General features: G+C 36.3%; 47 protein-coding genes and 4 tRNA genes (2 of these 51 cut by a window edge). 27 read left to right on the top strand and 24 right to left on the bottom strand.

Annotation, left to right across the window (positions count from 1 at the left end; genetic code table 11):
* Together A9G22_RS02905 and A9G22_RS02910 are read right to left on the bottom strand one after the other, a co-directional pair.
* A protein-coding gene (locus A9G22_RS02905) for a beta-barrel assembly-enhancing protease (protein WP_075508328.1) crosses the window boundary here: on the bottom strand, positions 1–383 show its 5' portion. Its footprint begins 1069 nt before the window's first position; 383 of the gene's 1452 nt are visible here — the first part of the coding sequence; the start codon lies at positions 381–383; its stop codon lies beyond the left edge, outside the window.
* 274 nt (positions 384–657) lie between these two features.
* On the bottom strand, positions 658–1872 hold the full coding sequence (locus A9G22_RS02910) for a pyridoxal phosphate-dependent aminotransferase (RefSeq protein ID WP_075508329.1): 1215 nt from the start codon (positions 1870–1872) through the stop codon (positions 658–660).
* A 148-nt stretch (positions 1873–2020) separates the two neighbouring features.
* On the opposite strand from A9G22_RS02910, the gene A9G22_RS02915 reads away from it, so the two are divergent.
* The 7 genes from A9G22_RS02915 (at position 2021) to A9G22_RS02945 (ending at position 8999) form a co-directional block, all read left to right on the top strand.
* Positions 2021–2290: an ACT domain-containing protein gene (locus tag A9G22_RS02915; RefSeq protein ID WP_065587189.1), complete on the top strand. Its 270-nt coding sequence runs from the start codon at positions 2021–2023 to the stop codon at positions 2288–2290.
* 35 nt (positions 2291–2325) lie between these two features.
* Positions 2326–3681, top strand: coding sequence for a PFL family protein (locus tag A9G22_RS02920; RefSeq protein ID WP_075508330.1), 1356 nt, complete (start codon positions 2326–2328; stop codon positions 3679–3681).
* Positions 3682–3991: 310 nt separating this feature from the next.
* Positions 3992–4468 (top strand): PTS sugar transporter subunit IIA, encoded by a 477-nt coding sequence (locus A9G22_RS02925; RefSeq protein WP_065587191.1) that lies wholly within the window; start codon positions 3992–3994, stop codon positions 4466–4468.
* A gap of 9 nt (positions 4469–4477) precedes the next feature.
* The gene (locus tag A9G22_RS02930) at positions 4478–4756 is read left to right on the top strand and encodes a PTS sugar transporter subunit IIB (RefSeq protein ID WP_065587192.1); all 279 of its coding nucleotides are present in this window, start codon (positions 4478–4480) and stop codon (positions 4754–4756) included.
* Between the two features lie 10 nt (positions 4757–4766).
* Complete coding sequence (locus tag A9G22_RS02935; RefSeq protein WP_075508331.1) at positions 4767–6152, top strand: PTS galactitol transporter subunit IIC; 1386 nt, start codon at positions 4767–4769, stop codon at positions 6150–6152.
* A gap of 93 nt (positions 6153–6245) precedes the next feature.
* The gene (locus A9G22_RS02940) at positions 6246–8309 is read left to right on the top strand and encodes a BglG family transcription antiterminator (protein ID WP_075508332.1); all 2064 of its coding nucleotides are present in this window, start codon (positions 6246–6248) and stop codon (positions 8307–8309) included.
* Between the two features lie 27 nt (positions 8310–8336).
* Complete coding sequence (locus A9G22_RS02945; protein WP_065587195.1) at positions 8337–8999, top strand: class II aldolase/adducin family protein; 663 nt, start codon at positions 8337–8339, stop codon at positions 8997–8999.
* A 172-nt stretch (positions 9000–9171) separates the two neighbouring features.
* Here A9G22_RS02945 and dhaL read toward each other — a convergent pair whose 3' ends face one another.
* Together dhaL and A9G22_RS02955 are read right to left on the bottom strand one after the other, a co-directional pair.
* Positions 9172–9801: a dihydroxyacetone kinase subunit DhaL gene (gene dhaL / locus A9G22_RS02950; protein WP_075508333.1), complete on the bottom strand. Its 630-nt coding sequence runs from the start codon at positions 9799–9801 to the stop codon at positions 9172–9174.
* 1 nt (position 9802) lies between these two features.
* A complete protein-coding gene (locus tag A9G22_RS02955; RefSeq protein WP_065587197.1) occupies positions 9803–10807 on the bottom strand; it encodes a dihydroxyacetone kinase subunit DhaK in 1005 nt (334 codons plus the stop codon).
* Positions 10808–11092: 285 nt separating this feature from the next.
* On the opposite strand from A9G22_RS02955, the gene tcdA reads away from it, so the two are divergent.
* The 9 genes from tcdA to nusG all read left to right on the top strand — a co-directional run bounded on the left by tcdA (position 11093) and on the right by nusG (position 17897).
* The gene (tcdA, locus tag A9G22_RS02960; protein WP_065587198.1) at positions 11093–11887 is read left to right on the top strand and encodes a tRNA cyclic N6-threonylcarbamoyladenosine(37) synthase TcdA; all 795 of its coding nucleotides are present in this window, start codon (positions 11093–11095) and stop codon (positions 11885–11887) included.
* A 305-nt stretch (positions 11888–12192) separates the two neighbouring features.
* Positions 12193–14877, top strand: coding sequence for a bifunctional acetaldehyde-CoA/alcohol dehydrogenase (gene adhE, locus A9G22_RS02965; RefSeq protein ID WP_065587199.1), 2685 nt, complete (start codon positions 12193–12195; stop codon positions 14875–14877).
* 162 nt (positions 14878–15039) lie between these two features.
* Positions 15040–15115, top strand: a tRNA-Thr gene (locus A9G22_RS02970).
* A 33-nt stretch (positions 15116–15148) separates the two neighbouring features.
* Positions 15149–15233: transfer RNA gene (locus tag A9G22_RS02975), tRNA-Tyr, on the top strand.
* A gap of 55 nt (positions 15234–15288) precedes the next feature.
* Positions 15289–15363, top strand: a tRNA-Gly gene (locus tag A9G22_RS02980).
* 3 nt (positions 15364–15366) lie between these two features.
* Positions 15367–15442: transfer RNA gene (locus A9G22_RS02985), tRNA-Thr, on the top strand.
* Between the two features lie 182 nt (positions 15443–15624).
* Positions 15625–16809: an elongation factor Tu gene (tuf, locus tag A9G22_RS02990; RefSeq protein WP_065586329.1), complete on the top strand. Its 1185-nt coding sequence runs from the start codon at positions 15625–15627 to the stop codon at positions 16807–16809.
* Positions 16810–17017: 208 nt separating this feature from the next.
* Positions 17018–17350, top strand: a complete 333-nt coding sequence (gene secE, locus A9G22_RS02995; protein ID WP_176700216.1) for a preprotein translocase subunit SecE — start codon at positions 17018–17020, stop codon at positions 17348–17350.
* Between the two features lies 1 nt (position 17351).
* The gene (gene nusG, locus A9G22_RS03000; protein ID WP_065587496.1) at positions 17352–17897 is read left to right on the top strand and encodes a transcription termination/antitermination protein NusG; all 546 of its coding nucleotides are present in this window, start codon (positions 17352–17354) and stop codon (positions 17895–17897) included.
* A gap of 218 nt (positions 17898–18115) precedes the next feature.
* Here the strand turns inward: nusG and A9G22_RS03005 are convergent, their stop codons facing one another.
* Positions 18116–18667, bottom strand: coding sequence for an HPP family protein (locus tag A9G22_RS03005; RefSeq protein ID WP_065587497.1), 552 nt, complete (start codon positions 18665–18667; stop codon positions 18116–18118).
* Positions 18668–18847: 180 nt separating this feature from the next.
* On the opposite strand from A9G22_RS03005, the gene A9G22_RS03010 reads away from it, so the two are divergent.
* Complete coding sequence (locus A9G22_RS03010; protein ID WP_075508334.1) at positions 18848–19420, top strand: TetR/AcrR family transcriptional regulator; 573 nt, start codon at positions 18848–18850, stop codon at positions 19418–19420.
* Between the two features lie 67 nt (positions 19421–19487).
* Here the strand turns inward: A9G22_RS03010 and A9G22_RS03015 are convergent, their stop codons facing one another.
* Together A9G22_RS03015 and A9G22_RS03020 are read right to left on the bottom strand one after the other, a co-directional pair.
* Complete coding sequence (locus A9G22_RS03015; RefSeq protein ID WP_075508335.1) at positions 19488–21410, bottom strand: ABC transporter ATP-binding protein; 1923 nt, start codon at positions 21408–21410, stop codon at positions 19488–19490.
* Positions 21411–21556: 146 nt separating this feature from the next.
* Complete coding sequence (locus tag A9G22_RS03020) at positions 21557–23560, bottom strand: OPT family oligopeptide transporter (protein ID WP_075508336.1); 2004 nt, start codon at positions 23558–23560, stop codon at positions 21557–21559.
* Between the two features lie 225 nt (positions 23561–23785).
* On the opposite strand from A9G22_RS03020, the gene mazG reads away from it, so the two are divergent.
* The 3 genes from mazG (at position 23786) to A9G22_RS03035 (ending at position 27516) form a co-directional block, all read left to right on the top strand.
* The gene (mazG, locus tag A9G22_RS03025) at positions 23786–24589 is read left to right on the top strand and encodes a nucleoside triphosphate pyrophosphohydrolase (RefSeq protein WP_218058725.1); all 804 of its coding nucleotides are present in this window, start codon (positions 23786–23788) and stop codon (positions 24587–24589) included.
* The gene (locus tag A9G22_RS03030) at positions 24582–25022 is read left to right on the top strand and encodes a hypothetical protein (RefSeq protein WP_065587501.1); all 441 of its coding nucleotides are present in this window, start codon (positions 24582–24584) and stop codon (positions 25020–25022) included. The genes mazG and A9G22_RS03030 overlap by 8 nt, the downstream gene beginning before the upstream one ends.
* Positions 25023–26049: 1027 nt before the next feature.
* Complete coding sequence (locus A9G22_RS03035; protein ID WP_141669953.1) at positions 26050–27516, top strand: hypothetical protein; 1467 nt, start codon at positions 26050–26052, stop codon at positions 27514–27516.
* 541 nt (positions 27517–28057) lie between these two features.
* Here the strand turns inward: A9G22_RS03035 and A9G22_RS03040 are convergent.
* Together A9G22_RS03040 and gltB are read right to left on the bottom strand one after the other, a co-directional pair.
* Entirely contained in the window at positions 28058–29470 is a 1413-nt protein-coding gene (locus A9G22_RS03040; RefSeq protein ID WP_065587503.1) for an FAD-dependent oxidoreductase, read from the bottom strand.
* Positions 29471–29486: 16 nt separating this feature from the next.
* Positions 29487–33941, bottom strand: coding sequence for a glutamate synthase large subunit (gltB, locus tag A9G22_RS03045; protein ID WP_065587504.1), 4455 nt, complete (start codon positions 33939–33941; stop codon positions 29487–29489).
* 376 nt (positions 33942–34317) lie between these two features.
* On the opposite strand from gltB, the gene A9G22_RS03050 reads away from it, so the two are divergent.
* Positions 34318–35499, top strand: coding sequence for an NAD(P)/FAD-dependent oxidoreductase (locus tag A9G22_RS03050; protein ID WP_065587505.1), 1182 nt, complete (start codon positions 34318–34320; stop codon positions 35497–35499).
* Between the two features lie 22 nt (positions 35500–35521).
* On the opposite strand, the gene A9G22_RS03055 is transcribed toward A9G22_RS03050, so the two are convergent.
* The gene (locus tag A9G22_RS03055) at positions 35522–36961 is read right to left on the bottom strand and encodes a sigma 54-interacting transcriptional regulator (protein WP_141669954.1); all 1440 of its coding nucleotides are present in this window, start codon (positions 36959–36961) and stop codon (positions 35522–35524) included.
* Between the two features lie 258 nt (positions 36962–37219).
* Here A9G22_RS03055 and lysA point away from each other — a divergent pair, with 258 nt between their 5' ends.
* The 4 genes from lysA to A9G22_RS03075 are packed head-to-tail and all read left to right on the top strand — an operon-like array spanning position 37220 to position 42670.
* The gene (gene lysA, locus A9G22_RS03060) at positions 37220–38617 is read left to right on the top strand and encodes a diaminopimelate decarboxylase (RefSeq protein ID WP_065587507.1); all 1398 of its coding nucleotides are present in this window, start codon (positions 37220–37222) and stop codon (positions 38615–38617) included.
* Positions 38618–38670: 53 nt separating this feature from the next.
* Entirely contained in the window at positions 38671–40077 is a 1407-nt protein-coding gene (locus A9G22_RS03065; protein ID WP_065587508.1) for an APC family permease, read from the top strand.
* Between the two features lie 25 nt (positions 40078–40102).
* Positions 40103–41209 (top strand): alanine/ornithine racemase family PLP-dependent enzyme, encoded by a 1107-nt coding sequence (locus A9G22_RS03070; protein ID WP_075508337.1) that lies wholly within the window; start codon positions 40103–40105, stop codon positions 41207–41209.
* 54 nt (positions 41210–41263) lie between these two features.
* Positions 41264–42670: an amino acid permease gene (locus tag A9G22_RS03075; protein ID WP_065587510.1), complete on the top strand. Its 1407-nt coding sequence runs from the start codon at positions 41264–41266 to the stop codon at positions 42668–42670.
* A 131-nt stretch (positions 42671–42801) separates the two neighbouring features.
* Here A9G22_RS03075 and A9G22_RS03080 read toward each other — a convergent pair whose 3' ends face one another.
* From A9G22_RS03080 to aas, 11 genes are all read right to left on the bottom strand, one after another.
* Positions 42802–43404 carry a MarC family protein gene (locus tag A9G22_RS03080; RefSeq protein ID WP_065587511.1) on the bottom strand — a complete coding sequence of 201 codons (603 nt, stop codon included), beginning with the start codon at positions 43402–43404 and terminating at the stop codon, positions 42802–42804.
* Between the two features lie 145 nt (positions 43405–43549).
* Positions 43550–43900 carry a 50S ribosomal protein L19 gene (rplS, locus tag A9G22_RS03085; RefSeq protein ID WP_034913735.1) on the bottom strand — a complete coding sequence of 117 codons (351 nt, stop codon included), beginning with the start codon at positions 43898–43900 and terminating at the stop codon, positions 43550–43552.
* 31 nt (positions 43901–43931) lie between these two features.
* Positions 43932–44684: a tRNA (guanosine(37)-N1)-methyltransferase TrmD gene (gene trmD, locus A9G22_RS03090; protein ID WP_065587512.1), complete on the bottom strand. Its 753-nt coding sequence runs from the start codon at positions 44682–44684 to the stop codon at positions 43932–43934.
* Positions 44685–44700: 16 nt separating this feature from the next.
* Positions 44701–45231 carry a ribosome maturation factor RimM gene (gene rimM, locus A9G22_RS03095; RefSeq protein ID WP_065587513.1) on the bottom strand — a complete coding sequence of 177 codons (531 nt, stop codon included), beginning with the start codon at positions 45229–45231 and terminating at the stop codon, positions 44701–44703.
* 23 nt (positions 45232–45254) lie between these two features.
* Positions 45255–45503, bottom strand: coding sequence for a 30S ribosomal protein S16 (gene rpsP / locus A9G22_RS03100; protein ID WP_065587514.1), 249 nt, complete (start codon positions 45501–45503; stop codon positions 45255–45257).
* 270 nt (positions 45504–45773) lie between these two features.
* Entirely contained in the window at positions 45774–46148 is a 375-nt protein-coding gene (locus A9G22_RS03105) for a DUF956 family protein (protein ID WP_065587515.1), read from the bottom strand.
* A gap of 159 nt (positions 46149–46307) precedes the next feature.
* On the bottom strand, positions 46308–47219 hold the full coding sequence (locus A9G22_RS03110; protein WP_065587516.1) for a PTS system mannose/fructose/sorbose family transporter subunit IID: 912 nt from the start codon (positions 47217–47219) through the stop codon (positions 46308–46310).
* 16 nt (positions 47220–47235) lie between these two features.
* The gene (locus A9G22_RS03115; protein ID WP_065587517.1) at positions 47236–48036 is read right to left on the bottom strand and encodes a PTS mannose/fructose/sorbose transporter subunit IIC; all 801 of its coding nucleotides are present in this window, start codon (positions 48034–48036) and stop codon (positions 47236–47238) included.
* Between the two features lie 17 nt (positions 48037–48053).
* Positions 48054–49028 (bottom strand): mannose/fructose/sorbose PTS transporter subunit IIA, encoded by a 975-nt coding sequence (locus A9G22_RS03120; RefSeq protein ID WP_065587518.1) that lies wholly within the window; start codon positions 49026–49028, stop codon positions 48054–48056.
* A 141-nt stretch (positions 49029–49169) separates the two neighbouring features.
* Positions 49170–50087: an N-acetylmuramic acid 6-phosphate etherase gene (gene murQ / locus A9G22_RS03125; protein WP_065587606.1), complete on the bottom strand. Its 918-nt coding sequence runs from the start codon at positions 50085–50087 to the stop codon at positions 49170–49172.
* A gap of 499 nt (positions 50088–50586) precedes the next feature.
* Positions 50587–52728, bottom strand: coding sequence for a bifunctional acyl-ACP--phospholipid O-acyltransferase/long-chain-fatty-acid--ACP ligase (gene aas / locus A9G22_RS03130; RefSeq protein WP_065587519.1), 2142 nt, complete (start codon positions 52726–52728; stop codon positions 50587–50589).
* A 192-nt stretch (positions 52729–52920) separates the two neighbouring features.
* On the opposite strand from aas, the gene A9G22_RS03135 reads away from it, so the two are divergent.
* Positions 52921–53895: an ornithine cyclodeaminase family protein gene (locus A9G22_RS03135; RefSeq protein WP_075508338.1), complete on the top strand. Its 975-nt coding sequence runs from the start codon at positions 52921–52923 to the stop codon at positions 53893–53895.
* A 68-nt stretch (positions 53896–53963) separates the two neighbouring features.
* Here A9G22_RS03135 and gpsA read toward each other — a convergent pair whose 3' ends face one another.
* Genes gpsA through A9G22_RS03150 form a run of 3 tightly spaced genes read right to left on the bottom strand, consistent with a single transcriptional unit; the run spans position 53964 to position 55969 of the window.
* The gene (gpsA, locus tag A9G22_RS03140) at positions 53964–54980 is read right to left on the bottom strand and encodes an NAD(P)H-dependent glycerol-3-phosphate dehydrogenase (RefSeq protein ID WP_141669955.1); all 1017 of its coding nucleotides are present in this window, start codon (positions 54978–54980) and stop codon (positions 53964–53966) included.
* A gap of 40 nt (positions 54981–55020) precedes the next feature.
* Positions 55021–55503, bottom strand: coding sequence for a protein-export chaperone SecB (gene secB, locus A9G22_RS03145; RefSeq protein WP_065587522.1), 483 nt, complete (start codon positions 55501–55503; stop codon positions 55021–55023).
* A gap of 25 nt (positions 55504–55528) precedes the next feature.
* Positions 55529–55969, bottom strand: a complete 441-nt coding sequence (locus tag A9G22_RS03150) for a rhodanese-like domain-containing protein (RefSeq protein WP_065587523.1) — start codon at positions 55967–55969, stop codon at positions 55529–55531.
* 584 nt (positions 55970–56553) lie between these two features.
* Between A9G22_RS03150 and glnA the strand changes: the two genes are divergently transcribed.
* On the top strand, positions 56554–57671 hold the 5' portion of the coding sequence (gene glnA / locus A9G22_RS03155; protein ID WP_065587524.1) for a glutamate--ammonia ligase. It continues 292 nt past the right edge of the window; the window shows 1118 of its 1410 coding nt (coding positions 1–1118); it begins with the start codon at positions 56554–56556; the stop codon falls past the right edge of the window.

Raw genomic sequence — 57671 nt, forward strand, 5'->3', positions numbered from 1 at the left:
GAGGCTAATTGGCTTTCATTGTCAGTATCTAAAATGAGTCGAGAATGAATGACTACATTACCACCAAAAAAAGCAAATGCGTTTAATACATCGCTTTTCATAATATAAAAATGGAAAGGTGTTTTTACTGATTCTGATTTAGCGACTAATTTATCACCTAATTCATTAATATATTGGTTTAAAACAGGGTCGTTTATTATGGGAGCGCTGGCTCGCAACAGTCGCATATAATAATCGCCCATCTCCATTTCTTGGCCGATACTTAACGTTGTGGCTGCGGCGGTGCCAATATCGGGAAGATTGATATTATCAGCATAAACGATAGATGTGCTTTGTAATAATAGTGAGGCGGATAGTGTAAATGCGATGGCTTTTTTTAACATTATTTTAACCAATTGAGATAAGATTTATGGTGATTTATTTTAGCTGAAAGAAAGAACAATATCACTTTGAATTTATACTTAACGTGTTTAGTTTGTTTGAGGCAATAAGAGTAAAAAGCCACTATTTTATTCTTGAAATAATAAAATACAACAACGCTATTCATAATTCTGTTTTATATGGCATTATTGTATTTGATAGCAGATATTTATTGATGGATTTATTGAGTAATCCATCAACAAATCAACTCGGGAATTAACAAAAGGTATTCCCTTTTTATTGTTTATAAGAAGATAAGAATTTAGCAAACCGCCCAATAGCGTCTTCAAGATCACCTAAATGAGGTAAAGCAACAATTCTAACATGATCGGGCTTATGCCAATTAAAACCGGTTCCTTGTACAAGTAGCACTTTTTCTTGTAACAAAAAATCTAATACCAATTTTTGATCGTTATGGATATTAAATTTTTTCTGATCTAATTTGGGAAATAGATACAAAGCACCCTGAGGTTTAGTACATGAAACACCGGGGATATCATTAAGTAAACGCCATGCCAACATACACTGATCGTATAGTCGTCCTCCCGGTACAATAAATTCGTTGATGCTTTGATAACCACCTAATGCACCTTGAATAGCATGTTGTAATGGTACATTGGCACATAAACGCATTGAAGCCAGCATATTTAAGCCTTCGATATAGCCTTTTACATGGTGTTTAGGACCACAAAGTGCCATCCAACCTTGCCTAAACCCTGCAACTCGGTAAGTTTTTGATAGGCCACTCATGGTAATAACAAATAAATCGGGTGCTAATGTAGCAATAGAATAATGCACTGAATTATCGTATAAAATTTTGTCATAAATCTCATCAGCAAAAATGATCAGGTTATTTTGACGAGCGATTTCGGCGATCTCAAGTAATACTTCCTTGCTATAAACCGCGCCAGTTGGGTTGTTTGGGTTAATGATTACTATCCCTTTTGTTTTTGGTGTTATTTTTCTTCTAATATCTTCGATATCTGGTGACCAATTTGCTTCTTCATCGCAAAGATAGTGCACTGCATTACCTCCAGACAAGCTAACAGCTGCTGTCCATAATGGATAGTCAGGCATAGGTACAAGTATTTCATCATTGCTATTAAGTAATGCTTGCATGGATTGCACTATTAATTCTGATACACCGTTGCCAATGTAAATATCTTCAACATCTAAATTACTAACTCCTCGAGCTTGATAATATTGCATGATTGCTTTACGGGCAGAATAAAGACCTTTGGAATCACAATATCCTTGTGAAGAAGGTAAATTTCTAATTACATCAACTAATAATTCGTCAGGGGCGGCAAAACCAAAAGGTGCGGGATTTCCAATGTTAAGTTTAAGAATAGTTTGACCTTCTTCTTCAAGTCGCTTTGCATGCTCAAGAATGGGACCACGGATGTCGTAACAAACATGATCCAATTTATTGGATTTTTGGAAATTTACCATAATGTCACTCTTTGTAGTTTTTTATAATGATATTTTTATTTTTACTGAAAAAAAACAATCTACTCCTATTTCGATAATTTTTGAAGATGCTATCATGTTTAGCTCAATAAATATTATTTAACTGTCTAAATTTTGTGCGGAGAGTGTTATGAAAACCATTTTAACAGTAATAGGTAAAGATCAAACAGGTATCATTGCTGGTATTAGCCAAAAATTATATGAATTAGATATTAATATTTTAGATGTCAGCCAAACTATTATGGATGAGTATTTTACGATGGTTATGTTACTTGACTTGTCTAACATCAATGTGAAATTTGATGAGGTAAAAACAGCATTGACACAAACGGGTGAAAAGCTAAAAGTTAAAGTAAATATTCAAAGAGAAGAAATTTTTGATGCTATGCATCGTTTGTAATATCAATTTTATATTTTTATAAAAGGATGGTACTAATGGAAACAAAACAGATTCTCGAAACCATTAAAATGATTGAGGAAGAAAAGCTTGATATCCGCACAATAACTATGGGTATTTCTCTCCTTGATTGTATAGATAGTGATGGTGAGAAAGCACGTCAGAAGATCTATAACAAAATTACACGACTGGCCAAAGATCTTGTTAAAGTAGGTGATGATATTACCTCAGAATTTGGTATTCCAATTATCAATAAACGTATTTCTGTTACACCGATATCGTTAATTGCTGGCGCAAGTAACGATAATAATTATGTCGCATTTGCCAAAACATTGGACAAAGCTGCCAAAGCGGTCGGTGTTAACTTTATTGGTGGATTTTCGGCTCTGGTACAAAAAGGCTACCATAAAGGTGATGCGATTTTGATTAAATCAATTCCACAAGCACTTGCACAAACTGAACGAGTTTGCTCATCGGTGAATGTTGGTTCTACACAAACCGGTATCAACATGGATGCAGTAAAGCAGATGGGACAAATTATTAAAGAATCTGCAGAATTAACAGCAGCTAATAGCAGTATGGCGTGTGCAAAATTAGTGGTATTTGCTAATGCAGTTGAAGATAATCCATTTATGGCCGGTGCCTTTCATGGTGTAGGTGAGGCTGATTGTGTCATTAACATTGGGGTTAGTGGACCTGGCGTGGTTAAACGAGCACTTGAAAAAGTGAAAGGTCATCCATTTGATATTGTTGCGGAAACCATTAAAAAGACTGCTTTTAAAATTACTCGTATGGGACAGTTGGTGGGGAAAGAGGCTTCCGAACGTTTAGGGATTAAATTTGGTATTGTTGATTTATCGTTAGCACCAACGCCAGCAATGGGGGATTCAGTGGCACATATTTTAGAAGAAATGGGATTAGAATCCGTTGGTACTCATGGTACTACAGCGGCACTAGCAATGCTTAATGATGCAGTTAAAAAAGGCGGCGTGATGGCGTGTGGTCATGTTGGTGGTTTAAGCGGAGCATTTATCCCTGTTTCTGAAGATGCAGGTATGATTGATGCTGTCAATAACGGCGCGCTTAATCTTGAAAAACTTGAAGCGATGACCTGTGTGTGTTCAGTTGGACTCGATATGATTGCAATTCCTGGCGATACACCTGCGGAAACTATTTCAGCAATTATTGCTGATGAGGCTGCAATAGGGGTGATTAATCATAAAACAACAGCGGTACGAATTATTCCTGCGATGGGTTTAAAAGTCGGCGATAATATCGAATTTGGTGGCTTACTAGGTCATGCCCCAGTCATGCCGGTAAGCAAATTTGGCTCATGTAATTTCATCAACCGTGGGGGGCGCATTCCCGCGCCAATTCATTCATTTAAAAATTGATGTATCAATTTCTAATGATCTAGTTATTTCCTTATTCCGTTTGCACTAAAGCAGGCGGAATATCAGCTCATTTATTATGTTCAGAATCACACATTTTTAAATCCTGCCCAATAAATAGATCTTATTTTTATAGCATAGTTATTCCTATGATGAGCAATGTCATGGATATTATTTGGTATCAAATCCATTCGTCACTTTTATCTTAATTTCCTAAAATTAATCATATCAAATTAATGCTGATTTAATTCTAACAATTGCAAATTCGCAATATTTTTATAAATTTGCACATCACATCATGATGGAGGATAAAATGGGAAATGAATCTAACGACCAAATATTATTTGAAGATTTGATTCTTTTAGATAAAAACTTTCAAAATACTAATCAATTTTTCGATTTTACGTTTCCTATTTTAAAAAATGGTGGTTATGTGAACCATTCCTTTTTAGACGCAATCAAACAAAGAGAGTCTTCATTTCCTACCGCGTTACCAACGAAACCTTATGTGGTTGCTATGCCCCATACTGATGTCGAACATGTTATTAGACCATTTATCTTCTTCACTCGAGCAAAAGGAACCATTCCATGGTGTGAAATGGCAAATAATGACAATGTATTAAAGGCTACCTTTGTGTTTTTACTCGGGTTTAACCAAAAGAATGGGCATATTGATTTATTGCAAAAATTGATGTCTTGCTTTGTGAATTCGCATTTTTTAGAAGCGCTTTATCATGCAAAAACTGAATATGAAATTTTTACACTATTGAGGTCGAATATCAATTTATAAGGAGGCATTATGAAAAAAGTTATTGTTGCATGTGGCAGTGGAGTGGCTACATCACAAACTGTCGCCAGTAAGGTTACACGTTTATTAAAAGAACGTAATTTTAATGATATAAAAGTAGAAGTTGTGGATCTTAAATCTGTCGATACTCACATTAAAAATAGTGCTGCTTATATAGCGATAACTAAAATTGAAAAACAGTACTCTATTCCCGTTATCAATGGTATTGCATTTTTAACAGGGATAAATATGGAAGCGGAATTACAAAAAATTATTGATGCCTGTAGATAGGAGTGTGAATATGGACTTTCTCGGAACAACTATAAATTATATTTTAAATTTAGGTGCGCCAGTTTTTGTACCATTCATTATGCTCATTGCGGGTTTAATTGTGCGCATGAAATTTAGAGATGGCGCTTCGGCCGCCATTACACTAGGTGTTGCATTTGTTGGTATGAGTATGTTGATTGGTTTTATGGTTGGCGCTATTGGTTCAGCTGCGCAAACTATGATGGAACGGACAGGGATTGAACTGAGTATTATTGATGGCGGTTGGACGACTATGGCGAACGTATCTTGGGCTTGGCCATATGCTTTTCTTATGTTTCCTTTGCAAGTGGGTGTCAATATTTTAATGTTGGTATTGAAAAAGACTCATACTTTTAACGCAGACTTATGGAATGTGTGGGGGAAAATTTTTACCGCATTTATTGTTGTTGCCATCGCTACCCCAATTTTAGGCTCTGTTGTGGCTTTGGTTCTTGCCTTTATTATTGCAACTTTGCAGATAATATTAGAGCTTAATTCGGGGGATATTAACCAACATCGAATTGAAAAACTAACGGGTATTCCGGGGATAACTTGTACTCATAGAATGTTATTTTTCAGTGCAATTTATTATCCTTTTGATCTACTGCTTCGCAAAATACCTATTTTAAATAAACCAATGGACGCAGCGACATTACGTTCTAAAATTGGTGTATTTGCTGAAAATCATGTGATTGGTTTTTTATTAGGTGTGATTTTCGGGATGATTGCTGGTTATGAAGTTGCAGCTATCTTAATGCTGGGTATGCAGGCCGCTACTGCGCTTATGTTATTTCCAATGATCTCTAAGTTATTTATGCAAGCATTATCGCCCATTTCTGAAGCAATTAGTGAATATATGAATAAACGCTTTGCTGGACGTAAATTATTTGTTGGCTTGGATTGGCCATTTATGGGTGGTTCAAGCGAAATTTGGTTTACAGTAATCATTGCTATTCCTTTTACTTTAATTTGGGCAGTTATTTTACCTGGCAACAAAATTCTCCCGTTTGCAGGCATTATCAATGTCGCCCTTATTGTCCCAGCTTATATCTTAACTAAAGGTAACACATTAAGAATGGTGATTTTAGCGATTATTGGTGTGCCATTCTTCTTGTTTGTTGGAACTCAATTTGCACCAATTATTACCGATTTAGGATTAACAACTAAAGCTATTGATATTCCAGCTAATCAATTAATTTCAAATAGTTCTATTGATGCTCCTGTTTTTACTTATGCATTTTCATTTATTTGGCAATGCTTAAAAGGCTATTTTGTTCCATTATTTTTTGCTGTTTATTGGTGTGTGGGGTATTGCTTTTATGCCCGTGAACTGCGCAAAGAGATTATGCAGAATATAGCGGAAAAAAGAAATGAATAAATAAAAGATAAAGTATTCGTTGAATATGTTTTGCAGTGAATCTGATGGTAAGGTTAGTCACCATCAGACAACGAACAATAAGGTAATTATCATATGGTTGTTGATATTCGAATTCATGCTGTTTTAAAAGCATTAATTCATAATCCCAATATTAGTGGTGTTGAGCTTCAATCTGAATTTGGATTAACCCGTAAACAGCTTAGTTACACCATTAAGAAAATTAATGATTTTCTTGAGTCATCTAATCTTGAATTAATTAAAAGATTTAAGACTGGTAAATTTAGTATACCAAAATTAGTGATCGAAACATTTAGGGATGAGCCAGTATCTCATGCTATTGGACGTTATATTTATTCTGAAGATGAGCGTATTCATTTGCTTCTATTTTTTTTGTTAATTAGAACAGAAAGGCTGTCATTAATACATCTTTCAGCGTCCCTCACTGTCAGCCAAAACACTGTTATTAATGATATTAAAAAAGTACAAGCAATGATTATTCAATATCATTTACAAATCAACTATGACCGTGAGAATGGTTATCGTATTATTGGTGATGAAATCGATAAACGTTATTTGTTATTAAAATTAATTCGCCGAATTATCAGTATGCCAATTGCTGATAAGATTTTTAGAGAAAATGAGATTATTAGCCAAGGTCGTTTAGAACAAGTAGGGCAGGTTTTTAGTGAAATAGAAAAAAAATTAAAAATTGTGTTTACTGATGAGCAGTTGCAAGAGTTGACTTACTTTATTTGTTTTATGTTGCAACGGATAGAAACCGATAAAAAAATTAAGCTTTTACCTGAAAATTATGCCGAAGCTGCAAATAGCCGTGATTTTCAATTATTGAAAAAGCTCATTGAAAAATTCGGTATAACTGATCTTAATGAGCAAATTTTTTTAATGGTATTAGTACAAAGTTCTAATATACAAACACTATCCGATAAATATTTTCATTTAGATGCGGTGTTGTTAGAAAGTGTTGTTGAAGTTATTGATAATTTTGAACAAATTAGTTGTGTCACTTTTAAAGATAAGAGCGAACTGATTGAACGTATTTATCAGCATTGGAAACCTGCTTATTATCGTATTCGATATCATATTTCCAATATTAACAGTGTATATGACATCGTATTGCAAGAATTTAGTCATTTACATGAAATGGTACGAAAAGCGATTTCTCCTTTTGAAAAAATATTGCATTGTAATATGCCAGATGAAGAAGTTGCTTTTATTACTGTACTATTAGGCGGTTGGTTAACTCGAGAAGGTTTGATTAATCGAATTAAAACAAAGAAGATCGCAATTTTTGTTTGTGAAAATAGTGCAACAGTTTCAACTTATCTTTATCTGACTTTACAAGTATTGCTTCCCGAATTACATTTTTCTGATGTCATGTCTAAACGTGAGTTTGAAAAATATCATCATTATTACGATATTGTTTTTTCTACCTCACATTTATCTACCGATAAATTGTTATTTGTTGTTAACCCTTCATTGAATAATTTTCATAAAAATGCTTTTCGTCATCAAGTGATTGGTACTTTACAGGGTATTGATCCTAGCATTATTCAAATTGATGAACTGATGTTACTTATTGAAAAATATAGCAGTATCAAAGATCAAAAAGCACTCCAAAAGGAGTTAACAGCATATCTTTATCATGATGAAATGAATGATAACCCCGTACTAATAACACAACAGGAAATTCCCTCATTAGCTGACTTAATGCAAAAAGAACATATCAATATTACAGAAAATGTTGATATAACATGGCAAGATGCGTTGATATTAGCCGCACAACCACTGTTAAATAATCAATCCATAGAAAGTAATTATCTTGAAAAAATGGTTAACAAAATTCAATTTGAACAACCTTATATTATGTTGGTTAATGGATTAATTATTGCTCACGCAGGTATTGATGATGGCGTGAATAAAGTTGCTATGTCCTTACTTAAATTATCTGAAAGAATCTCTATTTGTGGTTATATGCAAGCGGATTTAATTGTTGTTTTAGCAACAAATAATTCACAAAAACACCTTAAAGCACTTGCCCAATTAAATGAGTTATTAGAATTCCACGAAGGCGCAACTCGCATACGAAATGCCAAAAATAATAATGAAATTTGGGAATTGTTTGCCAATTATCAATGAATATCTTGTCAAAATAGGAGCTATAAAATGTTAGAGATACAAAAACAATATGTGGTCGACATGGCTAAAAAATCGAGTGAGTGGGGACTTTGTAAACATAAAGCTGGTAATTCTAGCGTTCGCGATAAAGAGTCGGGATATGTTCTTGTCACGCCAACAACAATTGATAAAAAGTTGTTAACAATTCGGGATATTGTTGTGATGGATCTTGATGCTAATGTAATTGAAGCTGATTCCGGGTTGAGGCCAACCAGTGAGTGTTTAATGCATCTTGCGATTTATAAAGCTCGTCCAGATGTTTTTGCTATTTCGCATACGCATTCTATTTTTGCAACTTCATTTGCCGTATTAGCAAAACCTATCCCTGCCGTTGTTTATGAGTGTGCAATTCTGAATTTAAAAGATGGTGTGATTCCTGTTGCGCCCTATGGGCGTCCGGGTACTCAAGACCTTTCAAACAGTGTTATAGAGCCCATAAAACGAGCTGATGCGATTTTAATGGAAAAGCATGGTGCTATTGCCGTAGACAAAGATCCTTATGATGCTGTATTAAAGGCCGCTTATATTGAAGAAATGGCTGAAATATACTATCACGCTTTATTGATTAATGAAGGTAAAGATCCAGGTGGATTTCCACCAGAGGAGTTACAACGTTGGGCATATCCTTCACAAATTAAGTTTAAAAAATAATTTTTAGTCTATTTATTTTAGTCAATTAATAGAAAAGACTCAGCAAAAAATTTTATTTTAAAAAATTAGATGTTGTTTGAATACTTAGATATTTTATCAATGATACTTAGAATATTATTTTATCGATATTGCGATGATGATGTCCGCCGTTGATGTCGGCGGATTTATTGTTTTATTGGGTTTGGATATATTCATTCATATACTTCAAAATATACGCCATTGAGGCCGCTCCAGGGTCCATGTGACCAATTGCGCGTTCACCTAAATTTTTAGTTCGTCCAAATACAGCGATCATCTGTTTCGTTTTTTCTGCGCCTTCCATAGCAGATTGTGCTATTTTAGGGAGCGCATCGATTAACGTCGAAGATGTTAATTGACTTGCGGTTGTTGCACTAGCGGCTAAGGCATCAACCATAGTCTTATCCCCTGGTTTGGCTTTTCCGCGTTCATAGACTGCTTGCCAACCTTCATTAAGGAGTTTTGATAATGCATCGGAATCAAACTCTGTTACGCCTGCAATACTTTTTCCGCCCGCTCTAAATAAAGTACCAAAGATAGCACCAGAGGCCCCGCCCATGCTTATCATTAATTTTGTACCAATTTGCGTAAAAAAATCACCTATATTCGTTGGTTGAAATTTTTCGTCTTGTAGTAGCACCATGATAGCTGTAAATCCACGTTTTATACCGATGCCGTGATCACCATCGCCCACTAATTGATCTAAAGCGGTTAATGTTGGTTCACTTTCGATCATTTTTTCAGCAGTAAATAACATCATTTTACGAACTTGTAATAAATTCATTCTATTTCCTCCATCCTAGTGTTTGGCAAGGTAAATCATAAAGATGTTGTAATTCTTCATCTAATTTCATTAAGCTAATTGAAAAACCAGACATTTCAAGGGATGTACAAAAATGGCCAACAACGACATCGTGGCTGATTATGCCGCGTGTATTCAGCTCAATACCGACTTTACGTGTTACAATGAACAGTTCGGCGTTACTCAGTGCGCCTAAATTATTAATTAATACACACACGCGGTCGCCTTTTTTAAACGGTAAATCATTACACAGGCTGTCTATCATCTCTTTAACAACTTCATCAGATGATGTTATAGCTTGTCGACGCAACCCTGCTTCACCATGAATACCAATACCAATTTCAATTTCGTTATCATCTAATTCAAAATTGAAATGATTTGATTGAGGTAATGCGCATCCATCTAGGGCGACACCGATGGTACGAACATTGTTGTTTGCTTTCGATACAACTTGGTAGAGATTTTCAAGGTCGTATTTTTCAAATTGTGCGGCAGCGCCAGCAATTTTGTATAAAAACATAATACCAGCAACGCCACGGCGATCAGAAATCTTAGATAATGGTGCCGAAGCAATATCATCAGTTGCTCGAATCGTTTTGATGACAATATTTTCTTCTCCTAATATTTCGGCTGCAATATCAAAATTCATTCCATCTCCAGAATAGTTGCCAAACAAAAATAGTACACCTTTTCCTTTTTCTATGGTTTTGGTGACTTCTATAATTTGATCTGGAGATGGCGAGGTGAAAACTTCGCCAAGTGCACAGCCATCAATACCGCCTTTGCCGATAAATCCTGCAAAGGTTGGTTCGTGTCCACTGCCACCACCTGAGACAATAACAACTTGATCGCTAGCAATATGGTTACCATAAACGGCACAATGTTCTGAAATTGCAGTTAATCTTCCCTGATAGGCATAGATCAACCCCTGCATGACTTCTTGTCGCACATTATTGGGATCATTAAGTAGTTTTTTGGGTTTGCGCATTCTTTATTTCCTCTTTAATTATTGTTAACAATGTTTATTGTAGGGAAAATTAATAACTCAAACGAATACAATTAATGACAAATAATATCCTACTTATTGCGCATCATCGGGATGATTTAGTTGATTTTTATGAGAGCTAGAAATTTAGTTTTTTATTCTTGAAAGGTATAATATCACTAATACTTATTGATAAGTTGTTTATATAAAGAATATTACCGTTATAATTTATAAAAATGTTTCAGGAGAAAATAAGTGTTTAAGTATAAACACTATTATTAATTATCTATGAATAAAGAATCTTACTTCCAACGTTTTAGTGGTATTGCAAGGCTTTATGGTGAATCGGCTTTGCAATGTTTTTCGCAAGCGCATATTTGTGTAATTGGTATTGGCGGTGTGGGATCTTGGGTTGCTGAATCGCTAGCGCGTAGCGGTATTGGTCAAATTACCTTAATTGATATGGACGATATTTGTGTGACAAATACCAACCGTCAAATTCATGCTTTAAAATCTAATATAGGTAAAGCTAAAACCTCAGTGATGGCAGAACGTATTTTACAAATTAATCCTGAATGTACTGTGAATGAAGTGGATGATTTTATTAATGCTAATAATGTCAGCCAATATTTAGGTTCTAAGCAAGATCCCCGTTATGATTATATTATTGATGCAATAGACAGTGTAAGAGATAAAGCTGCCGTATTAGCCTATTGTAAGCGTCAGAAATTGAAAATCATAACGATTGGTGGTGCAGGGGGGCAGAAAGATCCCACGCAAATAAAGATTGCTGATTTAGCCAAGACAATTCAGGATCCATTAGCAGCCAAATTACGCGAAAGACTGAAAAATGATTATAATCTTCATAAAGACAGTAAAGGTAAATTTGCTATTCCTTGTGTCTATTCTACCGAACAACTGATTTACCCTGCTAAGAATGGCCAGACTTGTTTTACCAAAAGTGAAGCTGATAGTAACAAAAAAATGGACTGTGAATCAGGGTTTGGTGCAATTACAATGGTTACCGCCACCTTTGGATTTGTTGCTGTTAGCTATGTATTGAATAAATTATGTAATGCATAATTTTTATTTTTTCATTTAGGCAAATCTCTTATTTTCTGTTTTGATAAATAATATTAAAAACAGCTATTTTTTATTGGAAATAGTTGTTTATTTGTTTGTATTTTAATTGTTCAATCTATTTACTTTCTAAAAACACTTATTACTTTTGACAGCCCACTTTTTTGTTGAATATCTTATTGTATAAATTAAAAATTTGATTTAGGATAATGCATAATTTCGTTTTGTTAATATGCTTAAGCATTAAATAGTTTCAAGGAAGACGCCAAACGGATCCCGATTTATTTTTTTATTTCAAGGAGAAATCTATGGCAGTAACTAACATGAATGAGTTAAATGAGTTAATGGCGCGTGTCAAGAAGGCACAAGAAACTTATTCAACTTATACTCAAGAGCAAGTCGACAAAATCTTTGTGGCAGCCGCGACAGCCGCAGCTGCAGCACGTATCCCACTCGCACAGCAAGCTGTTGCGGAGTCTGGAATGGGGATAGTTGAAGATAAAGTCATAAAGAACCTTTTTGCCGCTGAATACATTTTAAACAAATATCGTCATGATAAGACTTGTGGTATAGTGGCTGAAAATGAACCATTTGGTACTATTACAATAGCGGAACCACTTGGTATTATTTGTGGAATTGTTCCAACTACCAATCCAACTTCAACGGCGATTTTTAAATCATTAATTAGTTTAAAAACCCGCAATGCAATTGTCTTTTCTCCTCATCCTCGTGCTAAAAAATCAACTATTGAAGCTGCTCGAATTGTGTTAGATGCTGCCGTTAAAGCGGGTGCACCAAAAGATATTATTGGCTGGATTGATGAACCATCTATTGAGTTATCTAATGCGCTAATGCACCATGATGATGTGGCTGCTATTTTAGCAACCGGTGGACCAGGTATGGTGAAAGCCGCTTATAGCTCTGGTAAACCAGCATTAGGTGTCGGAGCAGGTAATACACCTGTTATTATTGACGAAACAGCAGATTTAAAACGAGCAGTAGCTTCAGTACTTATGTCCAAAACATTTGATAATGGTATGATTTGTGCCTCAGAACAAGCAATTGTCGTGGTTGATTCTGTTTATGACGAAGTGCGTCGTTTATTAACCCAATATGGTGCATATGTTTTAAATGCTAAAGAAACACAAGCAGTGCAAGGCATCATTTTAAACGATAAAGGTGCATTAAATGCCAATATTGTTGGTCAACCAGCAACAAAAATTGCTGAAATGGCTGGTCTTAAAGTGCCTGCTGGTTCAAAAGTCCTTGTTGGTGAAGTGAGTAAAGTCGATTTATCTGAGCCATTTGCTCATGAAAAACTTTCACCAACGCTTGCTATGTTTAAAGCGAAAGATTTTTATGAGGCTGTTGATAAAGCAGAAAGGTTGGTTGAAATGGGGGGGCTGGGACATACTTCTGTTCTTTATACTGATCAAGATAGCAACCGTGAACGTATTGCTTACTTTGGTAGTAAAATGAAAACTTGCCGTATTTTAATTAATCAACCAGCGGCCCATGGTGGTATTGGTGATTTGTATAATTTTGATTTAGCGCCATCTTTAACTTTAGGATGTGGCTCTTGGGGTGGAAACTCAGTTTCTGAAAATGTTGGACCGAAACACTTAATTAATAAGAAAACAATCGCTAAGAGAGCAGAAAATATGTTATGGCATAAACTACCAAGTTCTATCTATTTTAAACGTGGCTCATTACCTGTTGCTTTAAGTGAAGTGGTTGAGCAAGGCGCAAAACGCGTATTTTTAGTAACGGATAAATTCCTATTTAACAACGGTTATTCACAACAAATCACTGATCAATTAGAAGCACAAGGTGTGATTTGCGAAACTTTCTTTGATGTTGAAGCAGATCCAACATTAAGTGTTGTCCGTAAAGGTACCGACTCAATGCAAGCATTCCAACCGGATACCATTATCGCTTTAGGCGGTGGTTCACCAATGGATGCAGCTAAAATCATGTGGGTTTTATATGAGCATCCTGAAACCAAATTCGAAGAATTAGCATTGCGCTTTATGGATATCCGTAAACGTGCTTGCCATTTCCCAAATATGGGTCAAAAAGCAAAATTAATTTGTGTAACAACGACATCAGGTACGGGTTCTGAAGTGACGCCATTTGCTGTGGTTACTGATGATGCAACGGGGCAAAAATATCCATTAGCCGATTATGCAATTACGCCACACATGGCTATTGTTGATGCTAATTTAGTGATGAATATGCCTCGCTCGCTCTGTGCTGCTGGTGGTTATGATGCCGTGACCCATGCATTAGAGGCCTATGTATCAGTTATGGCTAGTGAGTTTTCTGATGGACAAGCATTACAAGCTCTAAGCATACTTAAAACTTATCTACCTACAAGTTATCGGGAAGGTGCTAAAAATCCTGTTGCCCGAGAAAAAGTGCATAGTGCAGCAACATTAGCCGGTGTTGCTTTTGCTCAGGCATTCCTTGGCGTTTGTCACTCCATGGCGCATAAAATTGGTGCAGCTTTTCATATTCCACATGGTGTGGCAAATGCGATGTTAATTAGTAATGTGGTGCGTTTTAATGCAACTGACAAACCAACTAAGCAAGGCACATTTAGCCAATATGGTTATCCTAAAGCAATTATCCGTTATGCAGAAGTTGCTGATCATTTAGGTTTAACCGCAGCTACTGATAAAGATGAGATGAAAGTCGAGAAATTAATTGCTTGGTTAGATCAACTTAGAAAAGATCTTGATATCCCATTTTCAATTAAGGAATTTGGAGTCGATGAAAACACTTTCTTAGCACAGGTTGATCAATTGGCAGTTGATGCTTTTGATGACCAATGTACAGGGGCAAATCCTCGTTATCCTTTAATTGCAGAGTTAAAACAAATTCTGCTTGATACTTATTATGGTCGTGCATATCAGGATAAAGGAGATATTAGTGAGGACGTTGCTGTACATACCGCAGCAAAAGGTGTGGAGACATCTAAAAAAACTAACTAAAAAGAAATAATATAAATTTATATTTTGATTAAAAAAAGACCTGAAATAGTTTGAATTTCAGGTCTTTTTTATGTTTTTGATTTTTTTTTAATCAAACAAAATAAAATTTGTTTTTTTTGCTTGCAAGGTTAAATGTTCTAGTTCATAATGCGCAGCACTTAGGCCGGCTTAGCTCAGTAGGTAGAGCAACTGACTTGTAATCAGTAGGTCGCCAGTTCGATTCCGGCAGCCGGCACCATTTTCCTAAGTAGACAAATTTATAAAGATTCGGGGTGGGGTTCCCGAGCGGCCAAAGGGAGCAGACTGTAAATCTGCCGTGTCACACTTCGAAGGTTCGAATCCTTCCCCCACCACCATCATCTAATATTAGCAATAGCTAATTGAAGCATTTAGGTAGCCGAGTTTGAACATGCGGGCATCGTATAATGGCTATTACCTCAGCCTTCCAAGCTGATGATGCGGGTTCGATTCCCGCTGCCCGCTCCAATTGCTGATATAGCTCAGTTGGTAGAGCGCACCCTTGGTAAGGGTGAGGTCGGCAGTTCAAATCTGCCTATCAGCACCATTCTTGTATTTTCCTAAACTTCTAAGAATATCGAATTTGCCTGCTTTAATGCTTGTCACTAGATAGCTTTATCTGTTATTATTCAGAGCTAATTTTAAGTTAGTATTGTATTGATATTAAATATAATACTTGGTTAATGTGGTGAATTACCACCGATTTGTATTACATTTGAGGGACAATCGATGTCTAAAGAAAAATTTGAACGTACAAAACCCCACGTTAACGTTGGTACAATCGGCCACGTTGACCATGGTAAAACAACTTTGACTGCAGCAATTACTTCAGTACTTGCTAAAAAATACGGCGGTCAAGCACGTGCATTCGATCAAATCGATAACGCACCAGAAGAAAAAGCACGTGGTATCACCATCAACACTTCACACGTTGAATACGATACACCAACTCGCCACTACGCACACGTAGACTGCCCGGGCCATGCTGACTATGTTAAAAACATGATCACTGGTGCGGCACAAATGGACGGTGCTATCTTAGTCGTAGCAGCAACTGATGGACCTATGCCACAAACTCGTGAGCACATTCTTTTAGGTCGTCAAGTAGGTGTTCCTTACATCATCGTATTCTTAAACAAATGCGATATGGTTGATGACGAAGAGTTATTAGAATTAGTTGAAATGGAAGTACGTGAGCTTCTATCTCAATATGATTTCCCAGGTGATGACACACCAGTTATTCGTGGTTCTGCACTTAAAGCGTTAGAAGGCGAAGCAGCATGGGAAGACAAAATTGTTGAATTAGCTGAAGCATTAGATAGCTATATTCCAGAACCAGAGCGTGATATCGACAAACCATTCTTATTACCAATTGAAGACGTATTCTCAATTTCAGGTCGTGGTACAGTAGTAACTGGTCGTGTTGAGCGCGGTGTAATTAAAGTCGGTGAAGAAGTTGAAATTGTTGGTATCAAACCAACTGCTAAAACAACTTGTACTGGTGTTGAAATGTTCCGTAAATTACTTGACGAAGGTCGTGCGGGTGAAAACGTTGGTGTATTACTACGTGGTACAAAACGTGAAGAAATCGAACGTGGTCAAGTACTTGCAAAACCAGGTTCAATCACTCCACATACTGATTTTGAATCAGAAGTGTATATCTTAAGCAAAGATGAAGGTGGTCGTCATACACCATTCTTCAAAGGTTACCGTCCACAGTTCTACTTCCGTACAACAGACGTAACAGGTACTATCGAATTACCAGAAGGTGTAGAAATGGTCATGCCTGGTGATAACATCAAAATGACAGTATCATTAATTCACCCAATCGCGATGGCTGAAGGTTTACGTTTTGCGATTCGTGAAGGTGGTCGTACTGTTGGTGCTGGTGTTGTTGCTAAAGTTATTAAGTAATTTAATTAAGCCTTATCGGGCCATAGAAAGGGTGTCATTAGATGCCCTTTCTTATCTAGTCTGTTTAGCAAAATGTTTTTATTAAAAGAGCATTTTGGAAAATAGATATTACTATAAATAAGATAATCATAGGTTTTATATGCTAGTAAGTAACGAGAGTCAAGATACAAATACTATTCTGGACAAATTTAAGTGGTGTTTAGTTCTAGTGTTGATTGTGTTTGTTGTTTGGGGAAATTTTTATTTTGCTGGACCTAATGATATATATCAACCTAATACAATCGTTCGGATTATTGCTGTTATTGTGACTTCGCTGTTAACTTTGCTCATAGCGATCACAACAAACAAAGGTAAATCATTTTTGTTCTTTTTACAAGAATCTAGAAAAGAGTTAAGAAAAGTTGTATGGCCAACTCGTAAAAAAACGGCACAAACAACTTTACTGATTGCAGCTATCACAGTTATTGTTGGTTTAGCACTTTGGGGAATGGATTCTTTATTCCGTTCAATAATCTTTTATTTAACATCAATAGGGCGTTAATATGAGCGAAACACAACAAAAACGATGGTATGTTATTCAAGCTTATTCTGGTTACGAAGCGCGTGTTGCACAATCATTACGTGAATATATCAAATTGCATAATATGGAAGATGCATTCGGTGAAGTATTAGTGCCAACCGAAGAAGTTGTTGAAATGAAAAGTGGTCAACGTCGTAAAAGTGAACGTAAATTTTTCCCTGGTTATGTATTAGTTGAAATGATGATGAATGATGCAACTTGGCATTTAGTGAAAAGTGTACCAAGAACAATGGGCTTTATTGGTGGTACTTCGGATAGACCAGCACCTATTAGCCAACGTGAAGTTGATGCAATCATGAATCGTCTACAGCAAGTTGGTGATAAACCACGTCCTAAAACATTATTTGAACCGGGTGAGCTTGTTCGTGTTAATGAAGGTCCATTTGCTGACTTTAACGGTGTTGTGGAAGAAGTTGACTACGAAAAAAATCGCTTAAAAGTATCGGTTTCTATTTTTGGACGCTCAACTCCTGTAGAGCTAGATTTTAGTCAAGTTGAAAAGAGCTAATCTTTTGATATAGTTTTTTTCACTGAATTAGCAGTATCTTTTAGAAAGCCACAAGAGTCTATCTTGTGGCTTTCTTTTTATAAAATAAATATAATGCCTTTCGAGAATTTGAGAATAATAGATCTATTTCTAATATATTTTATTAAAGTGAGTCGCCAAGGTAGATAAAACCACTATAGGATCATAATTTAATTTATTATTAATATAATACAGGCAATCTATTCTTTTTTAGATTTTTTTATTCTTTTACCCATATCAAAGTGATATCCCAACCAATAGTTAGGCCAACGTGCTTCGATTCCTATATTATTAACTATTAAAGCAACCATGACTAATAAAACCGAACCTATAAGTACTGGTGTTATCAAGAATGAATAGTCAGTAATTCCGGACATCATGATTAGAATAGGGTTTGCACCAGCTGGAGCGTGAACTACACGTAGTAACTGCATCAATGCGATAGATGTCCCAACTGCTAATGCTATCGGTATAATTCCATTACTAAATAAATTAATGAACAACACACCTATAAAAGACGAAATAAAATGCCCTCCGATTACACTTCTTGGTTGTGCTAATGGAGATTTAGGTACAGCAAATAACAAGACGCATGTTGCGCCAAATGGAGCCATAATTGCTAATGTACCTCCCCACTGAGTGATTACGAGCAAAGTCAAAATCCCTAAAGCACCCCCAATAAATCCTCTCAATATAGCTACTGCGTGAGGTTTAGGCGGCATCACCTCTCTTCCTTTTAATTTTTCTAGCATAAATCTCTCCTGTTTGGTTAATGTGGGATTTTAATAAAACTAGCAATCGCATTAAGTAAACGATATTGTTTACTTAATGTATATTTATTAACTATAAAGGTCAAATATTATTTATAATTAACTATATTAGAGTTGTTGTGATAGAATCAAAAATATTCTAGCAATTACAAATAATAAAAAATGAAATTGAAGCCTGAAATTGTTGATACGATACTTGTTGCGGCTGAATCGCTGTTTAATGAATATGGTTATCATCCTGTTAGTTTAGAGCTTGTTGCAGAAAATGCAGGTGTATCAAAAAGAACATTATATAAATATTTTGGTGACAAAAATGGGCTTGTAAGTAAAGTGTTACTTAAGCGGAATGATTTTTTTAAAAAATCACTTACAGATGTTATCGCTGTTTTTTCTGAGAAAAAAGACAAAATCAATGCAATTATTTCATGGCATATAAAATGGTTTAAGAATGATAATTACCGTGGTTGCATGTTTGTACGAGCTAAGTCTGAATATAACAATAAAAGTGAAGAAATATGCGCTATTGTTAGTGAACATAAAAAATGGATTCAAGATAGGATTTTTGAATGTCTAGGAGGCACAAAATCATGTGAACAAGCATCTTGCCTAATTATGTTAATACTTGAAGGTATGATATCTTGCACATCCGTTTTTGGTATTGAGGGATATGATTTTGAACAGGCAAAAATGTATATCTATGATATCGTCGATAACATTGGCGAGGATAACCTATGAATTTAAATAGCTGGCTTATAGACAATGGATAGCCATTACCTAAAGCCTCTTAATCGAAATGATCAATTTAATCTAAGTTAAACGACTCCAGCTGTTGTTGCAATTCTAACCATTGTAGTTCTGTTTCTTCTAATTGATTTTTAAGTTGGCTTTGCTCTAGTAACAAAGTTGTAAGTTCGTTTTTTTTGCTCGCGTCATAGATTGCAGGATCTGACAATTGTTCTTCAATTTGTTTTAATTGATTGGTTAATTTATCAAGCATCTGTTCTTCTTTTTGTAACTGTTTTTTTATTGGCTGCATTTGTGCGCGTAATTCAGCTTGCTTGCGTTTTTGCTCTTTACGATCTTGAGCTGATATGTTACTTGTATTTTCTTTTTTTTGTGAATTTATGTCGTCATTTGATTGGTTATCATTTTTTTGTGCTTCGGCTAACCATTTTTGATAATCATCAAGATCTCCCTCAAATGGCATGACTTGTTGATTATGAACCAGATAAAATTCATCAGTTGTAGATCGCAATAAGTGACGATCATGCGAAACTACGACTAATGCACCGTCAAAATCAATTAGCGCTTCAGTCAACGCTTGTCGCATATCTAAATCTAAATGGTTAGTTGGTTCGTCTAATAAAAGAAGATTCGGTTTTTGCCAGACAATTAAGGCTAAAACAAGTCGCGCCTTTTCACCACCCGAGAAAGTTTTAACTGGCTCGGTGACTTTATCGCCTTGAAAATCAAATCCACCTAAATAATTACGCAGTTCTTGCTCTGTATTTTTCGGTTCGGCAAGTTGCGTTAAATGCCAAAGTGGTGATTCATCAGGGCGTAGATATTCTAATTGATGTTGAGCAAAATAGCCTAATTTAACACCTTTAGCGAGATTAATATGTCCTTTCTTAGGTGCAAGTTCTCCGGCGAGTAATTTAATCAGTGTTGATTTCCCCGCACCATTGCGCCCTAATAAGCCAATGCGCGAACCGGGAACTAAATTAAGCTTAATTTTTTCTAGTATAATTTTATCATCGTAACCCGCGACGACTTTGTCCATCATTAACAAAGGGCTTGGTAAGAATTCTGATGGCTTAAAATTAAAATGAAATGGATTATCAACATGCGCAGGTGCAATTAGCTCCATTCTTTCTAACATTTTTATACGGCTTTGTGCCTGTTTAGCTTTTGTTGCTTTGGCTCTAAAGCGATCGATATAATTTTGCAAGTGTGCAACTTTGAGTTGTTGGCTTTCATAAAGCGACTGTTGTTGAGCAAGTTTAGTTGAACGTTGGATCTCAAAGGAGGAATAATTGCCCGTATATTCAAATAAACTCTTTTGCTCAATATGAATAATTTTATTGACTAATGGATCCAAAAAATCACGATCGTGAGAGATTAAAATCAAAGTTCCCGGATAGTTACTTAACCATTTTTCAAGCCAAATCACGGCATCTAAATCAAGGTGATTGGTTGGTTCATCAAGCAGTAATAAATCAGAACGACACATTAATGCCTGAGCCAAATTTAATCGCATCCGCCAACCACCAGAATAGGACTTAACCGGTAACATTAATTGTTCATTAGAAAATCCTAGTCCATGTAGTAGCGTTGCGGCTCGAGCGCGAATTGTCCAAGCATCAATGGTATCAAGCTTTTCATGAATAATCGCAATTTGCTGACCATTATTTTGCTGATTGGCAATATCTAATTGTTTTTCTAATTGACGATATTCACGATCACCATCAATGGCATATTCAATCGCAGGGATATCTAATGCGGGTGTTTCTTGATTGACCCAAGCGAGTTGCCATTGCGATGGTATATTTAACGTGCCAGCATCAGCTTGAATTTCACCTTTAATCAGTGAAAAGAGCGTCGATTTTCCGCAACCATTTTTACCTACTAACCCCACTTTTTGTTGAGGATTAATGGTTGCTGATGCATTATCTAAAAGCAAGTTAACGCCTCGGCGCACTTGGATTGAATCAAAAACTATCATGATATTTTTGGCTATTATTCAACGTAAAATAGGTTAATAAAAAATTGTTTTAATCATCCAAAATTAGGAACGTTATAAAACAATCAATTTAAATAAAAAAGCCCTTTGTTAAAACGGAAAGGGCTTAAATTTAATTATTCACAGGACTATTTTTTTATTGCCGATAATGCACGACGAATAAAAAATATACATATACCAACAAAAACAAAGAGGCCTAAAAGTTCAGGTAACACTCCTAAATCGACCGGTATTGCAAGTGGAGCATCATTTCCGCCATTGGTAATGCTAATCACAATCACAATAGCTAATAAAACACCTACTAAGCTTTCACCAACAATCAATCCAGATGCAATTAATGCCGCTTTCCGATCAACTTTTTTGAATTGCTCTTCTGGATCTAAATTTTGTGCTTTGGCTTTTTTGTAAGCATTACGTTTAATTATCCATGATAATAAAGTGCCGATAAAAATCGGTGTAGTGATGCTTGGTGGTAAATAAATTCCTAAACCAACAGCGAGTGCGGGTATGCGAAATTTAGATTTATTTTTGGCTAGAATTAAATCAATAATGATAATAATAGCACCTAAAATAAGCCCTATTAAAATCATCGTCCAGTCAAGTTGATGTGCAAAGATGCCTTTAGCTATTGTTGTCATGAGCGTTGCTTGTGGCGCAGCTAAAACTTGAGTTGCATCCATATCTGGACGCGGCAAAGCACCGGTAAAGCCGTAAGCGTTATATAAAATTTCTAAAATAGGCGCAATAACAATCGCACCAACAACACAGCCAAGTAATAATGCCACTTGTTGTTTCCATGGCGTTGCATTAACCAAATAGCCTGTTTTTAGGTCTTGCAAATTATCATTTGAAATACAAGCTATTGCCAAAACAACGCTAGTTGTAAAAAGTGCAAGAGCTGTTGCAAAATTGGAACTTTCGACAGAAACTAGCATCCCATTGATTTCGCCTAAACCTAATAAGATTAATGAAATGACAACTACAGCAACAATTGCAATACCTGATATTGGGCTCGCTGATGAGCCAACAAGCCCTGCCATATAACCACAAGCAGCAGCCACTAAAAAGCCCATAATAAAAGCAAATAGTACAGCGCAAAAAACTAATGCCCAAGCTACATCTGCTGATAATCCACTATCAGCAATAAATGAATAAAAAGTGGCGAGTAAAATAACTACCATACCGCCCATGATTAATAAAATGGCTTTTGGTGATAAATCTCGTTCGGTTAGTGCGATATCATTTACTGACACATCTGAACGCATACTTTTAAATGAGATTTTTAATCCTTCAGTCATCGGTTTTATTAACATAAGTAATGTCCAAACCGCAGCAATAGCGATTACCCCCGCACCAATAAAGCGGATATCTTTTGCCCAAAATGCCATAGCAATTTCAGATAAAGGTTGACTGGTATCATAATCAGTAATTGCACTTAAAATTGGGATGCCAAATCCCCAGCCAATAATGGTACCAATTAAAATAGCAATACCAGACATAATCCCTATTAAATAACCAGCACTCAGTAAAGCTAAAGAGAATCCCATAGGCAGTTGAAAAATGGATTTGCCAGCGGTAAACCAATAAGCTGTACTTTCAGATAACGCACGAAAACCATTAGTAAATAGGCTAACAATAGAAGCAATAATACCACCAAATAAAATATCTTTTAAACCATCATTAGCTTCATTATTATTTGTTTTAGAGCCTGCCTTTAAAATTTCAGCGGCGGCTACACCCTCAGGGTAAGGTAAATTACTTTTAACTACCATGACATGACGCAATGGAATTGAAAATAAAACCCCAAGCATCCCACCAGCGGCGCATATTGCAAAGGTTAGCCAAAAGGGAAAGTCTTGCCAGTAACCAATCATTAACAAACCAGGAAGCACAAAAATAATTGAAGATAATGTACCAGCTGCTGATGCTTGAGTTTGCACCATGTTATTTTCTAAAATAGTTGACCCCGAAAACAATTTTAATATTGCCATTGAAATCACTGCAGCTGGAATTGCTGATGAAAATGTTAATCCAACTTTTAAACCAAGATAAACATTCGATGCAGTAAAAATGACAGTAATAAAAGCACCAAGGATGGTACCTCTTAAAGTAAGTTCACGTAAATTATTCATATTTTTACTAAAGTTAATTTAATAGGAGGGTATTATATACTTAATTCGCTTTTATCGGCTAGAAGTTCCTTAAATAGCCTTGTATTTGCCACTTTTCATCGTTGTTTTGGTGAAATAATTACCAATAACACCAAAATATATTGAAATTAATGTTTAAAAAACAATCGTTTTACAACGAAATCATTTACAATGATGCTAACTAATGACTTATTTATGGGGGGTATTTTGAACAAATTGCAGCGATTACAGACTATTACCAAACAACTACGCGATCCAATTAATGGTTGCGAATGGGATCGAGTTCAAACTTTTTCGTCTTTAAAATCATATACACTAGAAGAAACGTATGAAGTGCTTGATGCAATTGATAAACAAGATATGGAGGAGCTAAAAAAAGAACTTGGCGATTTATTGTTTCATATTGTCTTTTATGCTGATTTAGCCCAAGAACAAGGAAGCTTTGATTTAGATGAAGTTTGTTTAGCGGTTGCTGATAAGTTAGTTTGTCGTCATCCGCATATTTTTACCGAAAATAAGTCTGAAAAACCTAGCTGGGAACAACTTAAACAAAAAGAACGCGATCAAAAAGCACAATACTCATTGCTTGATGATATTCCCCAAGCAATACCGGCTTTAATGCAAGCTGAAAAAATTCAAAAACGTTGTACCTCAGTTGGTTTTGATTGGCATGATATAAAATCCGTGCTTGATAAAGTTAAAGAGGAGCTTGGTGAGGTTGAGCAAGAGTTAGTGCGAACCAAACAAGATCCACAAAAAATTGAAGAAGAGTTAGGCGATTTATTGTTTGCTACCGTCAATTTAGCTAGGCATTTAAAGGTTGAATCTGAACTCTGTTTACAGCAAGCTAATAAAAAATTTATTCGGCGATTTCAGCAAGTAGAAGCGATACTTAAACAAAAAAATCTGTCTTTGACTGATGCAACACTTGAACAAATGGAAGACGCATGGCAAAGTGTTAAACAATTAGAACAGATTAAACTCAATAGCGAAGTGGATAAAAATGACTGAACCAAAAAATGAACTGTATCAAGAGATCGAAGCATGGGCACAAAATGCGATATTAAATAGTCCAACATGGAGCATTAACCAGCTCGATTACTCAGAAAAAAGCATTACTGTTGTTGAAATGATCATGAGTGAACTGGCTGAAAAGAACTTCAGCATATCAGAAGAACAACTCAACATGATCTCACAAGAATACGGATGTTATTTATTACTTACCGCCCATAAATTATACGGTGGAGAATTTTATTGGAATGAAGAGTTTGAACAACCGATGTTAATTTGCTGTGAACCTAATTCTATGATAGTGCTCATGACATGGAACAAAGTAAAAGGGCGTTTAGTGGGCGATAAAGCCGATCATATTGCGTATTTCTTAGATGAATTTGGCAAAGCCACCTTTCAACCTGAAGAAGGTACACATGTGGTTTATTTATAGCTACTACAAATTAAACTATTTCTAAATTTGTCGTGTGATAGCCTCGAATCTTTGGGGCTATGCTATTACTACTTTACACATCAAAACCGATATTATTCTTGTCTAACTAATAATAATTATTTATTCATAACTAGTTGTTAAAGCAACAAACATGCACAGGCACAAAATCTTGTAATTGAAAATAATAGCTATCGATTGACTTTGTTTTTAATATAAATTATCTCTTATAAAGAGTATTAAATGTAATCAAGCTATTATTTTTATGCTTAAACGTATAGTTACCTGAAGATTTTTTACAAAGTTTTTAGTCGTTGACTAAAGCTAAATTGCTCTAACACACTATATAATCACATGATTTTACTAAAAACGCCAAAATAAAAAACCAATAAAATCAATTACCTACCTGATCATTTTTTATAGAGAAACACACCAAATTTTACAACATTTAAAGGTAAAGGTTATTATTGCCATTTGTCCAGTATCGAAATGTGTCGACAATTGAATAAGATAGTACTCTAAACAGAAATGTATGCTTTGTCAGGAACAAATCATAGTCGATGTATTAAGACCGAATGAAGGTGAAAAGCTACTAAGGCCAAATTGTGTAGCCGTTTTTGGAGTTTTTAGGCAATTTAGCACAAAATCCCTTAAATTGAACACAATAATCATAGCTATTTTTTATCAGGAAAACTTAAAACGATCAAATCCCATGCGCCCAACTAATTTTATCCACCACCATCAAAAATTAGACTTATATCTCATAAAAAAATTTGGTAATTCATTGATTTTCTTTTTTATTTCCCTTATTTAACAAAAAACAAAACTTTTAAACAGTTAAAGATGTTCCTAAAAGCTTAATCAAAGTCACCATTAACAAAACTTTACAAAAACTTAACAAAAAAGCTAGCCAAGATTTTTTTAAACGGCTATACTTTCGACAATTAGAATAAAACTAGCTCATTTTACAAGCTGTCAGTCTGAAAAAAAGAGAAATGAAAAGAAAAGATCACTTGGTGGGTAGGGTGTTATGCGATATCATGATGAATGGAATTGTTATGTGTTGAATCTTTTAAAGTATCATTTTAGCCGAATATTTTCACTAACCTCATTTTTATTATTTAAATCATCTTTAGCATTAGCGTCAGTGTTACTATTGTCGCATTCATCGGAATTACAGGCGTTATCAGCCACTACCACCAATATCATTCAGGGATCTGCGCCATATTTAACGTTGGATGGGGGTATAACCAAAGCTTATGATATAGATGGTTTGTTAAGTATCACCTTATCTGATGGCATAACTATTACACCAAAACAACAATCCACTCCTTTCACACCAGTAGTGTTACCTAGAGCAGGGGAGACTTTTGCTGATATAAGTATGTTTGTACCAAGTTCAACGAATTCAATTAGTTTAAGCGAACTCATTGGTGATCCTTATAACTACTGGGGTGATGATGATGGGGATGGACAGGGAGTAAATGGTGTGACCGCAACAGGTAGTTTAAGGGTTACTATCACAGATAAAAGAGGAAAAGAAGTTAGTCGCAATGAGGTTGTAAGTGTATGTGATAATAAAAAACCTTATAAAGTGGAGTTACATAGCTCAGGTAGCAGTTTAAGTACACAGTATGGTACACCTAACACCAGCACTTTCGAAGACAATACTGCAACTTATTACATTAGCCCAACACCATCCGCTTCAATCTGCTACCTAAAAACTGATAATATGCCAATAGATGAAATGAAGGATTTCAAAGGTCCTATTGACATATGGGAACCGAGAAAGGGGTTTGTTCCTCAATCTACTACATCCGCATCTTACATCCGTAACTTTCCAACCACAGGTGCAGATGGTTTATATTTTTATTTAGACATAGTAGGGAGCGGTCCGTTAATTTGGCCACCGGTCACACAGGGTGGTATAACCGCCTCCATGATTCCTAATAAAAGAGGTACTAGAGTTCGGGTTACACTAACAGGTCCTGAAGCAAGAGACCAATGGAACGATGATAAACCTCATCAAATTCCACAACCCACCTTACCACTGACATTTGAGTTAGAAGGTAAAGATAGTAATGGTCAAACGGTGTTAAAATATGGATTTGTATTGCAGAAGTGGTTCGTCAGCCGAGGAAATAAAAGCGAATCTGTCGCCAACACAGCAATTTGGTGTACAAGTCTTGGATATCGTTTTCCACAAGTAAAAGATCTTACAAACGCAAGTTGTTCTAATGGAAATGTTGCACTCTGCAAAGGTTCAGTTGGCGCCACACCGCCATCAAATAATAACAATTACCAACGCCAGATTGGTGCAAGCCTTCTTAGCGAGTGGGGTAGATTGTTAAGCTACCCAGATTATCGATTCACTTTATACTTCTGGACAAATGATGCTAAGGATAGCATTAACAATTTCATGGTCTCATCGGATGATGGTATGATTAGTCACAACAGTACAGACTGGTATTACAATGGGATATGCGTTTATCCTTAGCTTTTAGCGTGCCTCTCCTAATCCTTGAACGGTAGGATGGATTAGGAGTAATTAAGGTCAAATAAACCAAAGAAAAGTTGCCCCCCCAGTTTTAGTGGGGCAAATGGAATGACAAAGTTGAAGAGTAGCACGTTTTTGATGTTAATCACATTAACAAAAGCTTTTCCCCCTTCAGATAAAAAATAAAAATCCTCTATATTAAAAATTAATTTTTATATTTAAACACATAGCCATCTGAATTGAGAGATTTTTTAGGTTTTAACTAAAAGCTAAATCGTAGCTACTTTATTATTCCTATTATGGATGATACGAGTAGCATGAGTTTATAAATTCTTTAACTTCGATGTCATCAGAATGGTTGTTTTTTAATATATATCAAAATGATATAAACTAAACTTTAGAATAAAACAATTACCTATCTGAAAATTTTAAACAAAATAATGATTATTATTGAAGATTTGGATAAAAATACAATAAATAGAACCATAAAGAACCATTTAAAACAAGTGGTTCTTTATGGTTAACTTAAAATTATATAAGATTAAACTTCTAAATAATCCAAGATGCCTTCTGCCGCTTTGCGCCCTTCACTAATCGCTGTTACCACTAAATCTGACCCCCGAACGGCATCGCCACCAGCAAAGATTTTAGCATTACTAGTTTGGTAACCGTTAGCTTCTGGTGCAATGATTCGACCTTGTGCATCAAAATTAACACCTTGTTCTTCCAGCCACGGCATAGCATGTGGCTTAAACCCAAATGCCATCAAGACTGCATCGGCCGGTAGGACAAATTCTGAACCTTCAATTATGACTGGTGAACGTCGGCCTTTTGTATCGGGCTCTCCAAGCTTGGTTCGGACCATTTTTACGCCCGTGACTTGCCCAGCGCTGTTAATTTCAATGCTTAGTGGTTGTACATTAAATTGAAACTGTGCACCTTCTTCTTTGGCGTTTTTTACTTCTCGCTTTGAGCCAGGCATATTGGCTTCGTCCCGGCGATAAGCACAAGTGACTTCGGTAGCACCTTGACGAATCGAAGTTCGGACACAGTCCATTGCGGTATCACCACCACCTAGCACAACCACACGTTTATTTTTCATGTCAATGTAAGGCGTATCTTGAGTTTGTTGATGTTGCATGAGGTGTTTGGTATTGGCGATTAAAAATGGCAGTGCATCGTAAACACCGTTAGCATCTTCGTTCTCAAGGCCTGCTCGCATTGATTGATAAGTACCTGCACCAACAAATATGGCATCAAATTCATTGATTAAGTCGGTTAATTGCACGGTTTTGCCCACTTCAGTATTTAGCCTAAATTCAATGCCCATTTCGGTAAATATGCGACGTCGGTTAATGAGTACTTCTTTGTCTAATTTGAAAGCGGGGATACCAAATGTCAGTAATCCGCCAATTTCAGGGTGGCGGTCAAATACTACAGGTGTTACACCATTGCGGACTAAGACATCAGCACAGGCAAGGCCTGCTGGGCCTGCGCCAATAATGGCGACTTTTAACCCTGTTTGTTCGACATTCGATAGGTTGGGTTTCCATCCCATTTTAAAGGCTTCATCAGTAATATAACGTTCAATATTTCCAATGGTAACCGCTCCAAATTCGGCATTTAAGGTGCAAGAGCCTTCACAAAGGCGATCTTGTGGACAGACTCGACCACAAACTTCGGGCAGGCTATTGGTTTGGTGCGAGAGTTCTACCGCTTCTAGAATTTTACCTTCGTTAACTAGTTTTAACCAATTGGGAATATAGTTATGTACCGGGCAGCGCCATTCACAATAAGGGTTACCACAAGCCAGACAACGATCGGCTTGTGCTTGTGATTGCGAGGCAGAAAAGCCCTCATAAATTTCAACAAATTCAATTTTGCGGATGTTTAACGATTTTTTAGGCGGATCAACACGTTGTAAATCGATAAACTGATAAACATTTTGACTCATTTTCGTGTTCTCCTTACTATGCTTGAACGCGCAGTTCTGCCGATGAGCGACTGCGGTGTCCAAGTAATGCTTTGACATCACTGGATTTTGGTTTGACTAGGACAAACTGTTTAGCAAAATCGTTCCAATTAGCCAAAATATTTTCGGCTCGTGATGAGTGGGTTAGTTGAGCATGTTCCATAATTAAACCGCGAAGGTGTTCTTCGTGAATGGCGTAATTTGCGACGTTTAGCATTTCGACCAGCTCTTTATTGATGCGTTTGTGTAGTTCGCCATCTTCATCTAAGATATAAGCAAACCCACCTGTCATGCCAGCACCGAAGTTAACCCCCGTTTTTCCAAGTATACAAACAATACCGCCTGTCATATATTCACATCCATTATCACCAATGCCTTCAACAACGCTGATGGCGCCGGAATTACGTACGGCAAAACGTTCACCTGCTCGGCCTGCGGCAAATAATTTGCCACCTGTTGCGCCATATAAGCAGGTGTTGCCCGCGATGGTCGCTTCATGACTTAAAAATGCCGAGCCTTGCGGTGGGCGAATGACAATGCGACCACCAGCCATGCCTTTACCAACATAGTCGTTGGCATCGCCAGTTAGGGTTAGATCTACGCCACCGGCATTCCATACACCAAAACTTTGCCCCGCCGTGCCGTTGAAGTTTAGCGAGATCGGATCGGTGACTAAGCCTTGATTGCCATATTTTTGGGCAATATAGCCTGATAGGCTTGTGCCAACCGAGCGATCGGTGTTTTGAATGTCAAAATAGAAGCTTTTGCTTTGACGGTTATCAACAAATTGTTGTGCTTGCGTAATAATCTCTTTATTCAGTACCCCTTTATCAAATGGTTTGTTATCTTCTATGCAGTAAACCGGTTTGCCTTCGAGTGGGGTGGCGGTTTTTAGCAGTCCAGATAGATCCAGTTTTTGTTGTTTCGCTGTGATGCCATCAAGTTCTAATAATAAATCAGTCCGTCCGATTAAATCGACAATTCGACCTACGCCTAGTTCTGCCATCACTTCTCGTGTATTACGTGCAATAAAGCGGAAATAGTTCATGGCTTTTTCAGGCAGGCCATGATAGTGCTCGCCACGTAATTTTTCATCTTGTGTTGCAACACCTGTTGCACAGTTATTAAGGTGACAAATACGAAGATATTTACAACCCAAGGCGACCATTGGCCCGGTTCCAAATCCAAAGCTTTCCGCCCCTAAAATGGCTGCTTTGACAATATCGGTACCGGTTTTTAATCCACCGTCAACTTGTAGACGGATTTTGTGACGTAACCCATTGGCGACTAACGATTGTTGTGTTTCAACCAGACCAAGCTCCCAAGGTGAACCGGCATATTTGACCGATGTTAATGGGCTAGCACCGGTTCCCCCGTCATAGCCAGAAATAGTGATGAGGTCAGCATAAGCTTTAGCAACACCAGTTGCAATGGTTCCAACTCCCGGCTCAGATACTAATTTTACTGAAATCATGGCATTAGGGTTAATCTGTTTAAGATCAAAAATAAGTTGTGCCAAGTCCTCAATTGAATAGATATCGTGATGAGGTGGTGGTGAAATCAATGTAATACCCGGCACCGAAAAACGTAATTTTGCTATATACGGTGTGACTTTATCACCGGGTAGCTGACCGCCTTCACCCGGTTTTGCACCTTGAGCAACTTTAATTTGGATAACATCAGCACTCATTAAGTAACTTGGCGTTACGCCAAAACGGCCTGATGCAACTTGTTTTATGCGTGAAACTTTTATGGTGTTGTAGCGAGCTGGATCTTCACCGCCTTCACCAGAGTTTGAAAAACCACCGAGAGTATTCATGGCTTCGGCAAGCGATTCGTGTGCTTCAGGGCTCAGCGCGCCAATTGACATGGCGGCTGAGTCAAAGCGTTTGAATAGCGATTCTTCCGGTTCGACTTGTTCCAGTGGAATAGCTGCATCTTTAGGGGGATTGAGCTTTAATAAATCACGTAATGTGGCAATAGGGCGATTATTGACGATATCAGCATAACGTTTGTAATCGTCATAATTGCCATTATTGACTGCTTGTTGTAGTGACTGTACCACATCAGGGTTATAAGCATGATATTCGCCACCATGAACAAATTTAAGTAATCCGCCTTGTTCTAATGGTTTTCTTTTTAACCATGCACTTTTCGATAGGTTAAATTGGTCTTGTGCAAAATCATCAAAATTCGCACCACTGATACGGCTAGTGACACCTTGAAAACAAAGTTCAACCACATCTTTATGTAATCCAACTGCTTCGAACAGTTTTGAGCAGCGGTAAGAGGCAACGGTTGATATCCCCATTTTAGACATGATTTTATATAGGCCTTTGTTAATTCCATTGCGGTAATTAAGAATTGCTTCACGATAAGATTTATTTATCGTGCCATTATCGACCATTTGACCTAAGGTTTCATAGGCCAAATAAGGGTAAATTGCTGTTGCTCCAAAACCAAGGAGTACTGCAAATTGATGTGGATCACGACAACTTGCCGTTTCAACAATGATATTGGCATCACAACGTAAATTCTTTTCAACTAAGCGTTGCTGAACAGCCCCAACAGCCATTGGTGCCGGAATTGGCAAGCGATCGGCCGCGATATTTTTATCTGATAAAATCAGTAAGACTGTACCACTGCGAACTTTTGCTTCGGCATCACCACATAATTGTTCAATGGCATCGTGCAAGCTACCGTCGATTTCATAAGTGATATCTAAAGCTTCTGATTTGTAATAACGTGATTCTAACGCGGTTAATTGCTTAAAATCTGAATAAACCAAAACTGGGGATTTGAACGCAACACGATGAGCTTGACCTTCTGCTTCGGCAAATACATTCATTTCTCGGCCGATGCTGGTTGAAAGCGACATAACGTGTGCTTCACGTAGTGGATCGATAGGTGGATTTGTGACCTGCGCAAATTTTTGGCGGAAATAATCATAAATTAAACGAGGTCTACTTGATAATACAGCAAAGGGGGTATCATCACCCATTGAACCGGTGGCTTCTTGACCGTTTTCACCAAGTACACGAATGCACTGGTCAAGTTCTTCAGCGCTATAACCAAACTGTTTCTGATAAGTGGCAAGTAACGTATCATCGTAATTGCGTGAACCAATGTTATCATCAGGTAGGTTTTCAAATGGGATTAGCTGTTTAACATTTTTTGCCATCCATTCTTTATAAGGATGACGTTTTTGTAAATCGTTGTCTGTTTCAGCCGATTGTAAAATGCGACCTTTTTCGGTATCGATAACTAACAATTCACCTGGACCAACACGACCTTTTGTGACGACTTCATCAGGTTGGTAGTCCCAAATACCAATTTCAGAAGCGCAGGTAATAAGTTTGTCTGTCGTTATCACATAACGTGCAGGCCGTAATCCATTACGGTCTAAATTACATGCCGCATAACGTCCATCTGACATCACAATACCAGCAGGCCCATCCCAAGGCTCCATATGCATTGAGTTGAAATCGAAAAAGGCACGCAGGTCTTCGTTCATGTCAGGATTATTTTGCCAAGCAGGGGGGACAAGCAGGCGCATCGCTCGTACAATATCCATTCCACCAACAAGGAATAGCTCTAGCATGTTATCTAATGAACTCGAATCGGATCCAGTGACATTAACAAACGGTGCGGCATCTTGTAAGTCTGGAATGAGTGGCGTTTTAAATTTGTATGAGCGCGCTTTTGCCCATTGGCGGTTACCTTCGATGGTATTGATTTCACCATTATGGGCCAGATGCCGAAAAGGTTGCGCTAATGGCCAACGTGGCACGGTATTAGTTGAGAACCGTTGATGAAATAAACAAATAGCCGTTTCCATGCGAATATCGGCTAAATCTAAATAGAATCGAGGTAAATCTTTAGGCATACATAAGCCTTTATAGATGTTGACCTGATTGGAGAAGCTACAAACATAAAATGTATCGTCTTTCACCCGTTTTTCAATTCGACGACGTACCATATACAAGCGACGTTCTAAATCGATTTTAGTCCAACCAGCAGGTGCATTAACAAAGACTTGTTCGATTTTGGGTAATGAAGATAAAGCAATTTCACCAAGTACGCTTTTATCAATGGGTACTTCACGCCAACCTAAAATAGATAAGGTTTCATTGGCTAACTCTTCTTCGACAATATCGCGGCTAGCTTGTGCTTCGGTTTCATCTTGGCTTAAAAATAACATACCAACGGCATAATTAGTTGCTAAACGCCAGCCAGCATCTTGAGCTACTAATTTAAAAAATCGATCGGGTTTTTGCAATAAAAGACCACAACCGTCACCAGTTTTGCCATCAGATAAAATAGCGCCACGGTGTTGCATTCTGGCTAAGCCGTGAATTGCAGTACGCACCACTTTATGACTTGGTTGTCCTTCAATGTGAGCAATTAATCCAAATCCGCAGTTATCTTTTTCATGATGCTGGTTATATAACATATCATTGCCTCTAATTCATCGCTTTTATAAGTTAAGAAGGGATAGGCTTTAATCCTATATTAAAAGTGAAGTTAATTAAAAATCAGTTTTTGGTCAAATAAATATTACTTATAAGTCAATCTTCTAATAACTTATATGGTAGTTATTAATGAAGCTAATAATGGTATATTCAATAATAATATTTAAGTTTTTATAAGTTCAACCTACATTTTTACAATTAGATGTAATATTTTTTATATAGGTTATTTTTCTATTTTTGATAAAAAATTTATTAAATTATGTATTTAGGCATAAAATATGTAGCTTGATCCAATCACTATGAGTGACAATTGTATACTGTTATAATTTGTTATCTTTTATTTTTAATCTATCAATAATGAAAACTAAAATTACAATTGTAGGTGCTGGCGCCGCCGGACTTTTTTGTGCAGGTTTACTCGGACAAAAAGGGTACGATGTTACCGTGATTGATAATGGTAAAAAACGAGGACGTAAAATCTTAATGTCTGGTGGGGGGAAATGTAATTTTACTAACTTAACGGTTGAATCGTGTAATTATATTTCTGGCAATCCGCATTTTTGTAAATCGGCTTTAAAACGATTTAGCCAGTGGGATTTTATTCAATTAGTGAATCACTATCGTATTGCCTATCACGAAAAAGATCATGGAAAGTTATTTTGCGATAATTCAGCGCAAGATATTGTTGATATGTTATTAAACGAGTGTCAAAAAGGCCATGTTAATTTTATGATGCAAACCCAAGTTGAAGATATTAATACTAATGGGCTAGGATTTAAATTACACACTTCACGGGGCATTATTAATAGTGAAAATCTTATTATTGCAACCGGTGGTTTATCTATGCCAGCTCTCGGTATGACTTCAATTGGTTATAAAATTGCCGAAAAATTTGCTATTCCCGTTGTGCCTGTAAAAGCTGGACTTGTTCCGTTTACGTTGCATAAACCTTTACTTGATGTGTTATCAACCTTGTCTGGTATTGCAGTACCAGTTGAAGTATCTAATGAAAGAATCAGCTTCAAAGAAAATTTATTATTTACTCACCGAGGGCTTTCAGGACCTGCTATTTTGCAGATATCGAGTTATTGGCAAGCAGGTTCGCCAATTACAATCAATTTATTACCGGACTTAACCTTTGAATCATCGTTTAAACTATTATTAGAAAAAAATCGTAATCAAACTATAAAAAATTGCTTAGCACAGATTTTACCGAAAAGGCTAATTGAAGTATTAATACAACTGAAGTTGATAAATGACATAACGGTTAAGCAGCTAAATCCTAAACAACAGCAAGACTTGTATAATACTTTAACACACTGGTGCATTACTCCAAATGGGACAGAAGGTTATCGTACTGCCGAGGTAACTCTCGGTGGTGTAAGTACTGATGCGCTATCATCCAAAACTATGGCTGTTAAAACGCACTCCAACCTCTATTTTATTGGTGAGGTTGTTGATGTGTCAGGATGGTTAGGTGGTTATAATTTTCAATGGGCATGGAGCAGTGCATTTGCATGCGCTCAAGCGTTTAATTGATAATTCTTTAATGATGAAGAAGTTAATCATCAATTACCCCCATATGAATATGATGCTTTTTGACCTTATATTGTAACGTAGTGCGTGAAATATTTAATCGTTTTGCCGCTGTGATAATTTTGCCATTAGCTTGATTTAATGCATCAATAATAAGTTGCCGTTCATAGCTCTCAACTTGTTCAGTTAAGTTGTTTTCATGAGTAGATGTATTGATAGGTGTTTTATCAGGCTTATGAGCCTCATTGTCTTGAGAAAATGAACTGTTAAGCTCAAAAAGCTCTTCGTCAAGGGTAATATGTTGTAATTCACCTGATTTATTTTGTAATACCATGCTTCTGACAATTGCATTTTCAAGCATACGCACATTACCTGGCCAAGGGGATGACATTAATTGTTGTAGTGCATGTTCACTGATACCACTAATTGCGACATTGACATCGTTTTTATGTTTATCAATAAAATAACGTGCTAAAACGGGAATATCTTCTGTTCTGTCACGTAAAGCGGGCAGTTTAATTAAACCAACATTTAATCGAAAAAACAAATCACTTCTCATTTTACCTGTTTTTAAGAGTTCTGTTGGTGGTTCATTCATGGCAGCAACAATACGGACATTAGAATGCATTTCTTTATTACCGCCTAATTGCCAATAGGTTTTTTCTTGTAGAAATCGTAATAATTTACTCTGCATTTCAAGTGGCATCGCATTTAATTCATCAAGAAATAAAGTGCCGCCGTTAGCGAGTTCTAAATAACCCTGACGGTTCTCAGCATCCGTAAATGCGCCTTTGACCGTACCGAATAGAGTACTTTCAATCAATGTAGTCGGTAACGCACCACAGTTGAGAGAGATGAACGCTTTGTCACGGCGTTGACTTGTTTGGTGGATTAAACGTGCAAATAGCTCTTTACCTGTCCCTGTTTCGCCTACAATTAACACTGGAACATCATTGCGCCCTAACATATTGGTTTGATCAATAACTTTCTGCATTTTTTCCGAAACAAAAACAATATCGGGTAATGGTTGCTCTTTATTATGATATAACTTACTGTTTAGTTTCAAAACTTGATCTTGTAGGTGTCGAACAGTAGATAGATTTCGACCTATTTCAATTGCACCAATGATCTCTTTTTTCTCATTATAAAGCGGAACGGTGGTATGCAAGTAATCAACCACCTTGCCAACATGATTATAATAAGATTGGTAGTTATCTTGATATTCTTTACCGAGTTGCAAGGCCTGCAACATCGTACTGTCTTCCTTTTTTAAATTAGGATAAACCTCAAGCATTGGTTTGCCAATTGCTTGTTCCTTTGGGTAGCCATCAAGTTCTTCGCTTTCCTGATTATAATAAATATAATTGCCTTTTTTATCGATGATAGCTATTGGTTGATGGATTAAATCAAAAAAATGTTTAAATATTTCCAATGCTTGTAATAATTCAGGATCAATGGTCATGATATTAGTACCTTTTAAGATTTGGATTATTTGCTAAATTTAGTCAAATTTAATTTAAACCCTTTCAACAATCATATAAAAATGACAAATTTTTGTCATAAAAACGTATTTTATACTAAATGACTAAATTTTCACTTGTGCTGTTTTTATTAAAGTATTGATTATTTGTGTTTATTAAGTTGGCATGCTGATTGCACTGTATATGTGAGAAACCATTTTTTATTTTTTGTACTTTTTATGTACTAATCAACTGGAGGTCATATGTCCGACACAATTATGTCAAATTATAACAAATTACGCACAGATCTTGTAACTAAAGATCGCCGTTTCAGTGCTGAAAACGGTAAATTATGTCTAGATGGCGTTAATTTAGAAGAGTTAGCAAAAAAATATCCGACTCCTTTTTATGTGTTTTCTGAAAAAGAAATTGATCGTAATGTACAAGAAATTAAAGATGCATTTAAGGCTCATCCGAATACAAAAATTTTCTATGCTTCAAAAACTTGTTCTGTAATGGGCGTGCTTAAAGCCATTAAAGATGCTGGTATTTATGCGGAAGCAAACTCTATGTTTGAAGTACGTAAATGTTTAGAAATCGGCTTTAGTGGTAGCCAAATAGTGTTCAATGGAGTGGTTAAAAAACCGGTGGATTTAGAGTTTGCTATCCAAAATGATCTGTATATTATTAACGTAGATAGCTTATACGAACTTGATATAATTGATGAAATTTCGAGGCGCTTGAAAAAAGTGGCAAATGTGTGTGTGCGCGTTGAGCCAAATGTACCATCAGCGACTCATGCAGAATTAGTAACCGCTTATCATGCTAAATCAGGTATTGATTTAGAACAAGCAGAAGAGACTTGCCGTCGAATTCTGGATATGCCTTATGTACATTTACGTGGTTTACATATGCATGTTGGGGATCAAGTGCCCGAAGCAGAACCTTTTGCAAAGGCAACTAAAGTATTAGTTGATGAATCACGTCGTTTAGAAGAAGTACTTGGCATTAAATTTGATTTAATCAATGTTGGTGGTGGGATTCCTGTTCCATATAAATATGACGAAGAAAATGGTAATCCATTGCAAGATAATATGTATGCAGGCATAACCGCACAAGACTTTGCTGATGCAGTGATTAGCGAAGTACACAAATGGCGCACCGATGTTGAAATTTGTATTGAACCTGGTCGTAAAGTAACTGGTTCAGCGGGAGTGCTTGTAACCGAAGTTGCCTGTGAAAAGCGTAAAACCAATTACGATTTAGACGGCAACATTGAAGAGCATGTTGAATGGAAATTTGTTGATGCAGGTTATAGCGTTTTATCTGATAGTCAGCATTTTGATTGGTTCTTCTATGTTTATAATGCTTCAAGAATCAATGAAGCACATGACGAATATATTAAGCTAGCAGGGCCTTTATGTGATGGGGGCGACTATTATCATGTTGGTGTGAAAGGTGAAGAGTTCTTAATGCCAAAAGACACGCAAGTTGGTGATATTGTTGCTTTCTTAGATGCAGGTGCTTACACCATTGAAAGCCAAACAGTCTATAACAATCGTCCTCGCACATCGGTTGTCATGATCGATAAAAACGGCAAAGATAGATTAATTCGTCGTGAAGATACTTACGAAGATATGGTTGGATACGACATATACTAATCATCAATTATCTGGGGCATTTTATGCTCCAGATATTATAATACGAGGTTATTATGAGTGATTCTAAAGATTCAAGTTTACTTGGTATCAAAGACATTGTGTTTATGAATGTCATTGCGATACTAAGTTTACGTCAGATTCCCAATGTTGCTCCATATGGGGCGTCAGCAATGGTACTTTGGCTACTTGCTGCATTTTGTCTATTTTTCCCATTAGCGATGGTTTGTGGTGAGCTTTCAACTGGCTGGCCAAAAGATGGTGGGATTTTTGTATGGGTGAAAGAGGCTTTTGGTAAACGCATTGGTTGGATTGTTGTAGTATGTTTCTTGTTTTCATGTGTGCTATTTTTCCCGTTAATGTTGCAATTTGGTTTTACGGCAATTGGGTACATGTTTAGTGCCGAGTTAGCTCAGAATCAAGTATTTATTGGTGTAGGATCTATGGTGGTATTCTGGATTTTGACACTGATGAATATCAAAGGAATGCAATGGACTAAGATTATTAATAGTGTTAGTGCATGGCTTGGTGTATTTATTCCTGCTGCTATTATTATTGTCTTAGCTATCGTGTGGTTGTTGACGGGGCATCCTATGGCGACAAGCTATAGTCATGTCAGTGATTGGTTACCCGATTTAAGTAACTGGGATACTATTGTATTTTTATCAAGCATGATGTTTGCTTTTGCTGGGCTTGAAGTGGCACCGATGATCGCTGGACGTACACGTGATCCACAACGTGATTTTCCTAAAGCTATGGCAGTGTCGGCAATTGTGATTGTGGGTATCTATATGATTGGTACTTGGGCAATTAATACTTTATTACCAGCAGCCGATACTGATATTGTAGCGGGTGTTATGCAGGCGATGGAAGCCGCAGCTAAAGAATTACATATGCCTTGGTTATTACCTGTTATGGCTATTTGTCTATTTTTTGGTGCGTTAGGTCAAATTAACTCATGGTTAGTTGGTCCAATTTATATGTTACAAGAAGCATCAAAAGAAGATAATTTACTTGGCGAACGTATTGGGCGCTTACACCCAGTGTATAAAACGCCGGCCTTTGCATTAATTATTCAAGCCATTATTGTAACTGTACTTTGTTTTTCAACCTTTGTGTCACCAAGTATTGCTGCAGCATATTGGATGTTAACCGCATTAACGACAATCTGTTATTTTATTCCGTACTTGGTAATGTTTATTGCTTATTATCGTTTACGTATTACTCAACCGGATGTACCGCGTAGCTTTAAAATTCCAGGTAAAGTGATGCCAATTGTATTACCAGCACTTGGGTTCTTATCTACTCTATTTGCTGTGATATTAGTGTTTATTCCACCTGCACAAATTGATATGGGGGGATATGTTGAGTATATTGCTAAAATTGTTGGTGGGGCAGTACTTGCCATTGGTTTAGCTGAATGGATCTATTATCGAGCACAAAAACGTAATCGTTTGCAGTAGTAATAATATATAGAGGGGTAAAATTATGTACAAACCTATATTAGAAATTGATTTACGTAAATTAAGAAACAATGCTCGTGTTGAAAAAGATTTATTAGCTAAACACGGTATTGAAGTTATGGCAGTTAACAAAGTCTTTGATGGTTGCGTTGAAACGGCTAAAGCAGTACTTGAAGGTGGGATTGATGTGATTGCTGAGTCAAGAACTTATAATCTCAAGAAATTAAAAGATGCTTTAGGTTGTAAAACCTGCTTATTACGCAGTCCTTGTTTAAGCGAGATCAGCGATGTTGTTAAATATGCTGATATTAGTTTAAACAGCGAAAAAGCAGTAATTCAAGCACTTTCTGATGAAGCGGTTAAACAACAAAAAGTTCATCAAGTTTTATTAATGGTTGATATGGGGGATTTACGAGAAGGGATTTGGTTTGAACATATTGAGGAAATTATTGATATGGTAAAACTCATTCTTTCTTTACCAGGTGTTGAGCTCTATGGACTTGGCACTAACTTTAACTGCTATGGTACGGTGCTGCCAACGGTTAAAAATGGAGTAGACTTTTTAAATATAGCGCGTAAAGTAGAGCAGTCTTGTAATATTAAGATAAAATATTTATCGGCCGGTAATTGTACTAGTTACCACTTATTGGACAAAGGTATTTGGCCAGAGGGATTGAATCATTTGAGAATTGGTGGTTTACACGAGTTTGGTATTGAATATGTGGATATGAAATATCTTGACGAATTTCATCATTCAAATAAACCTGTTGATAAGGCATGTAGTAATATGTATAAATTATATGCGCAAATCATTGAACTCAATAGCAAACCGACAGTGCCTGTTGGTGAGTTAGGTGTAGATGCATTTTTAAATAGTAAAACCTTTGTTGATCATGGTATACGTAAACGAGCCTTGCTGGCTTTTGGGCGTCAAGATGTGCCAGCCGAAAATTGTATACCTATCAATGATGATATTACTATATTGGGACAAACTAGTGATCATACGTTGGTCGACATTGAAGATGTTGCTCAAACCCTTTGTGTTGGCGATATGATTGGATTTGAGCTCGATTACACTGCCTTGCTAATGGCTTGTCAAACTAATGGTGTAGAAAAACGGTTTATTTATTAATTTGTGTTAGCTGCTGGGCAACCAGCAGTTTTTATTAATTACTAGGCGGTTTATATGACAACATCTGAATCACAAGAAAGCCCTTATCCCAGCAGTAACTTAAAGAAAAACTTAAAAAATCGTCATTTGTTGATGATTTCATTAGGTGGTTCAATTGGGACCGGATTATTTATTGGTATTGCAGCTCCACTGAGCATCGTTGGACCATTAGGAACCATTATTGCTTATTTAATGGCGGGAAGCATAATGCTTTCAACTATGCTATGTTTAGGAGAACTTTCTTGTGCATTTCCTCATGCTGGTTCATTTCAACACTATGCGTTGATGTTTATTCCAAATCCAATTTGGAGTTATACCATAGGTTGGCTATATTGGCTAAGTTGGGTATTGTCTATGGCTGCAGATTTAACTGCCGCCGCAATGATTGCTCACCAAGCCTTTCCTTCAATTCCTATTTATCTTTTTAGTTTGTTAATTTTAATTGTTATCACTTCAGTACATTTAACTTCTGTTCGTGCATTTGGCGAAAGTGAGTACTGGTTTTCAACCATAAAAGTACTCGCGATTATTGCTTTTATTGGGGTAGGAATTTATTTACTTTATCATCAGTATACCGAAACTCATGTTTTACCAACATTCAAAACAGAAAATGGCTGGTTTCCTAATGGCTTTTTAGCCATATTTGTGTGTATGACTATCGTGACTTACTCATTTCAAGGAGTTGAATTAATTGGTAATGCAGCTGGCGAAGCGCAATCTCCACAGTCAGTGTTACCCAAAATTATTACTGGTGTGGCTTTCCGTATTATTCTATTTTATATCCTAGCTATTGCTGTATTAGCTCTCGTTTACCCGTATGGAACAATGCATTCTGAAATTAGTCCATTTGTGTGGGTATTTAATAAAGCGGGAATTACATTTGCTTCGTATGCGATGCTTTTTGTGATCTTTTGTGCAGCAATATCAGCAACTAATTCAGCCATTTATGCCAGTTCAAGAATGCTATGGTCTATGGCGCAAGATAATTTAGCTCCAAAATACTTTTCCGAAGTCAATCAACGAGGCGTGCCTACAAAAGGTATTTTATTTATTGCAGTTATTGCGTTAGTTTCATTATTTTCGAAATATATTGCCGCTGAAAAATTGTATATTTATTTAGTAGCAGGAACCGGACAAGTAGGCTGTTTTGCATGGATTATTATTGCTTTGTGTCAGTATCGATTCCGCAAGGGTGTAAATAGGGGTAAATATCCCAAAGAAATGATAAAGTTTAAATCCCCACTCTTTCCTTGGCTTGCATCTGTTTCTATTATTGTTAATATTTTGATTATTATTGGGGTTTGGTTTGGTGAGTCGGGTCATTTTATTTTCATCTCAGAAGTAGTTTTAGTGATAATTATTCTAGTTTCTTATTTTTTCTATAAAAAACGCAATCCTGCAATAACAATTACTTTGGATTAATTTTATTGTCTCAACTATTTGTAACCACCTAATGAATCAGTTTAGGTGATTACATTTGGTTTTATTTTTATCTCAAATCGTTAATATAATTACTTGCTACAATTCTGATGAAATGCTTTCCATTATATTTGTTATTTTAAAAAAGCCGATACCCCCGTAAAAACTACTTGTGCGGCAATGGCTGATATCAGTAACCCAGTTAGTTTTGATAAAATAGCAATACCGGTGTTTTTTAAAACTTTCGCAATACTTTTTGCACATAACAACATAATATAAATACCCATTGATGCAACGAATAATGAAATCGCACCAATCATATTCGGTATAATGCCAATTGAGCTTGTTCCCATAACAATTATAGTACCGATGGAAGCAGGCCCCATACACAGTGGAATTGCTAGTGGGACAACACTAATATCATCATCGCTACTAATTTTGTTTTTTTCTGGCGAATCATTCATTAGCGACACCGCAGTGATAAATAATAATGCTCCCGAACCAATTCGAAATGCATCAAGGGTAAAACCAAAAACGCTAAACATGGTATTGCCAAAAAAGAATAGAACAATACCGATGATAAATACCGCACATGATGTTTTTAGGGCTATTTTGCGCCTAAGTTGTTCATCATATTGTCTTGTGCCACTTAAAAATGCACTCAAAACCGCAGGCGGTGTCATTAATGCAAACAATTTTACTGTTGTAGACAAAATTGCAAAAATATAGTCAACCATTGCACCACCTTTTACATTATTAAAAAAATTGCTTTAATTTTGCTAACCATTATTGTTGGATTGAAATTATATTTTTTATATATAAAAACGGTCACCACAAAGGTGACCATCTTAATCTGATATTTTTATTGATAATCAATAAAAATTAGTTAAGGCGCTCTTTGATACGAGCCGCTTTACCACGAAGTTCGCGTAAGTAGTAAAGTTTAGCTTGACGTACTTGACCACGACGTTTCACAGTAATTGAATCAACAATTGGTGAGTGAGTCTGGAATACTCGTTCTACACCTTCGCCATTCGAAATTTTACGTACTGTAAATGCAGAGTGTAAACCACGATTACGAATTCCAATGACAACACCTTCATAAGCTTGAAGACGTTTTTTATTACCTTCAACAACCCATACTTTTACTTCAACCGTGTCACCAGGGCGAAAAGACGGGATGTCTTTCTTCATTTGTTCTTGTTCTAATTGCTGAATAATTGCATTTTTCATAATATTATCTCTTACTAGTTATACTGAAATATTAATTGCCTTGTTTGTCACTGTATTCACGTTTAAATTCAGCGAGTAAACATTGCTCTTCATCAGTCAGAGCTAGATTTGCAAGAAGATCTTCTCTTCTTAACCAAGTTCGTCCTAGTGATTGTTTTAATCGCCAGCGACGAATCGCTTCATGGTGACCAGACATTAATACGTCAGGCACCGCCATTCCATCTAACACCTCAGGCCGAGTATAGTGTGGACAGTCAAGTAAACCGTTAGCAAAAGAGTCCTCTTGTGCCGATGATTGGTGATTTAACACGCCAGGAATAAACCTTGCTAATGCATCAATCATGGTCATCGCCGGTAATTCACCGCCACTTAATACGTAATCCCCAATTGACCATTCTTCATCAATTTCAGTTTGGATAACGCGTTCATCTATGCCTTCGTATCGTCCACAAATCAAAATTAATTTTTGCTTTTGTGACAATTCGCAAACACCTTGTTGGTTTAATTTGCGCCCTTGTGGGGAAAGATAGATCACTTTTGTATCGTTACCAGCCACTGCTTTTGCTGCATGAATTGCATCTTTAAGTGGTTGTGCCATCATTAACATGCCAGGTCCACCACCATAAGGTCTGTCATCGACAGTCTTATGCTTATCATGCGCAAAGTCGCGCGGGTTCCAATATTCTACTGTTAACAGTCCGCTTTTAACGGCTCGACCAGTTACGCCATAACAGGTAATAGCTTGAAACATTTCGGGAAAAAGGCTAATTACGCCAATCCACATAGTTTTACCTTACCAATTAAAAAGCTGGATCCCAATCGACTACAATCATTTTTGTTGTTAAATCAACTTGTTTTATAAATTGATCATCAACAAAAGGGATTAAACGTTCTGTTGCACCAAATGCATCTTTTAGATTTGCTTTTACCACTAATACATCATTTGAACCGGTTTCCATCAAATCTGTTACCTGTCCTAAATCATAACCGTTAATTGTTTTTACTCGGCAGCCAATGAGATCCTTCCAATAATAATCACCATTGTTAAGTGATGGTAATTGCTCTGCATCAACAAATATTTCGATATTGGTTAATGCAATTGCTTGATCACGATCATCAATACCTTTAAGTTTCACAATCATATCATGATTATGCGGTTTAAAGCTTTCTACGATTACTTCTTGCCATTTTCCTGCACGTTGGATATACCAAGGTGTGTAATCAAAAATGCTATCTGGAAATTCTGTAAACGAAAAAATCCTGAGCCATCCGCGAATGCCGTAGCTTGAACCAAGTTTACCAACAATAATAAGATTCTCAGTATTCATCATTACAGTGACTTTTAATGACTAAATTAAGCAACTTTTTGTGCTTGTCTGATTAGTGCATTAACACGATCAGAAACAGTTGCACCTAAACCAACCCAATGATTTACGCGATCAAGATCTAAGCGTAATTCTTCCGCTTTACCTTGTGCAATTGGATTAAAAAAGCCAACGCGCTCAATAAAACGACCATCACGTGGGTTACGGCTATCAGTGACAACTACTTGATAAAAAGGGCGCTTTTTAGAGCCACCACGAGCTAAACGAATAGTTACCATAACATCCTCTTAAATTAAAAAATAATCTTTTTTCTGCCCAACATGGACAAAATCAAAGCCCCAGAATTATACTCTTTCTAGTAAAAAGTGCAATGACTGTTTATTAGCGATGCGATGTAATATTGTTTGTTTTAAGCTAAATTAGAAAAGAATGGATAAAAATAATACTGGCTATGATTTATTTAATTTAAGTGTAAACCAACAGATATTATAAAACAGGTGGTTTAATTTGATACTTAATTTATTCATCATTAGGATTGTGTGGTAATACTAATTTTTGTTCTTTTTTGGCAAAAAAGCGCGTTTTAATACGTCAAAGAAACCTAGTGATCTGACCATTTTTTGCCTGTCAACGTAACCCCGAATCGCTTTTAACGTTTTTTTAGGTTCTTTAGATGCAAAGGTAAAAGTACCATTTCTTTTAGTTTGGATTGAATAACGCGGTATCCATCTACCACCAAATAGTACAGATGCTATCACATAATCGACCTCATCCCATGGAATTTGGATATATTTGCGAGGATCATGTTGATGATAAAACTCGAATGCTTTATCGCCAATCATAATTTGTCCATATTCGGTAAAAGTGGTAAAAAATGTGGCTTTAACGGTTAGGTCTATTTTTGTGTTTAATGATTGGACCATTTATGTGACTTCCATATTAAAAAATAGGGCTAATATAATTGTTTTTTATGATTTGATAAGCCATAAAATTGCTAATTGTTTTTGCAAAAATTATTAATAATAAAAGCATAATTTAATTTATAAATTATGCTTTTATTATATTTTATTTAACGCTTGAAATTATAAAAGTCCAATGACATGTCCTGCAATACCCACTATAAATAAACCAACGATAATTAAAATTGGTGATACTTTTTTACGTAATAACCACATACAGAAAAATGTTAGTAGTAGTGGCATTAGCCCAGGTATCAATTGATCTAAGTTATTTTGTAAAGTGGTGACTTTTTCTTGAGTGAGTGATAGCCCACTTTGCATCTCAATGAGTGCTTTTTGAATACCTTCAGCACCTATTGGTAAGGTATTCCAATCAATAAATGCACCATTGTCTAGTTTGACGGAAGATACGACAGGTTGAAATTTTATTGATACCCACCGTTGTACTAGCGCTGCAAGGACAAACATCCCTAAAATAGAAGCGCCTTTGGTGATTTTTTGTAGTAATCCTCCTGATAAATTATCGGTGATTTTAGAACCAGTACGATACCCAAATTCTTGGGTATACCACATAAAACTCCAACGAATAATATTCCATAGTAAAAAGAATAAAATAGGTCCCATAATGTTACCACTAAGTGCAAGTGAAGCACCAAGCGCACCGAGCATTGGGCGCACGGTAAACCAAAATACAGGATCACCCACACCAGCTAATGGTCCCATCATACCGACCTTTACCCCTTGAATTGCCACATCATCGACAGCTGCACCATTTGCTCGTTCTTCTTCAAGCGCTAGTGTTACACCTAGTACTGGAGAAGCTAAATAAGGGTGAGTATTAAAAAATTCTAAATGACGTTTAAGCGCTGCAGAGCGATCTTCCTTGGTAGTATATAATTTTTTGATAGCAGGGATCATTGAATAAACCCAACCACCATTTTGCATACGTTCATAATTCCAAGATCCTTGGAGGAAAGTCGAACGCCAAGCAACGGCTAAACGATCTTTTTTGCTTAATTGAATTCTATCAGTCATTTTTTTCTCCAAGTTTCTAGTAATCATTTAAAATATCATCAAGAGGATCGCCTTTGTCTCCTCCATTTGAAGAATTACCACGTTCAGAAAGGCTAAGGTAAATTAATGCTAATGCGATGCCTAAAGCACCGAGTGCAATGAGAGTTAATTGCGATATTGCAGCAACAACAAAACCAATAATGAAAAATGGCCATACTTCACGGTTAGCCATCATATTAATCACCATCGCATACCCCACAGCAACAACCATACCCCCACCAATTGCCATGCCTGTTGTTAACCATTCAGGCATTGCATTTAATGTTTCTTTAACTGTTTCAGCTGGAATGAACAGTAAAGCAGCTGCGGGAAAAGCGATACGTAAACCTTGTAAACAGATACCTAAAATTTGTAACCATTCAATTTTTCGAATATTGCCTTCTTTTGCTGCAGCATCCATCATGTGTACTAAAGGAACAGCAATAGTTCGCACAATCATGGTTAAGAATAACCCAGCAACAGCAAGTGGAATAGCAACCGCTATGGCTGTTGATACGCCAGCTACACCTTGACCACCTAATACTAAAATAATGGATGAGGCAACAGCTGCCAGTGCAGCATCAGGAGCTACCGCCGCACCGATATTGGCCCAGCCCAAAGCAATCATTTGTAACGAGCCACCCAGTACAACGCCTGCTTCTAAGTTACCGGTGACAAGTCCAATCAAAGAGCAAGCCACTAATGGTTGGTGGAATTGAAACTGATCTAAAATACCTTCCATACCAGCTAGGAAGGCAATAACTATCACTAAAATAATAGCAATAATTGATAATGCCATAATATAACCCTCTTAAATTAATTATTTTTCTCAGCTAATTCTTCTTTCGCTTTTTTCAATAATTCGTCCATATTGCTGTTAGAATCATTAGGTACTTTGCGAACATCAAATTTCACGTTTTTGGCTTTTAATTTTTCAAATGTTTCAACATCATCAGCATTCATTGATAACACTTTATTTACCATGACTTTACCAACGGAATGCGCCATTGAGCCAATATTAAGGACATTAATATCGACACCACCGTCTATGGTTCGTAGAACATCTTGTGGGTTTTCAAATAAAAGTAAAGCTTTGGTATTACCAAAACGTGGATCGCGTGAAACTTCGATAATTTTTTTAATTGGAACAACATTTGCTTTTACGCCAGGCGGCGCAGCTTCTTGGATGAGTTTTTTTCTTAAGTCATCTTTTGCAACTGAATCAGAAACAACAATAATACGGTTAGGGTTGGTTGATTTTGTCCATGCTGTTGCAACTTGGCCATGTAATAGGCGCGAATCTACACGAGCTAACACGATTTTCATTTTACCATTACCAAGGACTTTTCCTTCTGAGATAGTACTTGAAGTCTTAGCATTAGCAGAGGATTTTGTCGGTATTTTGACGGTTGTTCTTACGCCCTCTTTGCCTGGTTCAATAATTGCTGCAGCAATTTCTTTCGCAGTTTCCATTGAAAAGCGAGAAGAATAAGCTTCAATTAACATAGGTAAATTCAAACCAGCAACAATAGCCCAATTTCCATGTTCTTCACATAAATTGTTAGCCTGATTAAATGGCGTGCCACCCCATAAATCCACTAAAAACAATATTTCTTCTTGATTATCAAATGTTGCTATTGCTTCAAGCATTCTTTCTTTTAAACTTTCAGGGCTGTCACTTGGATGCAAGGTAACTGCTTTAACATTTTCTTGTTCTCCAAATATCATTGTTCCTGATTGTAAAATACCTTCTGCAAACTCACCATGAGTTGTTAGGATAATACCAACCATACAACTACCTCCTAATTTTTATATTAATTTCATAATATAAAGTATATAAATTAAAAATATTTAGTTATTTTACAACGCAAAATAAGCTAAGAATATGTACTCATCACAATTTGATCAAAAACTTAAATTTTCTATTGTTTATTAAAGCAAAGTTAGTTCATGTTGTAGTGCTTGACGAATGAAACCATGTTCTTTTTTAAGTTTATGTTCGGCTTGCTCTGCATTTAAACCTGAAAGAATCATCAAAATAGCAGTTTTACAATGCTTGTTACTCTCTGCTAATGTGGCAATGGCTTTTTCTCGACTGCAATCGGTGGCTTGCATAACAATGGATATTTGCCGTTCAATAAGTTTAGCGTTGGTAGCTTCTACGTCAACCATTAAATTACTATAGACTTTACCAATTTTGATCATGCTTGCAGTGGTTAACATGTTGAGCACTAATTTTTGGGCCGTACCTGCTTTCATTCTTGATGAGCCAGTAATTACTTCTGCACCAACAATCGGGGTAATGGCGATATTGGCTAAATTAATCATTGGTGCTGTAGGGTTACAGCATAAGCTAATTATTGTTGCTCCAATTGATTTAGCATATTGCATACCACCTATTACATAAGGTGTGCGTCCACTAGCAGCAATGCCAACTAAAATGTCGTTTGAGCTAAAATTGATGTTTTTCAGGTCATGAACAGCCAATTCAGGGTTATCTTCGGCATTTTCAACCGCCTTGAAAATAGCAGGCTGTCCCCCAGCAATTAAGCCAATGACTTGTTCAGTTGGCGTGCCATAAGTAGGTGGGCATTCACTTGCATCTAAAATACCTAGACGACCAGAAGTGCCAGCACCAAGATAAATTAATCGACCTTGATTTGAAAATCCTTGGCTAATTGCATCAACAGCTTTTGCTATGTTTACTAGCTCTTTTTCAACAGCGAGTGCAACTTGTTTATCTTCACGATTGATGATTTGAAGTATTTCTAATGTTGAACAGCTATCAATCTTTTCGCTGTTTGAATTGCGACTTTCGGTTAACATTCCCAATAGATTAATTTTCTGCATTTTTCTTAATCCTAACCATAACAAAAATATCACTATAGCAGATAAACCACCAAAGCCAACACTTAGGGTAATCGTTAATGTATAAAACTCTAGCATTATTTTTACCGCTGTACATTTGATTGACTTTTTGACTCAAATAACACTGTTGGTACTAACTAAATCTTTACCTAATTAAGTTGTCGTGGAATATTTTGTCGTATGGTAGGTAATTTAGAAATAAAAATGTTAGCACTAACTGCGAGCCCGTACGTTAATACGCAAGTAAGTAGGCACTTACACTAAGAGCGTTAATATAACCACCAGCTATCGAATCAAGTAAATTTGCCACAATGATCGATGCTTCCATTAACTTATTTGCTGTAATTAAATTTTCTACATGGGGAAGTTAAGATAGCAAAAAAAGATTGTGTTATAGGTAAATGCTGAAAAAAAGCGCCAGCATGGTAGTAACCATGCCTTTGCTTAACAGAGAATGTTGTTTCATATGACATTCTTTGTTTTATTCGTTAGCCATTTTTTGTAGGGTAATAAAATCAATTTTACCTGTACCTAATAGTGGTAATTCATTAATCACACGAATGTCACGAGGAATAGCTAATGTAGGTATACCAAGTTCTTGAGATGCTTGGTTAAGTTGTTCTCGATTTAATTTTGTCGAGGTAGTAAATAGCACAATAGCTTCACCTTTGGCTAAATCGGCTTTAACTGTTGCGCCGTGCATGGCATCAGTGTCGACTTTTTTAGCTAATGATTCAACACTTTCTAATGAAACCATTTCGCCCGCAATTTTAGCAAATCGTTTTAAGCGTCCTTTAATTGTGACAAAGCCTTCGTTATCGATAGCAACGATATCACCGGTATCATACCAACCTTTTTGGGGCTGTCCATGTTCATCGATTGCTACTGGTTCCTCAAGTTTACCCGGATTTTCAACACGCAAATAGCCTTTCATCACATTAGGGCCTTTAACTTGCAATTCTCCACCATCTTTAATACCTGGAACATGAATTAATCTCGATGTCATACCTGGCAATAACCGACCTACTGTACCTGCTTTAAACGCCATTGGGACATTAAGTGCCACAACAGGTGCACACTCAGTAACGCCATAACCTTCTAAAATACGAATACCATATTTATCTTTCCATTGCTCTCGTACTGTGTCTGATAATTTTTCTGCTCCAGCAACAACGTAGCGTAAACGAAACAAATCATATGGATGCGCATAACGAGCATAATTTGCCAATAAAGTCGGTGTACCAAATAAGACAGTACAATTTTGATTATAAATAATTTCAGGTACTATACGATAATGTAGTGGGTTTGGATATAAAAATGTACGACTACCTGAAAACAGCGGTAAAAATAATCCAGCTATAATACCAAAAGCATGGAATAAAGGTAGTGCGGACATAAAGCGATCGAGTGGAGTTGGATCAATAACGGTTCGAATTTGCTCAACATTAGCAAGCAAACTAGCATGGCTATGGACAACACCTTTAGGGTTACCTTCTGAACCTGATGTAAACAATACTAGTGCTTCGTCATCACTTGATTGAGGGCATTTAACTAAACGAGGGATATATTGATGAACTGCGACATAAAGTTTATCTTTAAAGGTTAAACTGTTACGTAGATCTTCAAGGAAATACCACTTAACATCTTTTATTTCTTCAAGGAGGTAATCAAGCTTTCCTTTTCGAATAAATTTGCGTGAAGTAATAATTGTTTTAATTTCAGCGGCTGTAATTGCACAAGTCAGCCCTTTGATGCCAGCTGTATAATTGAGCATCGCTGGAATTCGGTTTTTAACTGATAAGCCAAAAATTGTCGAAATGGTAATAGTTGCATTAGGCAATAATACGCCAACTCGTTCTTTTTCGGTAGTGAATTTAGCAATAATACAGCTAACGCCAATGATTTGTTTTAACAAATTACGATAAGATATTTCGTTAGTTGTCGGATCTTGTACCATTTTCGATTTCGCACCATAGCGAACTTGCGCTTCAAGTAGTGCCTCAAATAGAGTTAATTTGGGACGACTTTCCATACGTGCATTCATCATAATTTGATGAAGTTTTTCACCCGCAATATAATGCGTTTCACTGGTTTTAGGTGAATCAGGTATTGAAATAGATGCCGGTTCAAGTACATGAATGGTTATTTTAGGAAATAAACGACGTTTAAACAATCCTTTCAAACGACTGGTTAATGTAAACTCAGCTCCTTCAATCCATACTGGCACAATTGTTGCTTGAGAACTAGCAGCAATAAAAGCCACGCTATCATAGATTTTCATTAATGAGCCAGTTACAGTAATTCTCCCTTCAGGAAATATGACCATTGGGCGGCCTTTTTCAACTTCGCGAACTAATTGCTTAATTACCATTGGATCAAGGGGATCCATTGGTACCAAATCAACATAACGCTTCGCTAAGCGGACTAACCAATGATTGATATAATCAGTATAAATAGCAAAAACGGGTTTTACTGGTAAAAATACGCCGATTAAAATACCATCTAAAAAAGATACATGGTTAGGTGTAATAAGAAGTCTGTCTTGTTTTAAATTGTTAAGATTACCATGAATTCTGACATGGAATAAAATCTTTAATAAAAATTTTAATACTTTAAATAACATCGGATCCCTCAGTTATTGTGCAAAATTAAAACATATAATAATAATGAAAATGCTTAGAATATACAAGAACTGTGATTTATCTTATTTTTTAATATATAAAATAAATTGTTATAATTTAATTCGCAATGAATTTTGATTTAATAAATAGATACTAAAATCTAAAATAAGTATGGAAATCAATAAGGAACAAAAATGCTCATTTTAACGGCCACAGATATTGAAAAATTTTATACTATGAAAGACGCGATAGCTGCGGATAAACAAGCTTTGAAAATTTATACTCAAGGAAACAGTGATGTACCATTACGAATCAATTTCGATATGAAAAAAGGTCAATGCTTGTTTATGCCCGCACATATTAAAGGTAGCGATATTGTGGGTATCAAAATTGTCTCAGTATTTCCTGATAACCCTAAATTGGGAAAACCATCAGTTCCTGCACAAGTTTTAATGTTAGATCCACAAACTGGCGAAGTTTGTGCCATGTTAGATGGTACTTTTGTTACTGCGCTTCGCACAGGAGCCGTTCAAGGTGCAGCCACTGATTTGTTAGCTCGTAGAGATGCTTGTAGAGCAGTGTTGATCGGTACTGGAGGGCAAGCAATATCGCAATTAGAAGCAATGTTAACTGTTCGTTCACTTACTGATGTAGCTATTTTTGATATTGATACACAAAAAGCAAAACAGTTTACTGATGAAATGAAACATCGTTTTGCCCATTTTTCTACTCATCTTTATTTTTCTCAAAATTTGGATGAAGACATTAGCCAAGCCGATATTATTACTTCTGTCACGACTTCAAAAGTTGTGACATTTAATGGCGATAAAGTGAGAGCTGGTACGCATATTAATGGTGTGGGAGCTTATACACCAGAGATGCACGAAATTCCTGAAAAGATTGTTGAAAAAGCTAATATTCGCGTACTTGATACCAAGGAGGGAGTATTTGCTGAAGCTGGTGATATTATTGAACCAATTAAACAAAAATTGGTATCGGAAGATGATTTTTTAGAATTAGGAGATTTAGTTATAGATCCCACTCAATGCCGCCAAAACGATCAGCAAATTACGATTTTTAAAAGTGTTGGAACAGCAGTATTAGATGTGTATATTGGCTACGATATCTACCTTAAAGCAAAAGAAAAAGAAATAGGTATATATTTATAATAATTTGTAATTAAGTTTAGTAACTTTTTTCAAAAAGTTCTAGGTAAATAGGTGGTTAAGTATAAAAGTTAGCTTTTCAGTTCTGCTTTTTGTGAACGCCTAAGTAATGTCATCGCTGCTTGTTTCGGTGCTTTATGTTCATAAAGGACTTGATAAATTTGTTCAGTGATTGGCATATCAACATGATATTTTTGAGCTAGTAACCAGACTTCTTTTGTATTATTGCGACCTTCAACAACTTGAGCAATAGCATCTTGAGCTTCTTGCACTGATTTGTTTTGGCCCAGTAAGATTCCAAAACGACGATTACGAGATTGATTATCTGTACAGGTTAAAATCAGATCGCCCAATCCAGCCATTCCCATAAATGTGGCAGGATCGGCGCCTAATACTGCGCCTAAACGCATCATTTCGGCAAGTCCGCGCGTAATTAATGCTGTTCTGGCATTAGCACCAAAACCAAGTCCATCTGATAATCCAGCACCAATAGCGATAACATTTTTAATAGCCCCTCCAAGTTGCACGCCAACGAAATCTTTACTGCTATAAACACGGAAACTTTTACTACAATGGAATAATGTTTGCAGTTGATTTAAAAAACGCTCATCATTTGATGCAACAGTTACTGCTGTTGGCAATCCAGATGCGACTTCTTTGGCAAACGTTGGGCCAGAAATAACCGCTAATGGGATTTTATCGCCCAAAATTTCTTTTGCTACATCTTGCAGTAATCGACCTGTATTTACTTCAAGCCCTTTTGTTGCCCAAACGATTTTCGTACCTAAGCGTAAAAACGGTTTGATTTGAGTAAGAATACCTGCGAAAGCGTGACTTGGCACCACAATAAGTAAAATGGGTGCTGCTGAAATTGCTGATTCTAAATCACTTTCAATTTGTAACAAAGCAGGGAAAGGAATATCCGGCAAAAATTGTTTATTTTGCCTATCATGCCGCAAAATGTTCATTTTATCAGGATTATGTCCCCACAATAAAGTTGAGTGACCATTTCGCGCCAGTAAAATAGCTAAAGCGGTTCCGTAAGAGCCTGCGCCTATTACTGTTATCTCAGCATTTTTTTTCATAATAATATAATAAACCTATTATTAGTTAATTGCAACACAATGACTATTGTAGTGTTTCTTTAGATTCGGTTTCAGCTTCAGCTTGTTGTTGTTGAATATAGTTCATAAATAGTGCTTCAAAATTTACTGGTTCTAAATTCACTTGTGGGAATGTGCCTTTGTTCACTAAACTTGAAATTACTTCACGAGCATAAGGGAACAAAATATTTGGGCAATAAGCGCCAACACAATGTTGAATTTGGCCTTCATCGAATCCGATAAGTGAAAAAATACCAGCTTGAGTCACTTCACAAATATATACAATTTCGTTTTGTTGTTTTACTGTCACAGTGATGCGTAATGCAACTTCGTATACATTTTCGCTTAAAACTAGTGAGGATGAATTTAATTCAACGTTCAGCTCCGGTTGCCATTGTTTTGTGAAAATTTCAGGAACATTGTTAGTTTCGAATGAAACATCTTTAGTATAAATACGTTGAATAGCAAACTGAGTTTCGGATTGTTGCGTATTGTTTTGTTCTGTCATGATAAAACCTTATTTTTAAATAATATTATTTTCTTACCAGTGGTAAATTATCGCTGTTCCATCCAGCAATACCGTCTTTTAATACAAATACATTTAAAAAACCTTGTTTGACAAGTGCTTCACCTATACTTGTTGATGATAAACCATTTGCGTCAATTAAAATAACAATGTTTTCTTTAAATTTTTCAATTTTTTTTGTACTCGCATTTTTAATGTCAACAGGCAAAATGTTGTAGGAGTCTGTGATGTGCCCTTTTTTAAAGTTATCAGCAGAGCGAATATCAATAATAACTGCATTTTGCTTATTAATCATATGAATTGCTTGAGGATTATTGATAATTTTAACCTTGGATAGTTTACCTTTAATGGTTAGTACAATAATTGAAATAAACAGTACAACCCAACCTAAGGAAAGTAAGATGTGATTTTTTACAAAAGGTAGAATTTCGAGTGTAATAAAGTCCATACTTGTATGATTACCTAGTTTTTTCAATATAAAGGAAGATTATAGCGATATTGTGTAACGAAATACAGTGCCAATAACTGAAAAATTGTTTTTATAGTAATTTGTTTTATTTAAAATGGTTATAAAAAATGGTTGGTATAATAGAAAGCTGCAGTGCAATGAAATGAAGTTATCTTTATGTTTTTATTTTTGTTTTTAAGAGTAAGTAAAAAATGCAGGGATAACATAATCTCTTATTTAATCTTCTCTGGTAACAAAGAACCAATATAGTTTAAATCGCATTATGTTTATGTTGCTGAATATAGCAATTACTTGACAGTTTATCATAGTTTCAAATATGAGTATTGTGGATTTAATATTTAAACAACGGTGATATATTATGAACCATCTCGATGCACCAAATTAGATTTAATTGCTTTATTTTGGTGCAATTGTAATATTTATCATATTATTGGTGCCTGTAAATCCTGTAAAAACAGAGCTAAAAAACTGGCATCATATTTGCATATGTTATAATAATTTGGGTAAGAATGCCTTATAATATAAACTGAACAATTATTATTTGTCCTCAACGGAGAAGATACATGTCTACACAACAAGTTTTAACACTAATTAAAGAAAATGATGTTAAGTTTATCGATTTACGTTTTACTGATACAAAAGGTAAAGAACAACACGTTACGATTCCTGTTAGTCAAATTGACGCTGATTTTTTTGAAGATGGTAAGATGTTTGATGGTTCATCAATTGCTGGTTGGAAAGGTATTAATGAATCAGATATGGTGTTAATGCCAGATGCGTCAAGTGCTGTTATCGATCCGTTTTTTGAAGATGTAACATTAAATCTCCGTTGTGACGTTTTAGAACCTGCAACGTTACAAGGATATGACCGTGACCCACGTTCGATCGCTAAACGTGCCGAAGAGTATTTAAAATCATCAGGTATTGCAGATACTGTTATTTTTGGACCTGAACCAGAATTCTTTTTATTTGATGATGTTCGTTTTGGTTCGCCAATGTCTGGTAGTTTTGTGCATATTGATGATATTGAAGCGGCATGGAATTCTGGTACAAAATATGAAGAAGGCAATAAAGGGCATCGCCCAGGCGTAAAAGGTGGATATTTCCCACTTCCACCCGTTGACTCATCGCAAGATATCCGTTCTGAAATGTGTTTAATTATGGAACAGCTTGGCTTAGTGGTTGAAGCTCACCATCATGAAGTGGCAACTGCGGGTCAAAACGAAATTGCTTGTCGCTTTAATACGCTAACTAAAAAAGCTGATGAAGTACAAATCTATAAATATGTCGTACAAAATGTGGCGCATGCTTACGGTAAAACAGCGACGTTTATGCCAAAACCAATGTTTGGTGATAATGGTTCTGGTATGCACTGTCACCAATCATTAGCAAAAGATGGCGTAAATTTATTCGCTGGGGATAAATATGCGGGTCTTTCAGAAATGGCACTATTCTATATTGGCGGTATTATCAAACATGCGAAAGCCATCAATGCATTTACTAACCCAGCAACTAACTCTTATAAACGTCTAGTACCGGGCTATGAAGCGCCAGTTATGCTTGCGTATTCTGCACGTAACCGTTCTGCGTCAATTCGTATTCCTGTTGTGACTAGCCCTAAAGCACGTCGTATTGAGGTTCGCTTCCCAGATCCAGCAGGTAACCCATACTTATCATTTGC

This window comes from Gilliamella sp. App2-1 (genome assembly GCF_001690255.1).
Lineage (GTDB): Bacteria > Pseudomonadota > Gammaproteobacteria > Enterobacterales > Orbaceae > Gilliamella > Gilliamella apicola_G.

What these genes read in the sequence shown, in the direction of transcription:
- A9G22_RS02910 (WP_075508329.1), bottom strand. Translation starts at nt 1,872, where the DNA reads ATGGTAAATTTCCAAAAATCCAATAAATTGGATCATGTTTGTTACGAC.
- A9G22_RS02915 (WP_065587189.1), top strand. Translation starts at nt 2,021, where the DNA reads ATGAAAACCATTTTAACAGTAATAGGTAAAGATCAAACAGGTATCATT.
- A9G22_RS02920 (WP_075508330.1), top strand. Translation starts at nt 2,326, where the DNA reads ATGGAAACAAAACAGATTCTCGAAACCATTAAAATGATTGAGGAAGAA.
- A9G22_RS02925 (WP_065587191.1), top strand. Translation starts at nt 3,992, where the DNA reads ATGGGAAATGAATCTAACGACCAAATATTATTTGAAGATTTGATTCTT.
- A9G22_RS02930 (WP_065587192.1), top strand. Translation starts at nt 4,478, where the DNA reads ATGAAAAAAGTTATTGTTGCATGTGGCAGTGGAGTGGCTACATCACAA.
- A9G22_RS02935 (WP_075508331.1), top strand. Translation starts at nt 4,767, where the DNA reads ATGGACTTTCTCGGAACAACTATAAATTATATTTTAAATTTAGGTGCG.
- A9G22_RS02940 (WP_075508332.1), top strand. Translation starts at nt 6,246, where the DNA reads ATGGTTGTTGATATTCGAATTCATGCTGTTTTAAAAGCATTAATTCAT.
- A9G22_RS02945 (WP_065587195.1), top strand. Translation starts at nt 8,337, where the DNA reads ATGTTAGAGATACAAAAACAATATGTGGTCGACATGGCTAAAAAATCG.
- dhaL (WP_075508333.1), bottom strand. Translation starts at nt 9,801, where the DNA reads ATGAATTTATTACAAGTTCGTAAAATGATGTTATTTACTGCTGAAAAA.
- A9G22_RS02955 (WP_065587197.1), bottom strand. Translation starts at nt 10,807, where the DNA reads ATGCGCAAACCCAAAAAACTACTTAATGATCCCAATAATGTGCGACAA.
- tcdA (WP_065587198.1), top strand. Translation starts at nt 11,093, where the DNA reads ATGAATAAAGAATCTTACTTCCAACGTTTTAGTGGTATTGCAAGGCTT.
- adhE (WP_065587199.1), top strand. Translation starts at nt 12,193, where the DNA reads ATGGCAGTAACTAACATGAATGAGTTAAATGAGTTAATGGCGCGTGTC.
- tuf (WP_065586329.1), top strand. Translation starts at nt 15,625, where the DNA reads ATGTCTAAAGAAAAATTTGAACGTACAAAACCCCACGTTAACGTTGGT.
- nusG (WP_065587496.1), top strand. Translation starts at nt 17,352, where the DNA reads ATGAGCGAAACACAACAAAAACGATGGTATGTTATTCAAGCTTATTCT.
- A9G22_RS03005 (WP_065587497.1), bottom strand. Translation starts at nt 18,667, where the DNA reads ATGCTAGAAAAATTAAAAGGAAGAGAGGTGATGCCGCCTAAACCTCAC.
- A9G22_RS03010 (WP_075508334.1), top strand. Translation starts at nt 18,848, where the DNA reads ATGAAATTGAAGCCTGAAATTGTTGATACGATACTTGTTGCGGCTGAA.
- A9G22_RS03015 (WP_075508335.1), bottom strand. Translation starts at nt 21,410, where the DNA reads ATGATAGTTTTTGATTCAATCCAAGTGCGCCGAGGCGTTAACTTGCTT.
- A9G22_RS03020 (WP_075508336.1), bottom strand. Translation starts at nt 23,560, where the DNA reads ATGAATAATTTACGTGAACTTACTTTAAGAGGTACCATCCTTGGTGCT.
- A9G22_RS03030 (WP_065587501.1), top strand. Translation starts at nt 24,582, where the DNA reads ATGACTGAACCAAAAAATGAACTGTATCAAGAGATCGAAGCATGGGCA.
- A9G22_RS03035 (WP_141669953.1), top strand. Translation starts at nt 26,050, where the DNA reads ATGCGATATCATGATGAATGGAATTGTTATGTGTTGAATCTTTTAAAG.
- A9G22_RS03040 (WP_065587503.1), bottom strand. Translation starts at nt 29,470, where the DNA reads ATGAGTCAAAATGTTTATCAGTTTATCGATTTACAACGTGTTGATCCG.
- gltB (WP_065587504.1), bottom strand. Translation starts at nt 33,941, where the DNA reads ATGTTATATAACCAGCATCATGAAAAAGATAACTGCGGATTTGGATTA.
- A9G22_RS03050 (WP_065587505.1), top strand. Translation starts at nt 34,318, where the DNA reads ATGAAAACTAAAATTACAATTGTAGGTGCTGGCGCCGCCGGACTTTTT.
- lysA (WP_065587507.1), top strand. Translation starts at nt 37,220, where the DNA reads ATGTCCGACACAATTATGTCAAATTATAACAAATTACGCACAGATCTT.
- A9G22_RS03065 (WP_065587508.1), top strand. Translation starts at nt 38,671, where the DNA reads ATGAGTGATTCTAAAGATTCAAGTTTACTTGGTATCAAAGACATTGTG.
- A9G22_RS03070 (WP_075508337.1), top strand. Translation starts at nt 40,103, where the DNA reads ATGTACAAACCTATATTAGAAATTGATTTACGTAAATTAAGAAACAAT.
- A9G22_RS03075 (WP_065587510.1), top strand. Translation starts at nt 41,264, where the DNA reads ATGACAACATCTGAATCACAAGAAAGCCCTTATCCCAGCAGTAACTTA.
- A9G22_RS03080 (WP_065587511.1), bottom strand. Translation starts at nt 43,404, where the DNA reads ATGGTTGACTATATTTTTGCAATTTTGTCTACAACAGTAAAATTGTTT.
- rplS (WP_034913735.1), bottom strand. Translation starts at nt 43,900, where the DNA reads ATGAAAAATGCAATTATTCAGCAATTAGAACAAGAACAAATGAAGAAA.
- trmD (WP_065587512.1), bottom strand. Translation starts at nt 44,684, where the DNA reads ATGTGGATTGGCGTAATTAGCCTTTTTCCCGAAATGTTTCAAGCTATT.
- rimM (WP_065587513.1), bottom strand. Translation starts at nt 45,231, where the DNA reads ATGATGAATACTGAGAATCTTATTATTGTTGGTAAACTTGGTTCAAGC.
- rpsP (WP_065587514.1), bottom strand. Translation starts at nt 45,503, where the DNA reads ATGGTAACTATTCGTTTAGCTCGTGGTGGCTCTAAAAAGCGCCCTTTT.
- A9G22_RS03105 (WP_065587515.1), bottom strand. Translation starts at nt 46,148, where the DNA reads ATGGTCCAATCATTAAACACAAAAATAGACCTAACCGTTAAAGCCACA.
- A9G22_RS03110 (WP_065587516.1), bottom strand. Translation starts at nt 47,219, where the DNA reads ATGACTGATAGAATTCAATTAAGCAAAAAAGATCGTTTAGCCGTTGCT.
- A9G22_RS03115 (WP_065587517.1), bottom strand. Translation starts at nt 48,036, where the DNA reads ATGGCATTATCAATTATTGCTATTATTTTAGTGATAGTTATTGCCTTC.
- A9G22_RS03120 (WP_065587518.1), bottom strand. Translation starts at nt 49,028, where the DNA reads ATGGTTGGTATTATCCTAACAACTCATGGTGAGTTTGCAGAAGGTATT.
- murQ (WP_065587606.1), bottom strand. Translation starts at nt 50,087, where the DNA reads ATGCAGAAAATTAATCTATTGGGAATGTTAACCGAAAGTCGCAATTCA.
- aas (WP_065587519.1), bottom strand. Translation starts at nt 52,728, where the DNA reads ATGTTATTTAAAGTATTAAAATTTTTATTAAAGATTTTATTCCATGTC.
- A9G22_RS03135 (WP_075508338.1), top strand. Translation starts at nt 52,921, where the DNA reads ATGCTCATTTTAACGGCCACAGATATTGAAAAATTTTATACTATGAAA.
- secB (WP_065587522.1), bottom strand. Translation starts at nt 55,503, where the DNA reads ATGACAGAACAAAACAATACGCAACAATCCGAAACTCAGTTTGCTATT.
- A9G22_RS03150 (WP_065587523.1), bottom strand. Translation starts at nt 55,969, where the DNA reads ATGGACTTTATTACACTCGAAATTCTACCTTTTGTAAAAAATCACATC.